The organism is Herbaspirillum sp. YR522 (assembly GCF_000282575.1).
In the GTDB taxonomy this organism is placed as follows: domain Bacteria; phylum Pseudomonadota; class Gammaproteobacteria; order Burkholderiales; family Burkholderiaceae_D; genus Herbaspirillum.
Genome location: NZ_AKJA01000047.1, coordinates 1 through 57,671 on the forward strand (window position 1 = coordinate 1; position 57,671 = coordinate 57,671).

49 protein-coding genes (1 of these 49 running past the window's edge) are annotated in these 57,671 nt (G+C 64.0%); 15 read left to right on the forward strand and 34 right to left on the reverse strand.

What is annotated here, in order from left to right; translation table 11 throughout:
- From PMI40_RS08100 to PMI40_RS08115, 4 genes are all read right to left on the reverse strand, one after another.
- Positions 1-1,021: sugar ABC transporter ATP-binding protein (locus tag PMI40_RS08100; RefSeq protein WP_008113997.1), on the reverse strand; the 1,021-nt coding region annotated here is incomplete at its 3' end.
- A 59-nt stretch (positions 1,022-1,080) separates the two neighbouring features.
- Entirely contained in the window at positions 1,081-1,422 is a 342-nt protein-coding gene (locus PMI40_RS08105) for an L-rhamnose mutarotase (RefSeq protein WP_008113999.1), read from the reverse strand.
- Positions 1,423-1,431: 9 nt separating this feature from the next.
- Positions 1,432-2,208 carry an SDR family oxidoreductase gene (locus tag PMI40_RS08110; RefSeq protein ID WP_008114001.1) on the reverse strand — a complete coding sequence of 259 codons (777 nt, stop codon included), beginning with the start codon at positions 2,206-2,208 and terminating at the stop codon, positions 1,432-1,434.
- Between the two features lie 42 nt (positions 2,209-2,250).
- Positions 2,251-3,528, reverse strand: a complete 1,278-nt coding sequence (locus PMI40_RS08115) for an L-fuconate dehydratase (RefSeq protein ID WP_008114003.1) — start codon at positions 3,526-3,528, stop codon at positions 2,251-2,253.
- Between the two features lie 274 nt (positions 3,529-3,802).
- Here PMI40_RS08115 and PMI40_RS08120 point away from each other — a divergent pair, with 274 nt between their 5' ends.
- Positions 3,803-4,660, forward strand: a complete 858-nt coding sequence (locus PMI40_RS08120) for an IclR family transcriptional regulator (protein WP_008114005.1) — start codon at positions 3,803-3,805, stop codon at positions 4,658-4,660.
- 33 nt (positions 4,661-4,693) lie between these two features.
- Here the strand turns inward: PMI40_RS08120 and PMI40_RS08125 are convergent, their stop codons facing one another.
- Positions 4,694-5,572, reverse strand: coding sequence for an SMP-30/gluconolactonase/LRE family protein (locus PMI40_RS08125; protein WP_008114007.1), 879 nt, complete (start codon positions 5,570-5,572; stop codon positions 4,694-4,696).
- Positions 5,573-5,686: 114 nt separating this feature from the next.
- Positions 5,687-6,787 (reverse strand): porin, encoded by a 1,101-nt coding sequence (locus tag PMI40_RS08130; protein WP_008114009.1) that lies wholly within the window; start codon positions 6,785-6,787, stop codon positions 5,687-5,689.
- Between the two features lie 292 nt (positions 6,788-7,079).
- Between PMI40_RS08130 and PMI40_RS08135 the strand changes: the two genes are divergently transcribed.
- Positions 7,080-8,021, forward strand: a complete 942-nt coding sequence (locus PMI40_RS08135) for a LysR family transcriptional regulator (protein ID WP_008114011.1) — start codon at positions 7,080-7,082, stop codon at positions 8,019-8,021.
- 120 nt (positions 8,022-8,141) lie between these two features.
- Here the strand turns inward: PMI40_RS08135 and PMI40_RS08140 are convergent, their stop codons facing one another.
- The 9 genes from PMI40_RS08140 to PMI40_RS08180 all read right to left on the reverse strand — a co-directional run bounded on the left by PMI40_RS08140 (position 8,142) and on the right by PMI40_RS08180 (position 19,764).
- Complete coding sequence (locus PMI40_RS08140) at positions 8,142-8,918, reverse strand: SDR family NAD(P)-dependent oxidoreductase (protein WP_008114013.1); 777 nt, start codon at positions 8,916-8,918, stop codon at positions 8,142-8,144.
- A gap of 55 nt (positions 8,919-8,973) precedes the next feature.
- Positions 8,974-10,734: an IlvD/Edd family dehydratase gene (locus PMI40_RS08145; RefSeq protein ID WP_008114014.1), complete on the reverse strand. Its 1,761-nt coding sequence runs from the start codon at positions 10,732-10,734 to the stop codon at positions 8,974-8,976.
- Between the two features lie 75 nt (positions 10,735-10,809).
- Positions 10,810-12,012: a multiple monosaccharide ABC transporter permease gene (gene mmsB / locus PMI40_RS08150; protein WP_369770730.1), complete on the reverse strand. Its 1,203-nt coding sequence runs from the start codon at positions 12,010-12,012 to the stop codon at positions 10,810-10,812.
- 96 nt (positions 12,013-12,108) lie between these two features.
- Positions 12,109-13,638 carry a multiple monosaccharide ABC transporter ATP-binding protein gene (gene mmsA / locus PMI40_RS08155; protein ID WP_008114016.1) on the reverse strand — a complete coding sequence of 510 codons (1,530 nt, stop codon included), beginning with the start codon at positions 13,636-13,638 and terminating at the stop codon, positions 12,109-12,111.
- A gap of 165 nt (positions 13,639-13,803) precedes the next feature.
- Positions 13,804-14,877, reverse strand: a complete 1,074-nt coding sequence (gene chvE, locus PMI40_RS08160) for a multiple monosaccharide ABC transporter substrate-binding protein (protein ID WP_008114017.1) — start codon at positions 14,875-14,877, stop codon at positions 13,804-13,806.
- 215 nt (positions 14,878-15,092) lie between these two features.
- On the reverse strand, positions 15,093-16,109 hold the full coding sequence (gene yjfF / locus PMI40_RS08165; RefSeq protein ID WP_008114018.1) for a galactofuranose ABC transporter, permease protein YjfF: 1,017 nt from the start codon (positions 16,107-16,109) through the stop codon (positions 15,093-15,095).
- Complete coding sequence (locus PMI40_RS08170) at positions 16,106-17,185, reverse strand: ABC transporter permease (RefSeq protein WP_008114019.1); 1,080 nt, start codon at positions 17,183-17,185, stop codon at positions 16,106-16,108. Before PMI40_RS08170 ends, yjfF begins: the two co-directional genes overlap by 4 nt.
- Positions 17,182-18,732 carry a sugar ABC transporter ATP-binding protein gene (locus PMI40_RS08175; RefSeq protein WP_008114021.1) on the reverse strand — a complete coding sequence of 517 codons (1,551 nt, stop codon included), beginning with the start codon at positions 18,730-18,732 and terminating at the stop codon, positions 17,182-17,184. Before PMI40_RS08175 ends, PMI40_RS08170 begins: the two co-directional genes overlap by 4 nt.
- Positions 18,733-18,789: 57 nt before the next feature.
- On the reverse strand, positions 18,790-19,764 hold the full coding sequence (locus PMI40_RS08180) for an ABC transporter substrate-binding protein (RefSeq protein ID WP_008114022.1): 975 nt from the start codon (positions 19,762-19,764) through the stop codon (positions 18,790-18,792).
- 429 nt (positions 19,765-20,193) lie between these two features.
- Between PMI40_RS08180 and PMI40_RS08185 the strand changes: the two genes are divergently transcribed.
- From PMI40_RS08185 to map, 7 genes are all read left to right on the forward strand, one after another.
- Positions 20,194-21,120, forward strand: a complete 927-nt coding sequence (locus tag PMI40_RS08185; protein ID WP_008114023.1) for an aldose 1-epimerase — start codon at positions 20,194-20,196, stop codon at positions 21,118-21,120.
- A gap of 8 nt (positions 21,121-21,128) precedes the next feature.
- On the forward strand, positions 21,129-22,094 hold the full coding sequence (locus PMI40_RS08190) for a 2-dehydro-3-deoxygalactonokinase (protein WP_008114024.1): 966 nt from the start codon (positions 21,129-21,131) through the stop codon (positions 22,092-22,094).
- A 17-nt stretch (positions 22,095-22,111) separates the two neighbouring features.
- Positions 22,112-22,744 carry a 2-dehydro-3-deoxy-6-phosphogalactonate aldolase gene (locus PMI40_RS08195; protein WP_008114025.1) on the forward strand — a complete coding sequence of 211 codons (633 nt, stop codon included), beginning with the start codon at positions 22,112-22,114 and terminating at the stop codon, positions 22,742-22,744.
- A gap of 23 nt (positions 22,745-22,767) precedes the next feature.
- Positions 22,768-23,916 (forward strand): galactonate dehydratase, encoded by a 1,149-nt coding sequence (dgoD, locus tag PMI40_RS08200; RefSeq protein WP_008114026.1) that lies wholly within the window; start codon positions 22,768-22,770, stop codon positions 23,914-23,916.
- A 139-nt stretch (positions 23,917-24,055) separates the two neighbouring features.
- Positions 24,056-25,225: an MFS transporter gene (locus PMI40_RS08205; protein WP_008114028.1), complete on the forward strand. Its 1,170-nt coding sequence runs from the start codon at positions 24,056-24,058 to the stop codon at positions 25,223-25,225.
- 70 nt (positions 25,226-25,295) lie between these two features.
- Complete coding sequence (locus PMI40_RS08210; RefSeq protein WP_008114030.1) at positions 25,296-25,907, forward strand: cupin domain-containing protein; 612 nt, start codon at positions 25,296-25,298, stop codon at positions 25,905-25,907.
- A gap of 97 nt (positions 25,908-26,004) precedes the next feature.
- On the forward strand, positions 26,005-26,802 hold the full coding sequence (gene map / locus PMI40_RS08215) for a type I methionyl aminopeptidase (protein WP_008114031.1): 798 nt from the start codon (positions 26,005-26,007) through the stop codon (positions 26,800-26,802).
- Here the strand turns inward: map and PMI40_RS08220 are convergent, their stop codons facing one another.
- Together PMI40_RS08220 and PMI40_RS08225 are read right to left on the reverse strand one after the other, a co-directional pair.
- Positions 26,803-27,537 (reverse strand): ABC transporter ATP-binding protein, encoded by a 735-nt coding sequence (locus PMI40_RS08220; RefSeq protein ID WP_008114033.1) that lies wholly within the window; start codon positions 27,535-27,537, stop codon positions 26,803-26,805.
- Positions 27,538-27,578: 41 nt separating this feature from the next.
- Entirely contained in the window at positions 27,579-27,806 is a 228-nt protein-coding gene (locus PMI40_RS08225; RefSeq protein WP_008114034.1) for a hypothetical protein, read from the reverse strand.
- 216 nt (positions 27,807-28,022) lie between these two features.
- On the opposite strand from PMI40_RS08225, the gene PMI40_RS08230 reads away from it, so the two are divergent.
- A complete protein-coding gene (locus PMI40_RS08230; RefSeq protein WP_008114036.1) occupies positions 28,023-28,238 on the forward strand; it encodes an osmotically-inducible lipoprotein OsmB in 216 nt (71 codons plus the stop codon).
- Positions 28,239-28,274: 36 nt separating this feature from the next.
- On the opposite strand, the gene PMI40_RS08235 is transcribed toward PMI40_RS08230, so the two are convergent.
- From PMI40_RS08235 to PMI40_RS08245, 3 genes are all read right to left on the reverse strand, one after another.
- Positions 28,275-28,904 carry a LysE family translocator gene (locus tag PMI40_RS08235; RefSeq protein WP_008114038.1) on the reverse strand — a complete coding sequence of 210 codons (630 nt, stop codon included), beginning with the start codon at positions 28,902-28,904 and terminating at the stop codon, positions 28,275-28,277.
- 29 nt (positions 28,905-28,933) lie between these two features.
- A complete protein-coding gene (locus PMI40_RS08240) occupies positions 28,934-29,962 on the reverse strand; it encodes a PHB depolymerase family esterase (RefSeq protein WP_238540917.1) in 1,029 nt (342 codons plus the stop codon).
- A 151-nt stretch (positions 29,963-30,113) separates the two neighbouring features.
- Positions 30,114-30,653, reverse strand: coding sequence for a hypothetical protein (locus PMI40_RS08245; RefSeq protein WP_008114040.1), 540 nt, complete (start codon positions 30,651-30,653; stop codon positions 30,114-30,116).
- A 283-nt stretch (positions 30,654-30,936) separates the two neighbouring features.
- Here PMI40_RS08245 and PMI40_RS08250 point away from each other — a divergent pair, with 283 nt between their 5' ends.
- On the forward strand, positions 30,937-32,172 hold the full coding sequence (locus tag PMI40_RS08250; protein WP_008114042.1) for an HD-GYP domain-containing protein: 1,236 nt from the start codon (positions 30,937-30,939) through the stop codon (positions 32,170-32,172).
- 164 nt (positions 32,173-32,336) lie between these two features.
- On the opposite strand, the gene PMI40_RS08255 is transcribed toward PMI40_RS08250, so the two are convergent.
- Positions 32,337-33,932 carry a protein kinase gene (locus tag PMI40_RS08255; protein ID WP_008114043.1) on the reverse strand — a complete coding sequence of 532 codons (1,596 nt, stop codon included), beginning with the start codon at positions 33,930-33,932 and terminating at the stop codon, positions 32,337-32,339.
- Positions 33,933-34,210: 278 nt separating this feature from the next.
- On the opposite strand from PMI40_RS08255, the gene PMI40_RS08260 reads away from it, so the two are divergent.
- The 3 genes from PMI40_RS08260 to PMI40_RS08270 all read left to right on the forward strand — a co-directional run bounded on the left by PMI40_RS08260 (position 34,211) and on the right by PMI40_RS08270 (position 41,466).
- Positions 34,211-38,005 (forward strand): hypothetical protein, encoded by a 3,795-nt coding sequence (locus PMI40_RS08260; RefSeq protein WP_008114045.1) that lies wholly within the window; start codon positions 34,211-34,213, stop codon positions 38,003-38,005.
- A gap of 348 nt (positions 38,006-38,353) precedes the next feature.
- Positions 38,354-39,829 (forward strand): pyruvate kinase, encoded by a 1,476-nt coding sequence (pyk, locus tag PMI40_RS08265; RefSeq protein ID WP_157221474.1) that lies wholly within the window; start codon positions 38,354-38,356, stop codon positions 39,827-39,829.
- Positions 39,826-41,466: a methyl-accepting chemotaxis protein gene (locus PMI40_RS08270; protein ID WP_008114047.1), complete on the forward strand. Its 1,641-nt coding sequence runs from the start codon at positions 39,826-39,828 to the stop codon at positions 41,464-41,466. Before pyk ends, PMI40_RS08270 begins: the two co-directional genes overlap by 4 nt.
- Here PMI40_RS08270 and PMI40_RS08275 read toward each other — a convergent pair.
- The 8 genes from PMI40_RS08275 to PMI40_RS08310 all read right to left on the reverse strand — a co-directional run bounded on the left by PMI40_RS08275 (position 41,456) and on the right by PMI40_RS08310 (position 52,606).
- Positions 41,456-42,340, reverse strand: a complete 885-nt coding sequence (locus PMI40_RS08275; RefSeq protein ID WP_008114048.1) for a LysR family transcriptional regulator — start codon at positions 42,338-42,340, stop codon at positions 41,456-41,458. The genes PMI40_RS08270 and PMI40_RS08275 overlap by 11 nt on opposite strands.
- An 8-nt stretch (positions 42,341-42,348) precedes the next feature.
- Positions 42,349-43,437, reverse strand: a complete 1,089-nt coding sequence (locus PMI40_RS08280; RefSeq protein WP_008114049.1) for an ABC transporter ATP-binding protein — start codon at positions 43,435-43,437, stop codon at positions 42,349-42,351.
- A gap of 16 nt (positions 43,438-43,453) precedes the next feature.
- Complete coding sequence (locus PMI40_RS08285) at positions 43,454-45,109, reverse strand: iron ABC transporter permease (RefSeq protein ID WP_162130378.1); 1,656 nt, start codon at positions 45,107-45,109, stop codon at positions 43,454-43,456.
- A gap of 68 nt (positions 45,110-45,177) precedes the next feature.
- Positions 45,178-46,476 carry an ABC transporter substrate-binding protein gene (locus tag PMI40_RS08290; protein ID WP_008114051.1) on the reverse strand — a complete coding sequence of 433 codons (1,299 nt, stop codon included), beginning with the start codon at positions 46,474-46,476 and terminating at the stop codon, positions 45,178-45,180.
- 223 nt (positions 46,477-46,699) lie between these two features.
- Complete coding sequence (locus tag PMI40_RS08295) at positions 46,700-48,085, reverse strand: MFS transporter (RefSeq protein WP_008114052.1); 1,386 nt, start codon at positions 48,083-48,085, stop codon at positions 46,700-46,702.
- A gap of 317 nt (positions 48,086-48,402) precedes the next feature.
- Entirely contained in the window at positions 48,403-50,802 is a 2,400-nt protein-coding gene (locus tag PMI40_RS08300) for a TonB-dependent siderophore receptor (protein WP_008114054.1), read from the reverse strand.
- Positions 50,803-50,910: 108 nt separating this feature from the next.
- A complete protein-coding gene (locus tag PMI40_RS08305) occupies positions 50,911-51,996 on the reverse strand; it encodes a FecR domain-containing protein (RefSeq protein ID WP_008114055.1) in 1,086 nt (361 codons plus the stop codon).
- Positions 51,997-52,048: 52 nt separating this feature from the next.
- Positions 52,049-52,606, reverse strand: coding sequence for a sigma-70 family RNA polymerase sigma factor (locus PMI40_RS08310; RefSeq protein ID WP_238540918.1), 558 nt, complete (start codon positions 52,604-52,606; stop codon positions 52,049-52,051).
- A 229-nt stretch (positions 52,607-52,835) separates the two neighbouring features.
- On the opposite strand from PMI40_RS08310, the gene PMI40_RS24260 reads away from it, so the two are divergent.
- The gene (locus tag PMI40_RS24260; RefSeq protein ID WP_008114057.1) at positions 52,836-52,991 is read left to right on the forward strand and encodes a hypothetical protein; all 156 of its coding nucleotides are present in this window, start codon (positions 52,836-52,838) and stop codon (positions 52,989-52,991) included.
- A 70-nt stretch (positions 52,992-53,061) separates the two neighbouring features.
- Here PMI40_RS24260 and PMI40_RS08315 read toward each other — a convergent pair whose 3' ends face one another.
- The 5 genes from PMI40_RS08315 to PMI40_RS08335 all read right to left on the reverse strand — a co-directional run.
- Positions 53,062-54,660 (reverse strand): methyl-accepting chemotaxis protein, encoded by a 1,599-nt coding sequence (locus tag PMI40_RS08315; RefSeq protein WP_008114058.1) that lies wholly within the window; start codon positions 54,658-54,660, stop codon positions 53,062-53,064.
- A 71-nt stretch (positions 54,661-54,731) separates the two neighbouring features.
- Positions 54,732-55,451, reverse strand: coding sequence for an ABC transporter ATP-binding protein (locus PMI40_RS08320; protein WP_008114060.1), 720 nt, complete (start codon positions 55,449-55,451; stop codon positions 54,732-54,734).
- The gene (locus PMI40_RS08325; protein WP_008114061.1) at positions 55,448-56,254 is read right to left on the reverse strand and encodes an ABC transporter ATP-binding protein; all 807 of its coding nucleotides are present in this window, start codon (positions 56,252-56,254) and stop codon (positions 55,448-55,450) included. The genes PMI40_RS08320 and PMI40_RS08325 overlap by 4 nt, the downstream gene beginning before the upstream one ends.
- The gene (locus PMI40_RS08330) at positions 56,251-57,138 is read right to left on the reverse strand and encodes a branched-chain amino acid ABC transporter permease (protein ID WP_008114064.1); all 888 of its coding nucleotides are present in this window, start codon (positions 57,136-57,138) and stop codon (positions 56,251-56,253) included. The genes PMI40_RS08325 and PMI40_RS08330 overlap by 4 nt, the downstream gene beginning before the upstream one ends.
- Positions 57,131-57,671: the 3' portion of a branched-chain amino acid ABC transporter permease gene (locus tag PMI40_RS08335; RefSeq protein ID WP_008114066.1), read on the reverse strand. Its footprint extends 353 nt past the window's final position; 541 of the gene's 894 nt are visible here — the last part of the coding sequence; its start codon lies off the right edge, out of view; the stop codon is at positions 57,131-57,133. The genes PMI40_RS08330 and PMI40_RS08335 overlap by 8 nt, the downstream gene beginning before the upstream one ends.

Consider the following 57,671-nt stretch of genomic DNA (forward strand, 5'->3'; position numbering starts at 1 on the left):
CCACCGCATCGGCAGGCGAGCCGATCAGGGCGCGCTTGCCGTGGATCAGGATCTCGCCGGCATCGATCGGATCGGCACCGAAGATGGCGCGCGCGACTTCGGTGCGACCGGCACCCATGAGCCCGGCAAAGCCCAGTATCTCGCCACGGCGCAGCTTGAAGCCGACCTCGCGGATGGCCCTGCCACGCGACAGGCCCCGCACTTCCAGCACCACGTCGTTGGCGGAGGTGTCGGGCGCGACGCCCTGGCCGCCGTCGAGCTGGCGCCCGACCATCATCGAGATGATGGTGTCCATCGGCGTGTCCTGCATCGGCACGGTGGCGATGTAGCGACCGTCGCGCATGACCGTGACACGGTCGGCGATCTGGCGCAGCTCGTCCATCTTGTGCGAGATGTACACGATGCCCACGCCCTGCTGCTGCAGGTCGCGGATGATGCGAAACAGTTCGGCGATCTCGGCATTGTTGAGCGCGGCGGTGGGTTCGTCCATGATCAGCACGCGCGAATCGAACGACAGCGCCTTGGCGATCTCGACCATCTGCTGGCGCGCCACCGTCAATTCACCCACCGGCGTGCGCGGGTCGAGATCGAGTCGCATGCGCGCGAAGATGGCGCTGGCCTGGCGATTCAATTTCTCTTCGTCGATGAACAGCCCCATGCGCTTCTTCGGTTCGCGCCCGATGAAGATGTTCTGCGCCGCCGACAGGTGGTTCATCAGGTTCAGTTCCTGGTGGATGATGCCGATCCCCAGTGCCTGCGCCGCGCGCGGCCCATCGATCTCGACGGCGCGACCTTCGATCAGTATCTCGCCGCTGTCGCGCTGGTACACGCCCGACAGGATCTTCATCAGGGTCGACTTGCCGGCGCCGTTCTCGCCCATCAATGCATGGACCTCGCCGGCGGCCAGGTCGAACTGGCAGTTGTCCAGCGCCAGCACGCCGGGAAAGCGCTTGCTGACGTTGCGCAGCGCGATCACCGGCGGCGGTGTGGCAGTGTCTCGTGTGTCTTGGTCTGGTTGCATGCTTGCCTCGGATGCCTGGGCGACGCTTCTGCGGCGTCGTCGTTGCTTGAATCGATGGTTCAGGGTTGCGCCGACAGGTCGAAGATCCTTGCCATCGCGGTCCACTTCTGCCCGTCGGGCGTCCATGGCGTGGGCGCCTGGAAGCGCCACATCAGTTGCTCCCATTCGCGCACCTTGGGATCGTTCTCGGTGGCGGCGGCCATCGCCGCGGCGTCGTAGACGGCGTCGTCGGTGTCCATCACCATCACCATGCGCGAACCGAGGCGCCAGATCTCCATGCCGGTCACGCCATGACGGCGCAGGTGGCTGGCGATCTCGGGCCAGATGCGGCGGTGCTGCCGTTCATACTCGGCGATCGATGCGGCATCGTCCTTGAGGTCCAGTGCGAGCAGGTGGCGCATCACGGCTCCTCAGGTCAGCGCGCGGTCGAGATGGGTATAGCCACCATCGACGAAGATCCATTGACCGGTGGTGTGCGACGAGCGCCCGGAGAGCAGGAACACCGCCATGTCGGCCATCTCTTCGGAGGTGGTGAAGCGCTTGCCCAGCGGGATCTTGCTCGAAATGGCAGCGAGCCTGGCCTGCGGGTCGTCGAAGGTGGCCAGCCAGTTCTCGTAGAGGGGCGTCATCACCTCGGCCGGGATCAATGCATTGACCCGCACGCCGTCGTCGCGCAGGGCAGCGGCCCACTCGCGGGTCAGCGACAGCTGCGCGCCCTTGGAAGCGGTATAGCCGCTGGTATTGCCCTGGCCGGTGATGGCGGTCTTGGACGAGACATTGATGATGGCGCCGCGGGTGGCCTTGAGGTGCGGCACGCAGTAATGCGCCATCACATAGTAATGGATCAGGTTGCGCTCGAGCGAGCCGACGAAGGCGTCGCGCCCGGCATCGAGTCCGATGCTGTCGTTGACGCCGGCATTGTTGACCAGGCCGTCGAGGCGACCGAAGCGCTGCACGGTCTCGGCCACGGCGGCGGCAATCCTGCCGTCATCCTGCAGGTCGAGCTGGAAGAACGCGGCGCGCGGTTGCAGTTGCTGCAGCCGCTGCCAGAATTGCGGATCCGGCGCGCTGCGCCCGAACACCACCGGCAGCGCGCCTTCGGCGGCCAGCTGCATCGAGATCGCACCGCCGATGCCGGAGGCACCGCCGGTGACGATCACTACCTTGTCTTGCAGATTCAGATCCACTGGTTGTCTCCGTTGTCATTGGTCGTCGATGGCGCGCCCGGCTTATCCCCGGAAGCGGTACTGCTCGAGCGACTCCGGCTTCATCTCGATGGAAAATCCCGGCAAGGTGGGCGGCATGTAGGCCGCATTGCGCACCACGCAGGGGTCGACGAAATGCTCGTGCAGGTGGTCGACGTATTCGGTGACACGGCCTTGCTTGCTGCCCGAGATGCAGACGTAGTCGATCATCGACAGGTGCTGCACGTATTCGCACAGGCCCACGCCACCGGCATGCGGGCACACCACCAGTTGGTGCTTGGCCGCCATCAGCATGACCGCCAGGATCTCGTTGACGCCGCCCAGCCGGCACGCGTCGATCTGCACTACGTCGATGGCGCCGCGCATGATGAATTGCTTGAACAGCACCCGGTTCTGGCACATCTCGCCGGTAGCCACCTTGACCTCGCCGATGGCTTGGCGAATCTTGCGATGGCCTTCGACATCGTCCGGGCTGGTCGGCTCCTCGATGAACCAGGGCTTGGCGAAGGCCAGCTCGTTGACCCAGGCGATGGCCTGGTCGACTTCCCACACCTGGTTGGCATCGATCATCAGCTTGCGCTCGGGCCCCAGCACCTCGCGCGCGATCGAGACCCGGCGCTTGTCGTCGTCCAGGTCGCGCCCGACCTTGAGCTTGACGTGCTCGAAGCCGGCGTCGATGGCCTCCTGCACCAGTCGGCGCAGCTTGGCATCGTCATAGCCCAGCCAGCCGGCCGAGGTGGTGTAGCAGGGATAACCTTCCTGTTTCAGGATGCGGATGCGCTCGGCCTTGCCCGACTCCTTCTCGCGCAGCAGCGCCAGCGCCTCGTCGGGGGTGATGCAATCGGTGATGTAGCGGAAGTCGATGCTGCGCACCAATTGCTCCGGCGACATGTCGGCCACCAGTTGCCACAGCGGCTTGCCCTCGAGCTTGGCCCACAGGTCCCATACGGCGTTGACCACCGCGCCGGTGGCCAGGTGGATGGCGCCCTTGTCCGGGCCGATCCAGCGCAACTGGCTGTCGGAGGTGACGTGGCGCCAGAAGCGACCCATGTCGGCCGTGATCCAGTCCAGCTCCAGCCCCACCACCAGGTGTTGCATGGCAGCGATGGCGGCACAGCAGATCTCGTTGCCGCGACCGATGGTGAAGGTCAGGCCGTGGCCCTTGTGCCGTGGATGGTCGGTGTCGAGGATGACATAGGCGGCCGAATAGTCGGGGTCCGGGTTCATCGCATCGGAGCCGTCCAGCGATTGCGAGGTGGGAAAGCGCACGTCAAGCACGCGCAAGGCTGTGATCTTGGTCATTCGGTCGAATTGTCGTCGGGTTGCTGGCGTCGGCTTTGGCGGCGGGTAACCCCGCCAGGGAAATCGTCTCGTCTAATTTTTATTCACAAATGAAATAACTTTTCATCTGTAAGATCATCAGCATACCCGCTATCGCTTTGCGTCTGAGTCGATGAAGTGATGATGTTTATGTCATCACCGATACCGAAACTAATATCTCTATCTGTAAAAAATAGTTTTACAAATAAAATTGGTTGTCTTATACAATTTCGTCACCTTTTCTCTCCAGTCATCCATGCCGCGCACCAGAACCCTTTCGCCCGCCGAACCGGATGCCGTTGTCGATGCGGTCCACGCTGCCGCCAACGGCGACAGCGACAGCGCCCGCACGCGCTATGCTGCACCGGCGCTCGACAAGGGACTCGACATCCTGGAGCTGCTGAGCCGCTGCGAGCAGATGCTGACGCTGAACCAGATCTCGCGCCAACTGGGCCGCAGCGTCAACGAGATCTTCCGCATGGTGGTGACCCTGGAGCAGCGCGGCTACCTGATCGCCGACAACGATCAATACCGCCTGTCATTGAAGCTGTTCGAGCTGGCGCACCATCACCAGCCGATTCGTTCGCTGGTCGGTACCGCCCTGCCGCATATGCGCGAGCTGGCCACGCGGGCGGTGCAATCGAGTCACCTGACGGTCTACGAGGCCGGCCGCGTGATCGTGGTGGCCCAGGTCGACAGCCCCGAACGCTGGGCCTTCGGACTCAAGGTGGGGGCGCTGGTGAGCCTGACCGACACAGCCTCGGGCCATGTACTGCTGGCGTTCCGGGACGATACCGAACGGGCCCGCATGCTGGCCGAGCATGTGCGGCTGGATGGCGAGCAGGAAGTCGACCGCGCCGAACTGCAGCGCCAGGTCGAGGACACCCGCCGCCGCGGCCATTCGCGTACCGACAGCCGCCAGATCCGTGGCGTGGTCAACCTGTCCTACCCGGTGATGGGCGCCAACAACCGCATGCTGGCCGCGCTCAACGTGCCCTACATCGAACGTATCGACAAGAAGGTCAATCCCAGCCTGGACGAGGTGCAAGGCATCGTCCAGGAAATCTCGGCCCGGCTGTCGCGGTTGATGGGCGACTCGAGCTTCGGCGCCTGAGTTCGCCACTGACGCGGTACCCCGGCCACGGCACTAGGCGCCGAACCTGACCTCGGGCAAACCGCGCACGCCATCGAGTGGCAACGAAAAAATACCGCCGGCCCATTCATCCGCGGCGCGCTGCGCGGCATCCATGCCTTCATGCGCGGTCGTGATGTAGAGCGTCGCCAGGTCGGGACCGCCGAAGGCGACACAGCTGACCTGCGTGGCTGGCACCTCGACCGTGCGCTCGACGCTGCCATCGGCGCCCAGGCGTACCACGCGCGAGCCGCCCCAGCGGGCATTCCAGACCAGGCCCTCGGCGTCCACGCAAGACCCATCCGGCCCGCCTGCGCCGGCGATGTCGGCAAAAACACGCGGATTGGCCACACTGCAGCCGGCCACATCGTAGTCGCAGCACATGATCTTGCCCTGCATGCTGTCGCAGTAATACATGACATCGCCCGCGGGGCTGAAGCAGATGCTGTTGGAGATCGCCACCCCGGGCAGCGGCAGGCGCTCCAGCGAGAGATCGGTATCGAGCCGGTAGAAGCTACCGATCGGTGCGCGCCCCGGGTCTTCGTTGAGGGTGCCGAATACGAAGCGGCCCTGGCGATCACAACGGCCATCGTTCAAGCGTGTGGTCGGCAGGTCCGGCTCGACCTCGCAGATGGGCGTGAGCAGGCCCGAGTCCAAGGCCAGGAACGCCAGGCGCGAAGCCAGTCCCACCAGCAAGCGGTTGGCGTCTGCGGTAAAGGCGAAACAGCAGAGCCGCTCGGGCAGCTCCCAGCTACGGGTGACGCCCCCTTGCGGATCATGGTTCCACAGGCGGGAGGCATGGATATCGGTCCAGAACAGCGACTGCGACCGTTCGCACCACAGCACGCCTTCACCCAGTTCGTGTCGTCCATCGACCAGCAATTGCGCTTTCATACTTTTTATCCAGTCAAACTGTTACTTGATTATCAATAACGCAAAAAAGGGCAGGCTTGCGCCTGCCCTGAATTACATCAAGACCACCTCAGGAAGGATTACTGCCTTACAACATCAGAACGAATGGGCCACGCCGACATAGCCGCCATTTTGCCCCTTACCAGCACCAGGACCGGTGGAATCGCCTGCCTCGAGCGCGAAGTTGGCATTGCCCTTGTTGCGCACCGAACCGGCGCCCACGTACAGCAGTGTACGCTTGGACAGGTAGTAGTTGGCGCCCAGCATGTACAGGTTGGCATTGCCACCGCTGTTGTTGACGTTGACGCGGAACACCGAGCCGATCAGGGTCAATTGCGGGGTCAGGTCATAGTTGGCGCCGATCCAGTAGTGGTTGACCTTGCTTGGGAGGCCGGCGGCCACGTCAGGCGCGCGCAGGTTCTCGTAACCGACATACATCTTCAGCTTGTCGATCTTGTAGGTACCGCCCAGGATCAGTTCCTTGGAGTTGGTGAAGATGGTGTCGGCGGCGTTGGTGGTCGGCACCGTGCCGTAGCGGCCGTTGGCGTCACGCGTGACGTCGTAGATGGCGCGCAGTTCCAGGCCATTGTTGATGTAGGCCAGCGAGATACCGTCCTTGCGGCCGTTCTTGATCGAACCGGCCTGCTCGCCCAGCGAGGTCTGCAGGGTGGCGGTGAAGCCGCCCAGGTCAGGCGTCTGGTACTCGATGATGTTGGCCGCGCCTGGCCAGTTGCGGCCCTTGACCAGGCTGGCGGTACCGATCCATTGCTGGCCGGTCGGATCCAGGAACCACACGTCGTTGTTGATGAACAGGTTGCGGCCGAACTTGACCGAACCGGCGCTGCCCTGCAGGCCCACATACGAACGGCGATTGAACAGCTCTGTGCCGTTGGTGGCGCCGGTGGTCGCGCCGAAGCCCGATTCCAGCAGGAAGAAGGCGTTGGTGCCGCCACCCAGGTCTTCGGTTCCCTTGAAACCGATCATGCTGGTACCCCACTGGTTGCTGGCACCGCGCCAGCGGGTGCCGGTGGTGCCGTTGACGTTGGTGGCATTGCTGACGACGTCCACGCCAGCGACCACGCGACCGTAGATGGTCACGCTGCTGGTTTGTGCCTGGGCCTGGGCCGAAAATGCGCCCAGCAGCGCCAGCGCGCACAGGGTCTTCTTACCAGTAAAGGATGCCTTGACTTGCCTCATGAATAGTCTCCGTGATATTGCAGTTAGAATTTTCGTCGGTCGGTTCGGCCATGCAGACTGCAAATCCGATCATCGAAGACCTGACATGCTGCTGACAACTTTCCGCTTGTTCTTTGTTGTACTACCCGAACTTTTTCATTCCGATCAACGCTGTTGTAAATCATGCGAGTGCGGAACGTGGGTGAATACTAAGTATTCGGTTCATGTCTTTCCAATGAATTCTTTCGCAAATGCGATATGCGATTTGATATCATCGTCGCCAGCAAATTAAAACAAAGTTCAGCGGAGACTTATGAAGAACAGTGATCCCAAATGGTTTCTGCGAGCACGATTAAAGACACGCCAACTATTGCTGTTAATCGCTCTCGACGACACCCGCAACATCCACCGGGCCGCCAGCGAGCTCAACATGACCCAGCCCGCCGCGTCCAAGCAGCTCAAGGACCTGGAAGACATGCTGGCTGTCTCGCTGTTCGAGCGCCTGCCGCGCGGCATGCGTCCCACCATTTATGGCGAAGCCATGATCCGCCATGCGCGCATGGCGCTGACCAGCCTGTCCAAGGCGCATGAGGATATCGTGGCGTTGAAGTCGGGCCTGTCGGGCCAGGTCGATGTGGGCGTGATCCTCTCGCCCGGCATGGCGCTGCTGCCGCCGGCCATCGCCCGCGTCAAGGAGCAGGCGCCGATGCTGCGCATTGGCGTCGAGGTCGAGAGCAGCAATATCCTGCTGTCGCGGTTGATGCACGGCGAACTCGATTTCGTGATCGGCCGCATCCTCGACGAACAGAACCGCAACGAGCTGCAATATGTCGAGCTGGCCGACGAGCCGGTATGTGCGGTGGCGCGCGTAGGGCATCCCTTGCATGGGCGCGATGACTTGAAACTGTCGGATCTGGCCAACGAAGCGTGGATCCTGGCGCCCAAGGGCAGCATCTTGCGCGCGCGTTGCGACCAGATGTTCCGCGAGCAGGGGTTGACGCCGCCGTCCAATGTGGTCGACACCACGGCGATCCTGTTCATCACCAGCTTGCTGCAGCAGACCGACTTCCTGTATGCGATGCCTACCGAGGTGGCGCGCTACTACACCCAGGCGCGGCTGATGGATATCCTGCCGATCGAGCTGCCCTGCCGCATGGACGGCTTCGGCATCATCACGCGCCGCGACGCCCTGCTGTCGCCGGGCGCGTCACTGTTGCTGGATGCGATCAGGGAAGTGGCGAAGATGATCTACTGACGCCCGCCGATATTGCGCGCATCCCGGTCCGCTCGACCGGCCGCCACCAGCGCCAGGCCGGAATGGAAAAAGGGGCCTGGCGCAAGCCAGGCCCCGTGCCCTGCCCGTTATCCCAATCCGTCACACCCAACCTGCATCGACGATGAATTCCTGCGCGGTACACATTGCGCTATCGTCGGCCGCCAGGAACAGCACCATGCGCGCCAGGTGCCACGGCAGCAGCTCGCCCTGCAGGCACTGGTTGCGCGCAATCGCCTGCTTGCCTTCGTCATCCAGCCACAGCTTGATCTGGCGCTCGGTCATCACCCAGCCGGGGGTGACGGTATTGACGCGGATCTTGTGCGGACCGAGGTCGCGGGCCAGGCCGCGTGTCAGGCCCAGGGTCGAGGCCTTGGCCGTGGTGTAGACCGGAAAGCCGCCGCCCGACTGGTGCCAGCTGATCGAACTGAAATTGATGATCGAGCCGCCGCCGCGTCGCTGCATACCCGGCACCACCGACTGCACCGCGAAGAACGACGGCCGCTGGTTGATGGCGATGCGATCGTTCCAGTAATCCAGGGTGACTTCCTCGAGCTTGTGACGCTCGTCATTGGCGGCATTGTTGACCAGCACGTCGAAGTCGCCCAGTTCGCCCTGCAGCTCGGCAATGGTGGCCTGGAAGGCGGCGATATCGCGCAGGTCGCAATGACGAAACAACGGCTTGACCCAGCCTGCCTCGCCCAGCTCGCGGCACAGTGCCTCGCTGGGCTCGCGGGCGATATCGACAAAGGCCACGTGCGCGCCCTGCTCGGCGAAGGCCGACACGATGGCCGCGCCGATACCGGTGCCGCCGCCGGTGATGAAGACACGTTTTCCCTTGAGGCTGGGGAAACTGGCCAGTTGTGGATTGCTGCTCATCTGTTCTCCTTGGCGACGCCGGCATCGTGGACCGGCGTCATATCGTTAGTCCGTGTCAGTGCGAATGCTTGGGGACGGCCGCGCCGCGGCAACCCACCAGGAAGTCGAAGTCGCACCCCTGGTCGGCCTGCAGCACGCGGTCGACGTAGAGCGCCTGGTAGCCCCCCGCCATCTCCGGCTTCTGCCCGGCCAGCGTCGCCGCGCGTTCTGCCTGGCGGCGCACCATTTCATCGTCGCTGATGTCGAGCTGCAATTTGCCCGCATAGGCGTCGAGCTCAATGAAGTCGCCGTCCTGCACGATGCCCAGCGGTCCGCCGGCGGCTGCCTCCGGCGCCACATGCAGGATCACGGTACCGTAGGCGGTGCCGCTCATGCGGGCATCGGAGATACGCACCATGTCCTTGACGCCAGTGGCCAGCACCTTGGGTGGCAAGCCCATGTTGCCGACCTCGGCCATGCCGGGGTAGCCCTTGGGGCCGCAGTTCTTCATCACCAGCACGCAGCTGGCGTCGACATCCAGGTCGGGATCGTTGATGCGTTCCTTGTAGTGCGCGAAGTCCTCGAACACCACCGCCCGGCCGCGATGCTTCATCAGTTCCGGCGATGCCGCCGACGGCTTGAGCACGGCGCCGCGCGGCGCCAGGTTGCCGCGCAGGATGCACATGCCGCCGTCTTCGATCAATGGCTTGGCCAGCGGGCGCACCACCTCGTCGTCATAGATCGGCGCATCCTTGACGTTGTCCCACATGGTCTGGCCGTTGGCCGTGAGCGCATCCGGATGCGGCAGCAGATTGGCTTCGCCCAGGCGGCGCAAGACCGCCGGCAGCCCGCCGGCATAATAGAACTCTTCCATCAGGAACCGGCCCGACGGCTGCAGGTCGACGATGGTCGGCGTGCCGCGCCCGATGTGGGTCCAGTCTTCCAGTTCGAGGTCGACACCGATGCGACCGGCGATCGCCTTGAGGTGGATCACGGCATTGGTCGAGCCGCCAATGGCGGCGTTGGTGCGAATGGCGTTCTCGAAGGCCTTGCGGGTCAGGATCTTGGACAGGCGCAGGTCTTCCCACACCATGTCGACGATGCGCATGCCCGACAGGTGCGCCAGCACATAGCGGCGCGCGTCGACGGCGGGAATGGCCGCGTTGTGCGGCAGCGACACCCCCAGCGACTCGGCCATGCAGGCCATGGTCGAGGCCGTGCCCATGGTGTTGCAGGTACCGGCCGAACGCGACATGCCGGCCTCGGCCGCCATGAAGTCGTGGATGCTGATCTCGCCCGCCTTGACCTGCTCCGAGAGCTTCCACACCACCGTACCGGAACCGATATCCTTGCCATGGTGCTTGCCGTTGAGCATCGGGCCGCCGGTGACGACGATGGCCGGGATGTCGCAACTGGCCGCGCCCATCAGCAGCGCCGGCGTGGTCTTGTCGCAACCGGTCAGCAGCACCACGCCATCGATGGGATTGCCGCGGATCGATTCTTCCACATCCATGCTGGCCAGGTTGCGGGTCAGCATGGCGGTCGGGCGCAGGTTGGATTCGCCGTTGGAAAACACCGGGAACTCGACCGGGAAGCCGCCGGCCTCGATGATGCCGCGTCGCACATGCTCGGCGATCTTGCGGAAGTGCGCGTTGCAGGGTGTCAGCTCGGACCATGTGTTGCAGATGCCGATGACCGGCTTGCCCTGGAACTCATGGTCGGGGATGCCCTGGTTCTTCATCCAGCTGCGGTACATGAAACCGTTCTTGTCGGCGGTGCCGAACCAGCTGGCCGAGCGCAACTTGCGGCTCTTGTCTTTCTTGTCGTCACTGCTCATCTTGTGTTTTCCTGGAGTTTGGTCTGGATGCGGGCGGGGGGCGCAACGACCGCCAGCCCCGCGCTTACCCGATGGTTACTTGTTCTTGTTATACACGTCGAAGCATACCGCCATGAGCAGCACCAGGCCCTTGATCATCTGCTGGTAGTCGATGCCGATGCCCATGATGGACATGCCATTGTTCATCACGCCCATGATGAAGGCGCCGATGACCGCCCCCATCACCTTGCCCACGCCGCCCGAGGCCGAGGCGCCACCGATGAAGCAGGCGGCGATCACATCCAGTTCGAAGCCCAACCCGGCCTTGGGCGTGGCGGTGTTGAGGCGCGCGGCGAAGATCAGCCCGGCCAGCGCCGCCAGCACGCCCATGTTGACGAAGGTCAGGAACGACACGCGCTCGGTCTTGATGCCCGACAGGCGCGCGGCCTTCTCGTTGCCGCCCACCGCGTAGACGCGTCGGCCCAGCGTGGTGCGGTTGGTGATGAAGGTGTACAGCACCATCAGCGCGAACATGATGATAAGCACGTTGGGCATGCCGCGATAGGACGCCATCAGGTAGCTGAAGGCGATGATGGCCACCGCGAACAGGCCATTCTTGAGCAGGAAGAACAATTGCGGCTCGTCTTCCATGCCATGCTTGGTCTGCTTGCGGCGGGCATGGGTCTTGACCGCCAGCAGCACCAGCGAAGCCACCACGCCGACGATGAGCGAGGTGGTGCGGAACTGGGTATTGCCGGTCAGTTCGGGGATGAAGCCCGAGCTCAGCATCTGGAACGCCGGCGGGAAGGGGCCCAGCGATTGTCCTTGCAGCAGCGCCAGCGCCATGCCCTTGAACACCAGCATGCCGGCCAGGGTGACGATGAACGACGGGATCTTGAAGTAGGCGATCCAGTAACCCTGGGCCGCGCCGATGGCCGCGCCGGCGATGATGCACACCACCGAGGCCGACACGAAGTCCCAGCCATGGTCCACCATCAGCACCGCCGCCAGGGCACCGATGAGCCCCACCACGGAACCCACCGACAGGTCGATGTGACCGGCCACGATGACCATCAGCATGCCCAGCGCCATGATCACGATGTAGCTGTTCTGCAGCACCAGGTTGGTGATGTTGAGCGGGCGCAGCAAGGTGCCGTCGGTCATGATCTGGAAGAACGCCATGATCGCCACCAGCGACAGCAGCATGCCGTACTCGCGCATGTTGTTTTTCAGGAAGCCGGCGTAATCCCTCTTTTCGGCCGGGCCACCGCCGGCTGCCAACGGCTCTTTATTGCTCATCTTCATCGTCTCCATGATTCACCTCTTAACTTTGATTCTCGACTTCGATCCTGCTCCAAGAACCTGTTCGCTGTGCGCTGCGGGGATCGGGCAGGTTCATATTCTCTTGTTGCGCATGATGGCGCGCATGATGCTTTCCTGGCTGGCTTGCTGGCGATCGAACTGGCCCACGAACTGGCCTTCGTTCATCACATAGGTGCGATCGCACATGCCGAGCAGCTCGGGCATCTCCGAGGAGATCATGATGATGCACTTGCCCTCGGCGGCCAGCCTGCTGATGATGTTGTAGATCTCGAACTTGGCGCCCACATCGATGCCGCGCGTAGGCTCGTCCAGGATCAGCACCTCGGGGTTGGAGAACAGCCACTTGCTCAGCACCACCTTCTGCTGGTTGCCGCCCGACAGGTTCACCACCTTCTGCAGCACGCTGGAGCAGCGGATGCGCATCTGGCTGCGAAAATCGACCGCCACCTTGTATTCGTGCGCCTCATCGATCACGGTCCGCTCGGATACGCCGCCCAGGTTGGCCAGCGAGATGTTCTTCTTGATGTCTTCTTCCAGCACCAGGCCGTCGCCCTTGCGGTCCTCGGTCACGTAGGCGATGCCATGCCCGATGGCTTTCTGGATCGTCGACAGGTCCACTTCCTTGCCATGCAGGAAGGCCTGGCCGCTGATCTTCTTGCCATAGGCGCGGCCGAAGATGCTCTTGGCCAGCTCGGTGCGGCCCGAGCCCATCAGTCCGGCGATGCCGACGATCTCGCCGGCGCGCACCTGCATGTTGACGTCCTTGATGGCCAGGCGGTCGGCGTGCAGCGGATGATGCACGCGCCAGTCGCGGATCTCGAAGATCACCTCGCCGATCTCGGGATCGCGCTGCGGATAGCGGTCGGCCATCTCGCGGCCCACCATGTTGGCGATGATGCGGTCCTCGCTGATCGGCTCGACGCGGCAATCGAAGGTGTCGACCGTGGTGCCGTCGCGCAGCACCGTGATCGAATCGGCCACCTTGGAAATCTCGTTGAGCTTGTGCGAGATCAGGATCGACGAGATGCCCTGCGTCTTCAGTTCGAGCAGCAGCTCCAGCAAGGCGTCGCTGTCGCTTTCGTTGAGGCTGGCGGTGGGCTCGTCGAGGATCAGCAGCTTGACCTCTTTCGAGAGCGCCTTGGCGATCTCGATCAGTTGTTGCTTGCCGACCCCCAGGTCGCCCACCAGCGCCAGCGGCGACTCCTTCAGCCCGACCTTGGCCAGCAGGGCCTTGGCGCGCAAAAACGACTGTTCCCAGTCGATCACGCCGGCACGCGCCTGCTCGTTGCCCAGGAAAAGATTTTCCATCACCGACAGCAACGGCACCAGTGCCAGTTCCTGGTGGATGATGATGATGCCCAGGTGTTCGCTGTCGCGGATGTCCTTGAACGAGCGCACGTCGCCCTTGTAGACGATGTCGCCGGCATAGGTGCCATGCGGGTAGACACCGGAGAGCACCTTCATCAGGGTCGACTTGCCGGCGCCGTTCTCGCCCACCACGGCGTGGATCTCGCCCTCGCGCACGGCGAGGTTGACGTTGTTCAGGGCCTTGACGCCAGGGAAGGTTTTTTCGATGCCGCGCATCTCGAGGATGTTGTTCATGATGCAGACCTCAGTTTGTGCGCCGGGCGCAGCGGGATGACTTTTCAACGCAACGATCCCGCACGGGAGCGGGACCGCTTCTTGGCGTGCTTCAGATGGATTGATGTGCAGCAGGTGCGGGGGGGCAGCGTGAAACGGCCGCGGCATCTGCCGCGGCCGCCTGGCTTACTTCACCTGCGCTTCGGTGTAATAGCCGCTGTCGATGAGCACCGGCTTCCAGTTGCTCTTGTCGACCACGACCGGCTTCAACAGGAACGCAGGCACCACCTTGACACCGTTGTTATAGGTCTTGGTATCGTTGATCTGCGGTTCCTTGCCGCCCAGCAGCGAGTCCACCATGCCGACGGTGACCTTGGCCAGTTCGCGGGTGTCCTTGAAGATGGTCGAGTACTGTTCGCCACGGATGATCGATTTCACCGACGGCACTTCGGCGTCCTGGCCGCTCACGTACGGGAACGGCTGCTGCGGGGTGCCGTAGCCGACGCCACGCAGCGACGACAGGATACCGATCGAGATGCCGTCATACGGCGACAGCACGGCGTTGACGCGGGCGTTGCTGTAGTAGGCCGACAGCAGGTTGTCCATGCGGGCCTGGGCGGTGGCGCCATCCCAGCGCAGGGTGGCGACCTTGTCCATGCCCATCTGCTTGCTGCGCACCACCAGCTTGCCGCTGTCGATGTAGGGCTTCAGTACCGACATGGCACCGTTGTAGAAGAAGAAGGCGTTGTTGTCGTCCGACGAGCCGCCGAACAGCTCGATGTTGAACGGGCCCTTGCCGTCCTTCAGGCCCAGTGCCTTTTCCAACGAGCTGGCTTGCAGCACGCCAACCTGGAAGTTGTCGAACGTGGCGTAGTAGTTCACGTTCTTGGAACCGCGAATCAGCCGGTCATAGGCGATGACCTTGACGCCCTTGTCGGCTGCCTTCTGCAGCACGTCGGTCAGGGTGGTGCCGTCGATGGCGGCGATCACCAGCACCTTGGCGCCCTTGGTGAGCATGTTCTCGATCTGCGACAGCTGGTTGGGGATGTCGTCCTCGGCGTATTGCAGGTCGGTCTGGTAGCCCTTTTCCTTGAGCACCTTGACCATGTTGTTGCCATCGGCGATCCAGCGTGCCGACGACTTGGTCGGCATGGCCACGCCCACCAGCGACTTCGACTGCGCGCTCACTTGCGCGCTGATGGACATCAGGCTCACGCCCAGACCGAGCGCGACCGCGGTCAATACCGATTTGATCTTCATGTTGTTGTCTCCGTTAACTTTAATTTACGTTATGGCGTCTTTTTAATTCACCCGACACCGTTGCGCAGCCTAGCGCATCAACGTCCGAGCTGTAATTTGCGGCCTCTACATTAATCACTTTATCAATACATTTCTAATGACTTTTTATGAGATATGGATATGTTTTTTAGTATTACTCCCTCCGTCAAGAACACGCCAAACAAGGTCCTGCCTATTCACCGAATCGCCCCCGCTGCCTGGGTTGGCGTCGATTGCCGCAATGCACCAATCGACATCACGCGCTGGGCTACGCAGAACACGAACAACAAGGCGCCGATGAAGATCTTGGTCCACCATGAACTGAGCGAGCCATCGAAGGCGATCAGGGTCTGGATCACGCCCAGGATCAGCACCCCGGTCAGGGTGCCGGCGACGTAGCCATAACCACCGGTGAGCAAGGTGCCGCCGATAACGACCGCGGCGATGGCATCCAGTTCCACACCCTGCGCATGCAAGCCGTAACCGGACAGCATGTAGAACGAAAACAGCACGCCGGCCAGCGCCGCGCAGAAACCCGAGAATGCGTACACCAGCACCTTGGTGCGCCCCACCGGCAGTCCCATCAGCAGCGCCGACTGCTCGTTGCCGCCAATGGCATAGACGGCGCGCCCGAAACGGGTGCTGTGCGCCAGCCAGATGCCCACGGCCAGCATCAAGAGCGCCACCAGCACGCTGGGCGAGACGAACAGCTCGCCCAGCGCGATCCGGCTCTGCGACATCGCCACGAACAGCGGGTCGTCGATGGTGATCGAGTTGATGCTGATCAGGTAGCACAGGCCGCGCGCCAGGAACATCCCGGCCAGCGTGACGATGAAGGCCTGCAGCTTGAAGTAATGGATCAGCGCGCCCATCGCCGCGCCCAAGCCGGTGCCCACCAGCAAGGCGGTGGCGATCACCAGCAGCGGCGGCCAATGCGCCGTCTGCAGCAACCAGGCGCAGATCATGGTCGACAGCGCCAGCACCGAACCCACCGACAGGTCGATGCCACCCGAGAGGATGACGAAGCTCATGCCGATGGCCACCACCAGCAGGAAACCGTTGTCGATCAACAGGTTGAGCAGCACCTGCGGCGCCAAAAAGCCGTCGTAGCCGACGGCGCCGACGCCCACCATCACGCACAGCAACACCACCGTCGCCGCCGAGGTGAACCAGGGGGCGGCGCTGGCGCGCCGCAGCAAGGGCAGTCGATTCATGATTTGTCCGAAGTGAAGATGCGCCGGAACTGGGGTGACTGCGACAGGCAGACCAGGAACACCACGATGGCCTTGACCACCATGTTGACCTCGGGCGGCACGCCCAGCGAATAGATGGTGTAGGTCAGGGTCTGGATGATGAGCGCGCCGATGACGCTACCCACCAGGCTGAAGCGGCCACCGGCCAGCGAGGTGCCGCCCAGCGTCACGGCCAGGATGGCATCGAGCTCCAGCAACAGCCCGGCGTTGTTGGCGTCGGCGCTCCTGATATTGGACGCCACCATCAACCCGGCCAGGCCGGCGCAGAAGCTGCAGAAGATATAGACGAAGAAGATCAGCGCCGCGGTGCGGATGCCGGCCAGGCGCGAAGCCACCGGGTTGATGCCGACCGACTGGATGAACAGGCCCAGTGCGGTCTTCTTCATCAACAGCGTCAACAGCGCAAACATGGCCAGCGCGATGGTGAGCGAGAACGGCAGGCCGAACAGGTAACCGCCGCCGATGAAGAAGAACGGCTTGTAATAGACGGTGACGATCTGGCCATCGGTGAGCAGTTGCGCCAGGCCCCGCCCGGCCACCATCAGGATCAAGGTGGCAATGATCGGTTGCAGGCCCAGCACCGCCACCAGCAAGCCGTTCCAGGCGCCACACAACAACGCCACGCCGATGGCCGCGGCCAGTGCCCAGGCCATCGGCAGGTTGCTGACATATTGCGACACGCCATCGACGACCACCATCTTGCCGCCGATCAGGATCGCCGCCACCGCCCCTGAGATCGCCACCACCGCGCCCACCGAGATGTCGACGCCGCGGGTGGCGATGACCAGCGTCATGCCCAGCGCGGCCAGCATCAGCGGCGCGGCGCGATTGACGATGTCGACCAGCGCACCGTACAGGTGGCCATCCTTGATATCGAGCCGGAAGAACCCCGGCACCAGCAGCAGGTCCAGCAGCAGCAACGCCGCCAGGGCCGCCAACGGGCGCAGCAGCGGATGGCGCAGTGCCCCGCCCACGGCACCGTGCAACACACCGGGTGCGGCCTCGGGAACCAGCTTGGTCGGCATCGATGCACTCATGCGGCTTCTCCCGCGATGACCCGCAGCACGCCGGCCTCGTCGAGTTCGCCGCGGCGGTACTGGCCGCAGGCCTGGCGATCGCGCAGGACCAGCATGCGGTCGCTGCACCGCAGGACCTCCGGCAGTTCGGAAGAGATGAAGAGGATGGCCATGCCCTTGCGGCACAACGCGGTGACAAAGTCCATGATTTCCTGCTTGGCGCGCACATCGATGCCGCGCGTGGGTTCGTCCAGGATCAACATGCCCGGGTCGGTCGCCAGCCAGCGCGCCAGCAGCGCCTTCTGCTGGTTGCCACCCGAGAGCAGGCCGATCGGCGTTTCGAGATCGGCAGTCTTGATGCCGAGCCATTTGACATAGTCGGCCGCGATGCGGTGTTGCTGGCGGCGTGGCACCACCCGCAGCAAACCCTGGCGCGCCTGCAGCGCCAGGATGATGTTCTCGCGCACCGACAGCTCCAGGATCGCGCCCTCCTTCTTGCGGTCTTCCGGGCAATAGCCGATACCGGCGGCGATTGCCTCGCGCGGCGCCGAAGGCTTGAGCGCCCGCCCGCCGATGCGCAGTTGGCCGCTGTCGGCACGCTCGGCCCCGAACAGCAGGCGCGCCAGTTCGGTACGGCCCGAACCCAGCAGGCCGCACAGGCCGTAGACCTCGCCGCGCCGGATCTCCAGGTCCTGTGGCGCCAGCATGCCGCGCCGTCCGAACTCGCTTGCCTCGACGAAGACCTCGCCGTTGTCGCCCGCTGCGCTCGACAGGCCATCGGCCACCGCCGTGGTGGCCGCCTGTAGCCTGTCGTGATCGATGACCACGCTGCCCACCATCTTGTTGACCAGCTCCAGCCGTGGCAACTCGGCCGCCAGGTATTCGCCCTCGCGCACGCCGTTGCGCAGCACCGTGATGCGATCCGAGATGGCGTAGGTCTGGTCCAGGAAATGGGTCACGAACAGGATCGCCATGCCCTGCTCGCGCAAGCGGCGCAACACCTTGAACAATTGCTGGACCTCGGCCTCGTCCAGGCTGGAAGTGGGTTCGTCCAGGATCAATACCTTGGCCGACACCGACAGGGCGCGCGAGATCGCCACCATCTGCTGGATCGCCAGCGGATAGGACGCCAGCGGCGCGCCGACGTCGATCTCGATCTGCAGTTGCGCCAGCAGGCTGCGCGCCTGGGCATGCACGCTCTTCCAGTCGATGCGGCCGAAACGGCCGGGATAGCGACCGATGAAGATATTCTCGGCCACCGACAGGTTGGGACACAGGTTGACTTCCTGGTACACGGTGCTGATTCCCAGCGCCTGTGCAGCCAGCGTAGAGTCGGGAGCGATCGGACGGCCATCGAGTTCGATCCTTCCCGCGTCCGGGGCATGGACCCCGGTCAGGACCTTGATCAGCGTCGACTTGCCGGCGCCGTTCTGCCCCATCAAGGTATGTACTTCGCCGGCAAACAGGCGCAAGCCCACATCGGCCAGCGCCTTGACGCCGCCAAACGCCTTGTGGACGCCGCCCAGTTCCAGCATCGGACGCGCCTGCGCCCCTGCAGCCATGCTCATCGCAACTCCATCACGACCGCGCCGGCGCCGCCAGGGCGACGCAGGCGCCGGCCGGCATCAATACTTGCGGTTGGGGAATTCCTTGGCGGCGACCTCGGCCGGGAACACGCTCTCTTCGGTCGTGATGCGCTTGGGGACTTCCTTGCCGGCCTTGATGTCCTTGGCGATCTGCATCAATTGCGGGCCCAGCAGCGGGCTGCACTCGACGGTGACATTGAGCTTGCCGGCCATCATCGCCTCGAAGGCGCCCTTGACGCCGTCGATCGAGATCACCAGGATATCCTTGCCCGGCTTCATGCCCGCTTCCTCGATGGCCTGGATGGCGCCGATGGCCATGTCGTCGTTATGCGCATAGAGCACATTGATCTTCTTGCCGTCGGCCTTCAGGAAGGCCTCCATCACTTCCTTGCCCTTGGCGCGGGTGAAGTCGCCGGTCTGGGAGCGGATGATCTTGAGGCGCGGATCGGCCTTGATCTGCTGCTCGAAGCCCGACTTGCGGTCGATGGCCGGGGCCGAGCCCACGGTGCCTTGCAGCTCGACGATATTGATATCCCCGGCCGGCAGCGTCTTGGCGCGCTCCAGCAGCCAGCGCGCCGCGCGCCGGCCTTCCTCGACGAAGTCCGAGCCGATGAAGGTCACGTACAGCGACTTGTCGCTGACGTTGACCGCGCGGTCGGTCAGGATCACCGGGATCTTGGCGGCACGGGCCTCGCGCAGCACGGTTTCCCAACCCGATTCGACCACCGGCGAGAAGGCGATCACATCGACCTTCTGGGCGATGAAGGAGCGGATCGCCTTGACCTGGTTCTCCTGCTTCTGCTGCGCATCGGCGAACTTCAGGTTGACCTTGGCGGCCTTGGCGGCTTCCTTGATCGAGACCGTGTTGGCGGTGCGCCATTCGCTCTCGGCGCCGACCTGCGAGAATCCCATGGTCAGCGGCTTGTCGGCCGCCAGCGCCGGCAAGCCCATGCCGGTCGCGCCCAGGCCGATGCAGATGGCAGCGCCCAGCAGCGCCCGTCTCTTGGTGTTCATTGTCGTCTCCGTTGTCTGGAAATCGTGCGATTTCCTTGTTATGTGCGGGTTGAAATGACCGCCACGCGCCGCGATGAGCTTTGGACTTGTTGATATGCGGCAGGTGGTCGATCCCAAATCGTAGGGGCCAGACACGGTCCCCGATTCGCGGCTCCCATATTAGGAGAGCGCCAAAACGTCATCCAATGAATTTTTGCGGGTATCCGATACCGATTCGCACATCTCGGCCGGCAGGACAAGCCCGGCGTGCAGACAAACAATTTTGATATCGTTTGCAATCTTTTTTTCATTATTCCGCATCGCAGGCCAATGTTAGGATCAGCCTGTTTTTCGTCACGGTGCCGATGCGCGCCAGTCCCAAGGGGGCTTCGCAGCTGGGCGCACAGGCACATCTGCCCACCGTGCAGCACGCCATCACATACGAGACATATGCCTTCCCGAGCGATTGACACACCCCGTGCAGGCTCCCGGGCGCTGCCGAAGATTCATACATTGCAAGCGGGCCGCCAGCGCCTGCGCGTCACCCCCGAACGCGGCGGCAGCATCGCCGCCTGGGACTGGCAACGCGGCAACCAATGGCTTCCGCTGTTTCGCCCTGCCGACCTGGAGCGGACCGACCTGTACAGCACCGCCTGCTTCCCGCTGGTGCCCTGGTCCAATCGCATCACCGGTGGCGGCTTCGAGGTCGGCCAGTCACGCTACCCGGTGGCCCCCAATCGCGCCGGCGAAGCCTATCCGATCCACGGCGATGGCTGGCTGCAGGCCTGGAGCGTGAGCAGCCTGGGTGAAGACCGGATGGCGCTGGAACTGAGCTCGGACCGTTTCGCCGGCAATCCCTACACCTATCGCGCGCGCCAGTTGCTGACGCTGCGCGAGAACGCGCTGGAGATCGAGCTGCGGGTATGCAATGAAGGATCGCAGACGATGCCCTTCGGGCTCGGGCTGCATCCTTATTTCTTGCATGACGCCAACACCCGCCTGCAGTTCCGTTCGCGCGGCGTATGGCTCTCGGGCGACGATCCCATTCCCACCGGTTTCAGTCGCAAGCTGCCCGATACCTGGGACTACAACCGCCCGGCCGCGCTCGACGGCCCGCTGGTAGACAACTGCTACGAGGGCTGGGATGGCCTGGCCATGATCGTCGACCCGACTCGTTGCCTGCGGCTGCAGATGCACACCACCGATCGCAGCGGTTACTCGCTGCTGTACCGTCCACCCGGCCTGGGCTATTTCTGCCTGGAGCCGATCACCCATCCGATCGATGCCTTCCACCTGCCCAACCGCCCGGGACTGATCGACCTGGCGCCAGGCGAAGACATGGTCTTGCTCACCCGTTTCGGCGTGAGCGATCTGTAGAGCAAGCAATGACCGTCAAAGAGCAAGACGATTGCGCGTTGATCGCGCTGGACTGGGGCACTTCCTCGCTGCGCTGCTATCGCTTCGATGCGGCCGGCACGGTGCTGGAGCGACGTGCGCATCCATGGGGCATCATGCAGTTGCCCGCCACCGAAGGCGCGGCACGGCAACCGCACCTGGCCTTCCAGGCCGCGCTGCAGGCTGCCTGCGGCGACTGGCTGGCGGAGGCCCCCGACGCGCCGCTGATCGCAGCCGGCATGGTCGGCAGCAATCAGGGCTGGCAGGAAGCGGCCTACCTGACGGTGCCGCTGGCGCCGGAACGCATCGCCCGCAAATTGCTGGCCGTCGATACCGGACTGGGGCGCACGCTGCATATCGTGCCGGGCCTGCTGCAGATGTCGACGCTGCCCAATGTGATGCGCGGCGAGGAAACCCAGATCATCGGCGCCCTGCGCCAGTGGCGCGATGACGAATTGCTGGTCGGCCTGCCCGGTACCCATTCCAAATGGGTGCGGGTGACCAATGGCCGCATCGTGCACTTCGATACCTTCATGACCGGCGAGGTGTACGCCGCCCTGAGCGCCCACACCATCCTGGGCCGCACCATGCAGGCGGCCGACACGCCCGACGACGGCGCCTTCATGCGCGGCGCGCGCGTGGCGCAAAGCCTGGACGGCCAGGCTGGCGTGCTGTCCAACATCTTCAGCTGCCGGACCCTGGGATTGACCGGCGAACTGGCGCCCCGGGCCCAGGCCGACTACCTGTCGGGTCTATTGATCGGGCACGAACTGAACGCACTCAAGCAACTGGCGTTGCAACAACCGCAGCGTATCGGCCTCATTGGCGATGCCGGCCTGTGCCGTCGTTACCGCCTGGTGCTGGAGCTTTATGGCATGGGCCCGGTCAGCGAAGCGGCGGCCGCCACCGAGATCGGGCTATGGAGCCTGGCACAACATGCGGGGCTGGTCGCCTGACCCCGCCAAAGGAACACATGACTACCCCCCCTACCCCCTTGCACGACGCACTTGCGCGCACCGGCATGATCGCCATCCTGCGCGGCGTACGCCCGACCGAAGTCGAAGCCATCGGCGCGGCACTCTATGAGAGCGGCTTTCGCGTGATCGAGGTACCGCTCAATTCACCGCAACCGCTCGACAGCATTGCCACCCTGCGCCGCAGCCTGCCGGCCGACTGCATCGTCGGTGCCGGCACCGTGCTGCAGCCACAGCAGGTGGACCAGGTGGCGTCGGTGGGCGGCCAGCTGATCGTCATGCCGCACAGCGATGCGGCCGTGATCGGCGCGGCCAAGCGCGCCGGCCTGTATTGCGCGCCGGGCGTCGCCACCGTCACCGAAGCGTTCGCGGCACTGGCCGCCGGCGCCGACGTGCTCAAGATGTTCCCGGCCGAGCAACTGGGTCCGACCGTGGTCAAGGCCTGGCGCGCGGTGATCGCCCCCGGCATCGCCCTGCTGCCGGTCGGCGGCATCACGCCGCAGGGCATGGCGGTGTTCCGCCAGGCGGGCGCCAGCGGCTTCGGCCTCGGCTCGGCCCTGTATACCCCCGGCCTGTCGGCCGATGAGGTGCGCCAGCGTGCGCAAGCTTTCGTGGCCGCCTGGGCGGCCTGATCCATCCTGACAAAAAACAACCAATGAAAATCACCAACATCACCACCTTCATCGTGCCGCCACGCTGGTGCTTCCTCAAGATCGAGACCGACGAAGGCATCGTCGGCTGGGGCGAGCCCATCGTCGAGGGTCGCGCCCACAGCGTGGCCGCGGCCGTCGAGGAACTGGCCGACTACCTGATCGGACGCGACCCGCGCAACATCGAAGACCACTGGACCGTGCTCTATCGTGGCGGCTTCTACCGGGGCGGCGCCATCCACATGAGCGCGCTGGCCGGCATCGACCAGGCCTTGTGGGATATCAAGGGCAAGTCGCTCGGCCAGCCGGTGCACCAACTGCTCGGTGGCGCGGTGCGCGACTCGATCCGTGTGTATTCGTGGATCGGCGGCGACCGGCCGGCCGACACTGCGGCGGCCGCCAGGAGCGCCGTGGCCCGTGGCTTTACCGCGGTCAAGATGAACGGCACCGAGGAACTGCAATTCATCGACAGCTTCGACAAGATCGAGCTGACGCTGGCCAACGTGCAGGCAGTACGCGAAGCGGTGGGACCCAACGTGGGCATCGGGGTCGACTTCCACGGCCGTGTGCACAAGCCCATGGCCAAGGCCCTGATCAAGGAACTCGAGCCCTACAAGCTGATGTTCATCGAAGAGCCGGTGCTGTCGGAGAACGCCGAAGCGCTGCGCGAAATCGCCCACATCACGGCCACCCCGATTGCGCTGGGCGAACGCCTTTACTCGCGCTGGGATTTCAAGCGCATCCTGTCCGAAGGCTACGTCGACATCATCCAGCCCGATGTGTCGCATGCCGGCGGCATCACCGAGACCCGCAAGATCGCCGCCATGGCCGAGGCCTACGACGTGGCCGTCGCCCTGCACTGCCCGCTGGGCCCGATCGCGCTGGCCTCGTGCCTGCAGGTGGACGCCGGTGCCTACAACGCCTTCATCCAGGAGCAGAGCCTGGGCATCCACTACAACGAAAGCAACGACCTGCTCGACTACATCACCGACCAGGGCGTGTTTGCCTACGAGGACGGCTATGTGAAGATCCCGCAAGGTCCGGGGCTGGGCATCGAGATCAACGAGCAGTACGTGCGCCAGCGCGCCGAGGTGGGCCATCGCTGGCGCAATCCGATCTGGCGCCACAAGGATGGCAGTTTCGCCGAGTGGTAAGCGCGCGCGGCCTGGTCCTGCCCGGGCCGGGCCCCTTGGGCTGTCCGGCGTGATCGCACGACAGGCTGCGGCGCGCAGCGCTGCACACCGGCGGCGAACGTGGCACACTGCCGCCTCCCCTTTTCATGCGCCCCGCTCCATGCCCCACCAGCCCGCCTGCTTCACCCCCACCGATACCCGGCTGCGCCGCGCCACCTGGACCACCATGGCCCAGTTCTTCGTCAACGGCGCCACCTTCGCCACCTGGGGCGTACTGATCCCATCGGTGAAGGATCGATTCTCGCTGTCCGACGCCTGGTTGTCGGTGGCGATGCTGGCCGTAGCCGGCGGCGCCTTGCTGAGCATGGGCCGTTGCGGCAAGTGGCTGGCCAAGGTCGGCAGCGCGCGCGGCCTGCGCCTGGCTGGCATGCTGTACGCCGCTGCCCTGCTGGCCATCCCGCTGATGCCGGTGTTCCCGCTGCTGGTGCTTCTACTGCTGGTGTTCGGCACAGCCATGGCCGCTTTCGACGTCGCCATGAGTGTGCAGGCGGCGCTGGTGGAGAACGCCCGCACCAAGCCCATCATGTCGACCTTGCACGCCATGTTCAGCATCGGCGGCATCGCCGGGGCGGCCCTGGGCGCCGTACCCGGCCTGTCGCCGCTGGCGCATGCCATCGTGGTCGCCGGGCTCACGCTGGCCGTGGCCCTGTGGGGTGGCCGCCACCTGTTGCCCGATGCCTTGCCGCACGACACGCAGCAGCACACCGACGGCGACCGCCACGCGCGGCGCATGGTGCTGGTGCTGGGTTGCGTGGCCTTCATGGCGTTGGTGTGCGAAGGCGGCATGTACGACTGGGCCGCCGTCTACATGCGCGATGTGGCCCAGTCGCCAGCGGCGTGGGTCAGCTACAGCTACGCCGCATTCTCGACCGGCATGGCGCTGGGTCGCCTGTTCGGCGACGGCATCCGCTCCCGGCTGGGCGGCCTGCGCACCCTCACCGCCAGCGCCACGCTGGGCGCCCTCGGCATCGCCGCTGCCGCGGCGTTGCCGGCGCCGGCCACCACCATCGCCGGCCTGTTGCTGGCCGGCCTGGGCATGGCCAACCTGATGCCGATCTACTTCCTGGCGGCGGCCCGGGTGCCGGGCATGAACGCGGCCGAAAGCATCGCCGCCGTGGCGCGCTTTGCCTACGTCGGCATGCTGGTCGGCCCGGTCATGATCGGCGGCGTGGCCGACCATGCCGGCCTGCGTCTCGGTTTCGTGGGCGTGGCGCTGGTGATGACGACCATCGCGTTGTTCGGTGCGCGTCCGGTGCGCCGCTTCATCTAGGCGCCGCCGGCGGGGGAACTAACCCAGGGTGCATCGCACCTACCGCCTAGTTCATTGAGGAGGAATTCGCATGCACAACTTCAGCCGCAGGGATTTTGTCCACACCTGGCTGGCCGCCTGCACGCTGGCCGCACTGCCGGGCGGAGCCTCGGCCGCCGCCGTGGCCAGCGCGCCGGAACACTTCAAGCTGGCGCCCCACGACTGGGTGCCCAACAACCCGAACCTGCCGGTATTGCACTACCGCAACGTGTTCGACGCCGGCGATATCGCCGCCCGCATGGAAGACCTGTTCGCCACCAACGGCTGGCCGGCGCAGTGGCGCGACGGCGTCTACGACTACCACCACTACCACTCTACCGCGCACGAGGTACTGGGCATTGCCGCCGGCAGCGCCAGCCTGATGCTGGGCGGCCCGGGCGGACGCACGGTCGACGTCAAGCGCGGCGACGTGGTGGTGCTGCCGGCCGGCACCGGGCATTGCCGGGTCGCGGCCAGCGCCGACTTCCTGGTGGTCGGTGGTTATCCGGCAGGGCAGCGATGGGACGTCGTCACCAGGGCGCCGGACCAGGCCATGCTGGAGCGCATACGCACGCTGCCGTTTCCGGACCGCGACCCGGTGCGTGGCGCGTCCGCACCGCTGATGCAACTCTGGCCGCGCGACGAACACTCATCTGGCAAGTAGACCCGGGATGCGTCTTAGCCACCCACCCAGGCCGTGGCGTTAATCGCTACAATGGGGCGCCACGCGCCAAGCGATGGTTCAACCGGAAAGAAACCGCATGAAAAAAGTAAAGCTGCGTAACGCCGCAGAAATAGCCCAGGCGCGCAGCGCCGGACAACTCGCCGCTGAAGTGCTGCAAGTGGTGGCCGAGCATGTCAAGGCCGGTGTCACCACCGACGAACTGGATCGCATCTGCCAGGACCACATCGTCAAGGTACAAAAGGCCACACCCGCCAATATCGGCTATCACGGCTTTCCCAAGACCATCTGCGCCTCGGTCAACGAAGTGATCTGCCACGGCATCCCGTCGCGCCAGAAACTGAAGAATGGCGACATCGTCAACATCGACGTGGCGGTCATCAAGGACGGCTGGTACGGCGACTGCAGCCGCATGTACACGGTCGGCCCGGTATCGTCGCAGGCAAGAAAGCTGGTCGACACCACCTATGAAGCCATGTGCGCCGGCATTCGCACGGTGCGCCCGGGCGCCACCCTGGGCGACATCGGCCATGCGATCCAGTCGGTCGCGCACCGCGACGGCTTTTCGGTGGTACGCGAATATTGCGGCCACGGCATCGGCACCGTCTATCACGACGAACCGCAGGTATTGCATTACGGCCTGGCCGGCACCGGCCTGCCGCTGCGCGAAGGCATGATCTTCACCATCGAACCGATGCTCAACGCCGGCAAGCGCCACAGCCAGCAACTCGACGATGGCTGGACGGTAGTGACCGCCGACGGCTCGTTGTCGGCGCAATGGGAACACATGGTGGTGGTGACGGCCAACGGCTACGAGATCCTGACGCCGTGGCCCGAAGGCTTCGGCGACTATCCGCCCATCGCCACCAGCAACTGATCAGGCCGACAGGCTGGTGCGACGCAGTTCTTCATCGGCTGCCAGCTGCTGCATGCTGCCCTGGTAGCGCAGCTGGCCGTTATCGAGCACGTAGGCGCGGTCGCTGACCAGTTCGGCGAAACGCAGGTTCTGCTCGGACAGCAGGATGGCCATGCCCTCGCGCTTGAGGGTGGTGATCATGTTGGCCATCTGCTCCACGATCAGCGGTGCGACACCCTCGGACGGCTCGTCCAGCAACACCATGTGGGGGTTGCCCATCAGCGTGCGCGCCACGGTCAGCATCTGCTGCTCGCCGCCGCTCATCTGCCCGCCCGGGCGATGCGGCATCTCCCCCAGGTTGGGAAACAACGCAAACAGCTTTTCGGGAGTCCAGGTGACGGCGCCCGGACGGGCCGGCTGGCGCCCCACTTCCAGGTTCTGCAGCACGGTCAGGTCGGTGAAGACGCGCCGGTCTTCCGGCACGAAGCCCAGGCCCAGGCGCGATCGCTGGAAGGGCTGGGCATGGCTGATATCGTGACCCCGGAACTCGACCCGGCCGATGGTGCCGGGCAGCATGCCCATGATGGCCTTCATGGTGGTCGACTTGCCGGCGCCATTGCGCCCCATCAAGGCCACCACCTCGCCACGGGCCAGCTCCAGGTCGAGATCGAACAGGATATGGGCGCGGCCATAGAAAGCATTTAGCCCGCTGACCTTCAGCACGGTCTCGGCGGGACCTTGCGCGTTGATGCTCACAACCGGATCCTTGGTAACTTTAAGAGGTGACGAAGGCCGCACTATAACGCAACCGCAGGGCCCTTCGCAGCGCGCCGCCACTGCCACAGGGCGATGCCGATATGACGCCACAGCAATATCGTGATCAGCAGGCCGGCCAGCGCTTCGGCCCAGACCGCGTGACGCACTCCCAACCAGATGATCCACACCCCTTCCCAGCCAAACGACAGGACCAGGGCCAGTACGTCGCCCAGCGACGGTGAACGGGATGTCAAGGCGGGCAAGTCCATGGAAGCCTCTCGGGAGCAAGTGCCCGGAGTCCGGGCCCCGGCATGCCGGACAACGGCAGCTTGCCGGAGCGGGCGCCGGTCGGATGCAATATGTAACAACTGTAAGCGATAGTTTTCATAAAGCAAACTTCGAGAATCTATTGCTAATGTTGAGGTCTACATTCCGTCGCATTTCGAATGCGCCGACATCATCAACCATTCGATCAAGAGCCAATCATGAAAGCCATTCACAAGATCACCGTCGTCACCGTTACCGTCTGCGCCCTGGCCGCAATGAGCGGCTGCAGCAACATGAGCCGACGCGACAAGAACACTGCCATCGGCGCCACCATCGGTGCGGTAGGCGGTGCCATCCTGACCGGCGGCAGCGGCATCGGTACTGCCGGTGGTGCTGCCGTGGGCGGGGTGATCGGGCACCAGGTGGGCCGCTGATGGCTGGCGCTGGCCATCACCGCTGACCATGGCCGCCTACTGGCGCGCCGCCAGCAGTAGCGCACCAGCGCCGATGAAGAAACCGCCGGTGATCTTGTTCAGGCGCGCCACGCCGCGCGAGGTGCGGATGACGTGCCGGATCTGCCGTCCGCAGGCCGAGTACACGGCACTGGACACGAACTCCGCTCCCAGGTAGATCGAGCCCAGCACCAGGAACTGGTGCGCCGCCGGCCTGGACGCATCGATGAACTGCGGGAAGATCGCCGCAAACAGCATGATGGCCTTGGGGTTGGTGATGCCCAGCAGGAACTCCTGCAGCGCCAGCGCCCAGGCGCTCCTGGGCACATCCTGGGTCTGCATTGCGCCATCGGCCAGTGCCAGGCCCTGGAACTCGCGGCTGCGCCAGGCGCGCCAGCCCAGGTAGAACAGATACACCGCCCCCACCCACTTGACCGCCGTGAAGGCCGTCTCGGATGCCAGCAGCATCGCCCCCAGGCCGACCGCCGAGATGGTCAGGAAGATCGCAAAGGCGGTCACGCGGCCGAAGGTGGCCAGCAGCGCCATGCCGATACCCCGGCGCAGGCCGTTGTTGAGTGCGCAGAAGTTATTGGGGCCGGGGACCAGGGCCAGCATGATGGCGACGGGTATGAATAACAGGGCATCCATGGGCAGGCTCTCGCGGAAGACCGAAAGAGCTAGATTCTACGCCGATGCCGCGCGAAGAACGCCAGCATCAACCTGCTCGCGTCCGGCCCCTTGGCGTTGTATGAAAATGCCTCGTCACCGCCGCTCCAGGCGTGCCCCAGCCCCTGGATCTGCACCGACCTGACCACCACTGCCGCCCCATCCTTGAAATCGGCCACATGCATGGCGCGCTTGCGTGGCCAGGCCGACGACGCCCGGCCGAAGTACTTGGTCGCCAGCGGCGCGACCAGCAGTGGGCCGGCATGATGCAGCGTGGTGAACTGCTGCACCAGCTGCACCTGGTTGACCAGGCGCACGACATCGTCGTCGATACCGCCGATGACGATCGCCGGCATGGGTGGAAACGCGGGGTCGGCAGCCAGCAACGCCCGTATTGGCGCCATCGCGCTGGTGCTGCCATGCTGCATCAGGCCGTAGGCGCCGACTGCCGTGCGCGGCGCGGCCAGGACCGGCCCCGAGTGCATGCCTACCGCTGCCACCAGGCGTGGATGGGTCAGCGCCAGCAACTGCGCCATCGCGGCCCCGGCCGACATGCCGCACGCATAGATGCGCTGCCGGTCGATACCATGCCGCGCGACGACTTTCTCGATCATGTCGGCGATCGTCTCGATATCGCCACCGCCGCGCTGGGTGGCGGCGTCGTACCACTTCCAGCAGCGATGAGGATGGCTGCGCAGCGACTGCTCGGGATACAGCACGGCGTAGCCCTTGGCGGCCGCCGCCCGGTTCATGCCGGTGCCGGCCGCGAAATCGGCGGCGTCCTGCCCGCAGCCATGCAGCATCACCACCAGCGGCGGCCCCGCACGCCCCGTAACCGCGTCGGGCACGAACAGCCGGTAGCGCATGCGGCGCACCGCCAGACCCTGGGTGACATGAATGCCGGCAGTCCAGGCGCCAGCCACGCCGGTGCCGCGTGCGGCAACGGCAGGCTGCGCCGGCCTGGAAGTGGAAACCCGACGGGTACGGGTCGGCGCCGGGGTCTTGCGCAAGTCCTTCAATGCCCGACCGACCTGTTTCATCTGAGATCGACCGGCTTTTCGCAGGGACCTCAGCCATCGCTTGTTGAGCTTGCCGAACATGTTCGTTGCCCGTGAAAAGCAGATGGGGATGGGACCCTGGGCGAAGCACTCGGTTCAGCCGGCCTGCCGCCTCGATGCCATCTTCGCCCAGCTAGAGGGATACATGCCGCGTCACCACATGCACCGGGTCGCACGGAATCGCGCCCGACGAGAACTGGAAAAACCCAATCGGTGGCAACACCAGCTGGTCGCTGCAGGACCTGTCGCCGGTCACGGCATAGTGCAGGGCCTGCGCCGTGAAAGGCGCAAACATGCCCTCGGTCATGACCACGATGCCATCGTAGCGGTCGGCGGGATCGCACAAGTGGTCCGCCAGCACGCAGAACATGTCGACGTCGCTCGCACGGTGCGCATCCGCACTGCCGGCGGTGGTCGCCGTAGCCGGATCGTAGGGCGTGGCCAGGTCGGCGCGATGATTGACGCAGATCAGCGAGACCTCGGCCTTGATGTCGACCAAGATGCCCGACACCATCGAGCGCAGTACCGCCAGGTCGGATCTGGTCACGCAACCGGATGCATCGAAGATCAGCAAGACGTGCGGCGTGGCATGGGCGTGGCGCTGTCGCGCCGCATCGGAATTGACCGTGTGCTGGATAAAATGATGAATGCTCGTTCTTGTGGCGTCAGGCATGGCCCCCTCGGCTTTGTTTGATCATGCGCCAGGCACCGCCCCCGCGGCCACGCCCGTACGCACTGCTTGCTTGCCCTGTGTGATGCCGCACGACAATACCAGCCAGACGTTGCCATATTGCATCTGCTGGTGCCTCGCCCGGTCATCTACGTTTTCCGACCTGTCCGGCTAACTTAGTCAATATTGTCAAAAAAGCCAATCAGGATTTTCCTGCTGATCATTTTCCTGCGCATGCAGTACATTAGAGCCGCCACGCCCATGTCGAACCCTCAGTGCTTCCCAAATGAATCCACTCAAACGAATCAGCGTCAGCGAGTTGCGCATCGGCATGTATTTCTGCGGCTTCGATGGGCCGTGGATCGACACCCCGTTCTGGCGCAATAAATTCCTGCTCAAGCGGGCTACGGAGGTGATCGAGGCCCAGGCGGCGGGTGTCGAATTCTGCTGGATCGACCCGGCCCTGGGGCAGGACGTGGGCACGACGCCGGCAGCGTCCGAGCCCGATGGACAAGACCCGGCTCCTGCGGCGGCCACACCCGAGGAGCAATTCGAGACCGAACTGCGCGAAGCGATGCGCATCTTTGCCGAGGCCAAGAGCGCCACCCTGGTGATGTTCAAGCACGCGCGCCTGGGCCGAGCCCTTGATATCGACCGCTGCCAGCACCTGGTGGAAGAGATCACGGCGTCGCTGGCGCGCGATTCGAATGCGTTTCTCGGCGTGGTCAGGCTCAAGCGCGCCGACGAATACACCTACCTGCACTCGATCGCGGTATGCACGATGATGGTGGCACTGGGGCGCACCCTGGGCATGGACGACGTCGCCTGCAAGGAAGCCGGGCTGGCGGGCTACCTGCACGACGTGGGCAAGGCCTTCATTCCGCTGGATATCCTCAATAAGCCCGACAAGCTGACCGACCAGGAATACCGCATCATCCAGCGCCATCCCAGCCTGGGCTATGAATATCTGAGAAGTTCGTCCAGCGTGCCTGACTACGCCGCCGATGTCTGCCTGCACCATCACGAGAAGGTCGATGGCACCGGCTACCCCAACAAGCAGCGGGGCGCCCAGATCTCGGTCTACTCGCGCATGGCCGCGATCTGCGACGTATATGACGCGGTGACCTCCGAACGCCCTTACAAGGCCGGCTGGGACCCGGCCGAGTCGGTCGCCAAGATGGCTACCTGGAGCGGGCACTTCGATCGCTCGATCTACCTGGCCTTCGTCAAGACGCTCGGCATCTATCCGATCGGCTCGATCGTCAAGCTGCACTCCGGACGCACCGCGCTGGTGATCCGCCAGAACCAGCAGAACCTGACCAAGCCGGTGGTCAAGGCCTTCACCACCACGCAGTCGATGGATGTCGCCGAAAGCGAGATCATCGACCTGTCCGATGGCAGCCAACCCGATTTCATCGTCGAGCGCAGCGGCCAGGACTGGCTCAAACCCCAGGGGTTGATCGAGGAACACCTGAGCGGATTGGACGGTTCTGCCGACGGCGTGCCCAAGGCACAGGCCTGAGGCATCAAGGGAGCGCCTTGGATACGCTGCCAAGGCAGCTACCCGGTGCGAACGGGAATGGATTTTTTTCGATCGGCCAAGACCGTTCGGACTGAGTAGGTCCGCAGGACGGTATCGAAGCCGCAGCGCCGTCACGCCCGGACGATATCGGGCCTGTAGCTCGATCAGGTGCTTGGGCCAGCGCCAGCTGTGGAGGCATCACGCGAGAGGCGCTTCATGATCTCCAGCACATGGGCTTCATCGTGCCCTGCACGCAGCAGCGTCACCTGTTCCAACGCGTCCTGCATGGACATGCGGTCGTCCTTGCGCATGTTGCGCTGTCCGTCCATTCCCTGGTACATCAGTCGCGCGGCCAATTGCCACAGAGGGGTTTCGCGGGCATCGGCGGGATGACGGATGTTGGCTTCGACATCCTGCTCGTCGGCATCGATCAGGTTGGGCATCACATTGACTTTCGACTCACCGCTCTTGCGGAACATCGGTTCGCCGCCGCCGATCGCCTCGCTCAGGCTTGCCACCAGGCCGAACATGTCACTTCTGTGATCGACCACATCGCCTTGGTCCTCGTTGGCCTCGGGCGGCGCATAACGCCTCGTGGAACCCGTGACCACCTCGTTTTCCCGGGTCCATAGTCCCAGGTCGTAGAAAATCGGCTCGCCACTCCTCTCGTCGACGATGAAGTTGGCTGGCTTCATGTCACTGATGCAGACCGAGGCACGGCGGCAATGGTCGATCACCGAAAGACCTCGGTGCAGAAGCAATGCCAGCACTTGCTCGGACTCGGATGCGGATATCTTCTGCTGCTGTCTGGCCTGTTTCAATGCCCCCAGGAAGCGGTCACCGACACCGCCTGGCACGGCCATGAAAAGTAGTCCGGAAACATTGTTGGTGCGGGCCTCGCCCAGCGCGACCATCAGGTTCGGATGCAATCCGGCTTCAGCGATGATGGTTCTGTACCCCTCCAGTTCATGATGTGCAGTCTGCCAGCCATCGCCGTGGGGCACCTTCAACGCCAGCCCGGCATGCGCGGAAGCACCGTCCGTCACCTGGCGCAACGGCGTCGACAGGAACCGCACAGCGCCGTGCTCGCCAGCTTTTTCCCTGACCGCGCTGTCGGGTTGCACGCTGGCGAAGTCGCCGTTCTTGAGCAGCGTCAGCGGAGAACCCGCACCCCATTTCAGTCCATCCGGCCTGGGGTTCATGAACCACCCCTGCTGCGCCAACTCCTGGATGACGAGGTCGCCCACCCGCTCGGTCATCCTGCTCTCGTCGGCGTCAGCCTGGTCTTTTTCGTCGCCGGACAGCTTCTGGCTCGACAGCGCCTGATACCCCGCTTGGTCCATGGCTTCCTGCCAATGATGCTGGAACGTCTCCTCGACCTGCGCGAAAGTCATCACCGATGGCCAGGACTGCAACAGCTGCTGGCGTGCCTGCCGATGTTGCTGCAGGTAGTCGACGGCCTTTTTCTCGATGTCGTCGAGCGCTTTGATGTATTGCTCCAGTGAAGTGGGTTCCAGTGGACCAAGGTCCGCCGAGCGCACTGATGTGGTGGGCGACGGATGGCTCGCGCTCCCTGCCTGTGGGCTGCCGCGCAGGGAGTCGCGTAGCTGCGTGGCCATGGCTCCGTGCCGATCAGGACTGGGTTCGCGCCTGCTCATCGGCGGCGGTTGCGGCGCCGGCTGCGGTGAGTTGACAGGTTGTTCGTTGGCAGCGCCGGTATAGAAGGCGCCGGCCTGGGCATTGATGGGTTCGGATTTCATGATTTCTCTTGGCTGTCGGCAACGGGCGCGCAACAGGCAGCGCCGGGATAGGGATGAGTGGCTGGTGCCGCGGCCGGGTTCCGGCGCGACATGCCCCGGTTCGGTGCGGCACGCACCATCCTTGCAGACAACTGCGGTACGCATGCAACTATCTGGTGCGTATTTCCACAGATGCAGGCCGATGCACCGAAGCGCGCATAGTCCGGCTATCCCCGCCGGCACCACGCAAGCACTTCGGCAGCCATCTCTTATGCCACTACTCACAGAGAGACGCAGACATGCCTACCAATCCATTAGCTGCCGGATCAACTCATGCCCATAGCACCGGCTGGGGCGTCACCGACGACCGATCCGGCGTACGCCACGAGAAAAGCCGTGCCGAACAGACCAGCAGCATGGTCAACCAGCCCTACACGCCGGTGCAACGCATGAAGCCGCGCACCGCAGAGCAAACCACCGCGCATCTTCTCATCAAACCCGACGCCGTCACCCAGAACCTGAAATCGATGCGCGAAAAGATCAAGGAGATGAAAAATCCATCCGGTCCGAAGAAGCACAGCCTGCAAAGCAATGTCCAGCGCGCCCTCGCCACGGTGCTCGCCGTGCCAGATGCTGGCGACGTGACCGGCAACATGCAAAAGGCGCTGGCGACCAAAATGGCGCCCAAGAAACTGGTGAAGAAGAGCCTGCAGGTTCCGGATCCGACCCCGGCCTACTCGGCCACGCCACAAAATGAAGCACTGCTCAGCTTGCATCGCAACCTCAAGGATGTGCGCCACATGACCAAGGGCGTGGCAGATATGATCGCCCTGTTCAAGCAAGCGCAGGACGACGGCAACGCAATGCGCCGTAATGCCAAGCTGCCGGCGGACCAGCGCAAATATCGTGACGCGTTGCTCGCCGCACACGGCCAGGATCCGGACGGGCCGCGCCAGATGTTGCAAGAAGCGTCCAGGAAATGCGACGAAATTGCTGCTGAAATCAAGAAAACCGAGCGACAGATCGAGGTATTGGTTATCGAGAGTGAAGAAGACGGGGCGCCGCCCGCCACCTCGCCTGCTGGCGCAAAGCTGGCCGCCAAGATCAGCGCTCACCGGGCGTTGCTGGATGGACTGAAAAACTCGCTCCAGGAACCGAAGATGCAGCGCGAGGTCTCCATCGGCGTGGTAGCGACGCTCACCCGCAATCCTCCCACCATCGAACTCGAAAAGCTCCAGGAAGAACTGGTCGGATTCGAGGGACAGTGCAAGGACAAGATCGCAAATGCCGAACAGGCGCTGCAACAGGCACACAAGGCCGAAATCGACAAGTTGTTCGAGCAGTTGCCGTTGCTGGACCACTTCGCCGACAAGGACGCGGTGCGCGCGTTCATCCGCGAGGGCCTGGGCGAGGTCAAGCTCGACGGCACCTATGACGTGACCGGCAAGGAGACACCGCCACCGATGGTGATGCAGGTATTCATGCGCGCATTGGCAGGAATTACCGACCGTATCCCTGGGCGCCCCCTCGACAGCAACCGGTTGGACCGGGCCATGTTGGAGGCCGTCCACAACGAAATCAAATCGTTGACCGGAGGCGTCGCCATGTACGAACAGATCATCGGTGAGAAGATCGCGGCAGGTACGCCGCGCATCGCTCATCGTGTCGATGCCCTGGCACAATCCAATCTCGAGCGTCTCAAGGCAGCCAATGTTTCTGCGGAGCCGCAAGCGCGCCAGAAAGTGCTGAGCAAGGCCAGTGAGGCGGCGCGCAAGCTATCTGGTGGCAAGGGCAAGGTGACATTGGACCAGCTGGGCGAAAACGAGCGTGCCAGCTTCCGGGCCGTGCGCAACGACTTCTTCACCAGCAAGGACACACACACCGGCATCGATCGCAACATGCAGGCATGCAACGACTATCTGGTCAAACTGCAGACTGAAATGATCGACAATACCAAGACCAAGGGCAAGGGCGTCGCACGAGCACTGAAGGACGCCATCACCGTGCTGAGCGACAAGACGCCATTGGGCGAGAAAGCGCTCGACCTCGCATCGCTCACCTCTACGCTCGGCTATGACGACGAATCGCGCCCGCAAGCGCGACTCGATCTCAGCCTCAAAGCAGCCACCGACCACATCAGGAGCCTGGTGTCGGACGAGGCACTCGACGAAGTGGCGGAAAACGAAACCTCCGACAAGGCGTTAGCCAGCCTGGGCAAATCGGTGGCCAGCATCGCTGCGGCTAGTCTGCCAGCCGATCAGTTATTGCGCCTGGCAGGCATCGTGACGGCCGAAAAGATCGCCAAGAGGTCGGTCGAAAAACTGCGCCCCGGGCACGTCACACTGGAAGCCAAGGACACCAATGCCTTCAAGACCGAGCTGGATAAACTGCGCAGGTTGCACAAGCCTGGCGAAGGCACGATCGATGATGCTGCCGTCGACGCGTTCATTCGCGACCATGGTAGCCGAGTCGCCAATCCCTATGCACTAGTCGACCTGGTCGACGCCTTGCAGCCGCATATTCCCGCGACCAAACAGGATGGTGAAGACAACAAAGTGCGCCAGCAGCTGTTGACCGAAATCAATGTCATCCGCCACCTGGTCTCCGCCGAAGCGATCACCAGCATCAAGTCGCCCAAGGATCTATACCTGTTCCTCGACATCATGCTGCACCAGCTCGAACTGCGCGGCAAGCTCAAGATGAGCGGCGGAGGCAACGTCGGCGTCAGCAGCAAGTCGCTGACCTGGCCGCTGGACCTCGACCAGGGCACGCTGTCGTTGGTGCTGCCGATTCGTCCGGTGAGCGGAGGTAACAAGATACGATGCGCCGTATTCGAATTCGGCTTCAGCACCTACGCCATGGAAATGCTGGTCGGCAGCGAAAACCGCCGTATCTACAATGCGGGGGCAGGCGCCGGGGTGCGGGTCGGCTTCCCTCCCTTTTTGAGCTCTGGCGGCGGCGTCGACCGCAATATCACCTACGAACGCTCCGACACCAAGGGCCTTTGGATGCGGGTTCCACGCGGCAAGGAAGACAATACTGCACGCTCGGAAATGCGCAAGGCCTTGCAAACACTGCTGGGCGTCGATGAACACGGCGACCCGGTCGATGGCGCAAACCATCTACTTGGCCATCTCAGCGACGAGGACGGAACAGTGCTCATGCCGAAGTTGATGGGAAAGTTGCTGGCCGAGAACGAGAACCTGTCGCTCAGCGCCATCGGCACCATGCGCGAAGAAAGCACGCGCCACGAAAGCACCCCGAATGCGTCGTTGCTGACTATCGCCGGCGGCAGCGGCGACGATGCCTCGCGCATACAGGTGGGCGCCGCCGGCGTACGCTCCGACCGCCGTACCAAGAGCTTCCGGCAGGAGGACAAGACCGGGTTCCTGAAAGTGACCCGTGCCAACAACTTCAGCGGTGGCAGCGTATGGGAACAGGAAAGCATCTTCGCCATAAATGGTCTCTATGATGTATCGCAGGAATCCAATGTCAGTGAAAACATGGGTGCGTTGAACCGGCAGAAACAACACCAAGAGAAAGGCGTCGATGTCAAGATGCGTCACATCGAAGTGGACGGCGAAACACATGCCGTCAACACGCGCATCGATATCGAGGACACGAACTTCGATAATCATGCCAAGCGCGTCGAAGGACTCAAGCACGATATCGTTGGACTGGGCGTTGAACAGCTCTTCGCTGGCGACAAGAATGCACCCGGGGCCTATGAACAGCATTACGTAGCAGCAGACATGCTTAATCAGCGCCTGGAACAATCGGGAGATAAATCCGCATCCAATTCGCGCCATGTCCATGCGATCAGCTTTCGCATGGAAGACTCGGCAGCACGTCGCAAGGATGCCTTCAATGCCATGACCGAGCTGGAACGACGTTACGGTTTCAACTCCCAGGCCGAGTACTACAAGCGCCAGGGCAACGATGTCCTCCAGCATCCGCAAGCGACCAAGCCATGGAAGGTCACCACCAGCGAGCGCACCTCCGAAAACCGCCAGTTGGGCTGGTCCACCGGCGTGACCGTCGCCGGTCTGTGGAAAACCGAAGGGCAACGCGGCACCAGCAGTTTTCCGAAGTAAAGTCCCGCCCGCACCAGCCTCACCCAACACCGACCCGGCTTGCATAGCCGGGTTTTTTTCGTCTGGCCCATCGCGCGGCGGCGTCGGGCGAACCCATGTTTGACGCGCCGCCGCATTCACGTTACGCCTGGAGATAAGCGCCAGGCGATGCAGGCATCAAGATTCCTGATTGGATGGCAAGCCGATTCACTTCTATAGTGCCCGCTCCAAAACACAAAGGAGGAGACCGGCATGACAGTCGCACAAGCACCTATCCGGACCATTTCCAGCAATGCCCCGTTTCCCCTGAGCACCGCGAGCTCGCCGGACGCGCGGGGACGGACCGGCGCCCTTGTCGCGTCCGAGCGTGTGCGGCGCGAGCGCCATACCAAGATCGTCGCCACCATCGGCCCCGCCAGCAGCCAGCCGGACCAGATCCGCGCGCTATTGCTGGCCGGCGCGGACGTTTTCCGCCTTAATTTCAGCCATGGGTCGCATAAGGACCACCAGAGCCGCTACCAGGCCATCCGCGCCCTGGAAGCCGAGATGCAACATCCCATCGGCATCTTGCTGGACTTGCAAGGCCCCAAATTGCGGGTGGGAAATTTTGCCACGGGCTATGCCGATATTGTCGCGGGCCAATCCTTCAGTTTCGACCTCGATGCCACGCCGGGCGACAGCCTGCGCGCGCCATTGCTGCATCCTGAAATCTACGCCGCCGTCAGTCCGGGCGACCTGCTGCTGGTAGACGATGGCAAGCTGCGCTTCACGGTCGTGTCATGCACTGCGCACCAATGCCATACCATCGCTTTGAACGCCGGTGTCATCTCCAACCGCAAGGGCGTCAATGTACCCAGCGCAATCCTTCCCTTGTCGGCCCTGACCGACAAGGATCGTATCGACCTGGCGTTCGGTCTGGAACTGGGCGTGGACTGGATCGCCCTGTCATTTGTGCAAAGCGCTGCCGATATCGAGGAGCTACGTGGGCTCGTCGGTGGGCGCGCAAGCCTGATGGCAAAGCTCGAAAAACCATCGGCCATCGAGCAGCTTGACCAGATCATCGCTGTCGCCGACGGTGTCATGGTCGCCCGCGGTGACCTGGGCGTCGAGATGCCGCCCGAGGACGTGCCAGGCCTGCAGAAAGGCATCGTGCATGCCTGTCGCCAGGCCGGCAAGCCGGTCATCGTGGCCACGCAGATGCTGGAGTCGATGATCTCGTCGCCCACCCCGACCCGCGCCGAGGCCAGCGACGTGGCAACCGCCGTCTATGACGGCGCCGATGCGGTGATGCTCTCGGCCGAATCGGCCTCGGGTGCCTATCCGGTAGAAGCGGTGCGAATGATGAGCCGCATCATCGCCGCCGGTGAACGTGACCTGCAACGCCAGCCTGAGCGCGGGCAGTCGGTATTCCACCGCAGCGGCAACGCCACCGATGCAGTGTGCGCAGGGCTGCGGGCGATGGCCCAGGTGCTGCCGCCGACAGCCATCGTGGCCTACACTACGAGCGGCTCGACCAGCTTGCGCATGGCCCATGAACGATCCTGGACACCGGTGCTGAGCCTGACGCCGGACGTCCAGGTGGCACGAATGCTGGCGCTGGTTTGGGGAGTGCATTCACTGCAGATGGAGCAACCGCGCAATGTCGACGACATGATCCTGCGCTCGGCGGTGATCGCCCATGAGCAGGGATTCAACGCCCAGGGGCGGCCGATCGTGATCGTGGCCGGGACACCCGTGGGCGTGTCCGGAACCACCAACCTGCTGCGTCTGGTCTGGCCCGAGGAAGTGCTGGCCGCAACCCCCACCCGGAACCGCCGCACCGCAGTACGCAAGGAGCCGGCGTGATCGCCCGCTTGCGTGACATGTCGATCGGTCGGCGCCTGGGTGCGGGATTCTCGCTGATCCTGCTGCTCTCGGTGGCCGGTATCGGCACCGGCCTGGGCGCACTGAGTTCGGTGGCCGGCGCCACCGACGACATGGTACGTCAGGCGCTTGCCAAGGAAAGACTGGTCAGCGATTGGTACGGCAACATATTTGCTGGCATCAAGCGCACCATCGCCATCGCAAAGAGCAACGATCCCACCCTCGCGGTGTTCTTTGCCGACGACGCCAGGCAAGCCAGCAAGCGTTCTCTGGAACTGAAGACGGCGGTCGAGAAACGATTGAGTTCGCCCGACGAGTTGCGCCTTTACCGAGAGATCGATGTTGTGCGTGAGCGCTTCAATCGCTACCGCGACACCATCAGCGAGCTCAAGCAAGAAGGCCGCCAGCAACAGGCCGAACAGATGCTGGCGGCGGACTTCATTCCCGCCGCCCGTGCCTACCTGGACAAGCTCAATGAGTTGCTGGCACTGCAACGCGCCGAGATCGATCGCAAGGGGGACTTCATCCAGGCGTCTTACCGGCATAACTTCGGATTGCTGGCCGCGCTGGGCGTGTTGCTGGCGCTGAGCTGCGCGACCCTGTCATGGTTCCTGGCACGCTCGGTGACGCGGCCGGTCAGGCAGGCAGTGCAACTGGCGCTGCAGGTGTCGTCGGGCGACTTGACAGGACAACTCCAGGCCCAACGGGGCGACGAGACCGGTCGCATGATCGATGCGCTGCAGCATATGAACAACAACCTGGCGCGCATCGTCCACGGCGTGCGCCACGCCGGCGAGTCGATCGCGGCCGCCGGCGACGACATCGCGCGCGGTAACGCCGAATTATTTACCCGCACCGAGTCGCAGGTAGCGGCGCTGGAAGAGGCCTCGTCGGCGATGGAGGAACTGTCGGCCGCAGTCAAGGAAAACGCCGCCTATGCCCGGCAGGCCACGCAGCTGGTCAATACCACCAGCAGCTCGGCGGCGCACGGTGGCCAGGTGGTCGATAACGTGGTCAATACCATGGGTGCCATCAAGGACAGCTCTGCTCGTATTGCCAGTATTACCACCGTGATCGACGGTATTGCGTTCCAGACCAACATCCTGGCGCTCAACGCAGCGGTGGAAGCGGCGCGCGCCGGCGAACAGGGGCGCGGCTTTGCGGTAGTTGCATCGGAAGTGAGGGCACTGGCGCAGCGCTCGGCTGCAGCCGCGCGCGAGATCAAGACGTTGATCGGCGACTCCGTCGAACGCATCGATCAGGGACATCAGCAGGCCAGCCAGGCCGGTGCCGCCATGCGCGATATCGTCAGCGGGGTAGCGCAGGTCCAGCAGATCATGCAGCGCATCGCCGAGGCCAGCCACCAGCAAAGCGCCGGCATCCAGGCCATTGCCGGCACCATCGAGCACACCGACCGCATGACCCAGCAGAACTCGTCACTGGCCGAAGAATCGTCGGCCAGCGCCGAAACCTTGAACGAACAGGCCCGTCAACTCAAGCTGGCCGTCAACGCCTTCAAGCTACCCGAACTGCGCAGCATCGGTAGCGACCAGGCGATGCCGGCGACCAGCCCGGCGCCGCGAGGCCTTGGTGGGCAAACGGCGCGACTTATCCCTTGATGCCCCACACGTCCCGGATGACCGACGCCATGCCCACCAGCATGGCGTCGGATTCAGCCGCAGCCAGGTAGACGAAGGCCAGTTGCGACTGGATCTCGGCGTGACTCCATATGGTCAATTCCTGTTTCTCCGCGGCCAGCAACGCCTGGTCCTCGCGCATCAGCGACAAGCCCAGTCCGGCCCGTACCAGGCTGTCGAGCGACGAGGTCTCGTCGGTTTCGATGATCACGTTGGGCATGACGCCTTGGCCTGCGAACAAGGCCACCATCAGCTCATGCACATGGCTCTGCGGCGGCGCACCGATCCATGGCATGGCAGCAATGGCGCGCCAGCCACATCCGGCCAGCCGGTCGGCATATGCCGGCGGCGCCACGATTCGATAGCTGACGCTACACAGCGGCAAGCTGGCCACGCTGCGGTCGGTGATCTTGCCCAGGTGGAATCCGGCGGTCAGCTCGCCCTTGGCAAGTTCTTCCATGACACTACCGGCAAGCACGTTGCGGGTCTTGATCTCGAGCAGCGGCAGGGCCGTGTGCAGGCCGTTGAGAAAGCTACCCAGGCGCAGGAACTCCGCGTCGCCCAGCGTACCGATGATGGCACGCCCGGCGACCTCCCCTTTCATTTCACGCGCGCGCGATATGATCGAATTGACCATGGACAGTGTGCGCTCCACCTCCGGCAGCAGGATCTCGCCGCTTTTGGTCAGGCTGATACGACCGTGGCTGCGGTCGAACAAGGCGATGCCCAATTCCTGTTCCAGCGCCTTGATGTGGCCTGTCACCGCCGGCTGTGTGACGTGCAGCGCTTCGGCCGCGCGCGTGACGTGGCCGAGCCGGGCAACCATGGCGAAGGTACGAAGCTGGTAGAGTTCCATGGCGGCCGTTACAGCGGCAGGTAACGAATCTGCGACGGCATGATACCCAACGCCACCTGCATGCTCAGCGGGAATGGCGTGAGCGCTGCGTAATGGGCCTGATCGACCACCACCTGCGAGTGCCCCACCCTTACCCGATAGCGGGTGAAGGCCCCGAAGAACTCACGATGCTCGACCGTTCCCTCCATCCAGACCAGCGCACCGTCGCGCTGGGCATCGCTGACCGTGATCCGGATGACATGGGGCCGTATCGACAACGCGTATTCGCCCTCCCCCGCGTCCCGATGGTGAGGCAACATCAGCACGCCCAGCTGCGACGAACTAAAGCGCATCATGTCTCCATGTACACGCGTCATGCTACCGGTCAGCAGGTTCGTGTTGCCCACGAATCCGGCCATGAAGGTATTGATCGGATAGTCGTACAGCGCAGCCGGTGTGCCCAGTTGCTGCACCACGCCATCTTCGATCACGGCCATGCGGTCGGCCATTGCCATGGCCTCTTCCTGGTCGTGCGTGACGAAGACGGTGGTGATGCCAAGATTGCGTTGCAGGCTGCGTAGCTCCTGGCGTAGCTGCGCACGCAGGGCGTGGTCCAGGTTGGAAAAAGGTTCGTCGAGCAACAATACGCGCGGCTCGATGACGATGGCGCGCGCCAGCGCCGCCCTTTGCCGCTGGCCGCCCGATATCTGGTCTGGACGTCGCTGGCCCAGTTCACCCAGGCCCACCCGTGCCAGCACCTGGTCGACCCGGGCACGGATCTGCTCCCTGGGAACGCGTCGCTCTTCCAGCCCGTAGGCCACGTTCTCGCGCACGCTCATGTGTGGCCACAAGGCGTAATCCTGAAAAACCATGCCGATGTTGCGCCTGTGCGGGGCGATACCGACGGCGTCCTTGCCATCCAGCAGGAGTAATCCGCCGTGGTCTGGAATCAGGCCGGCAATGACCCGCAGCAGGCTCGACTTGCCTGACCCGGACGCACCCAGCAGGACGAAGAATTCACCCGGCTCGATACGCAGGTTGATGTCGCGCAGCACGTCGCGGTTTTCGCGTCGAAGGTGGATCTGCCGGCATTCGATGGAAGTATTGGAAGAGGTCATCCTTGTCCTGGTTTGGTCATGGCCCGGATGCCGCATTGCGTACCTTCTTGAGTAGCGCATGCAACCCTGCCGTCAGCATCAGCAGCGCCGCGATAGCCACCATGCCCAGCGCCGCACCAGCACCGCGCCCGGATACGCTCTGCATGTTCAGGTAGATTTCATAACTGAGCGGCGCCTGCTCTTCGGCGTTGCACAAGAGCATCGCGATCGATAATTCCGTGGCCGAGACCATGAAGCTGAGAATGGCGCCCAATGCGATCCCGCCGGCCATCAGCGGTAGCCGGACACGCCGCAGCGCTCGCCAGCGACTGGAACCAAGGCTGGCGGCGGCCTCTTCCATGGCCGGATCGATAGCGCGCAGCGCAACCATGCACGCCATCAACGCGTAGGGCAACTGCTGCACCGCATAGGCCATCGTCATGCCGACACTGCTGACCAGGGGCGACATTGCGTTGAGCGACAGCGGCATCTCGCGCGACATACGCAGGTAACCCAGCGCGAGCACCAGTCCGGGGACCGCCAGCGCGGCCCCCGCCAGGAGCTCGAGGGCACGCCGCCAGCGCAGTTGGCTGCGCAATACCAGGTGCGCCAGCACCATCGCCAGTACCACATCGATGATGGCGGCCACGCCTCCATACAGCAGGGTATTGAACAGCGGGTCGCCGGCTTCTGGCGCCAGCGCCGAGAAATGACGGAACGTCCAGGAATCCGGCAAGATGGAAAAGCTCCAGATATCGGCCATCGATAAGGCCAGCAAGCCAAGATACGGCATCAATACCACCAACGCGACAGCGGCGATCCAGAATGCGGCCGCCGCACCGGGCCAGTTGCGCACCGGTTGCAAGGGGTGAGCCTGGCCTCCCTGCAAATAAGGCATGTAGGCCTGGACGCGATCGCGGAACAGGTGGACGATGCACCACCAGGTCAAGGCAGAAAACAGCAGCATGATCAGGGCAATGACGTAACTGAGGGCGTCATCGATCCCATTGGTGGTCACCCGCAAGTAGGTCAGCGGCGCCAGCAGGTTGGTTACCCCCAGCACCAGCGGCGTGCCGAGGTCTTCGAAGGCACGGATGAACACGATGGCAGCACCGGCCAGGTATCCCGGTAGCGCCAGCGGCACGATGATGCGCCAGAACAGGCGCGCACTGCGCCCGCCAAGGGTCAGCGCGCTTTCTTCCATGGCCAGGTCCACTCGGCGCAGCGCAGCCATCAAATTGAGCAGGATGAACGGAAAATAATGAATACTCTCGACCAGGATGACACCATTGGTACCCTCCATCAGCGACAGGCGTATGTCCCATCGCCGTTCGAGCAGCAGGTTGAGTACGCCGCTGTTGCCCAATATCGGCTGCAACGAGAAAGCAGCCACGAACGGTGGCATGATCAGCGGCAGGATACCGAGCAACTGCAACGGCCAGCCGGCCCGCAGTTGCAAGCGTACCGCGATCCAGGCCAACGGCACGGCGATCAGGGACGCGCCGGCCACCGACGACAGCGCTACCCGCATGCTGTTGAGGAAGGCGTCGCGGTACAGGGCCTGGTCGAAAAAGGAACGCAGGTAGCCAAGTGTGAAGCCTTCGCCGCCTATACCTAGCGCCGCAAGCACGACGACAGCGACCGGCCACACCAGGAACAGGAGCAGGAACACGGTCACACAGGTAGCCAACATCCCATTTGCCAGCCGCAAGACCGGTATCGGCTCCGACGACCGGCGCCGCGCAATCATCAAGCGCCGCGTCATTTGTCCAGCCTTGCACTGGCCTGGCGCGCCAGCGCGATGGCCTGCGCGTAGGCGGCTCGGGCGTGCGTATTCCAGCCGCGCTCCAGCGCAATCGATTGCTGGGTCGAGCGGGCCAGCGGCTCGCTCGGATCGCCGTCGCCGCGGCCATAGAAGGTGCTGCGCAACCCTGCATCGCCAAGGTCGCGCTTGGCCACCACGGGAGTAAAGGCCAGCCGTCGCGCTTGTGCGATCAGCTCTGCCGCCTGCGCATCGGGACGTTGCGCCAACAGTCGCTCGGCGTTGAAGATCTCGCGCGCCACGGTGCGCAGTTCGCGAATGGGAAATGTGATGGTCTGGTCGAACATCGCCGTCACCAGCCGGATACGGTCCTGCGCGAGGGCCGCGTCGAAACTGCGGCTGCTGCGGGTGACCGTGTCGGGCAGGCGTGGATATCCGGCGGCAACCTTTCCCTGCAGGGTGTCGTAGGGCACCACCGGCATGCGCGAGATACGTGGGTCGAGCAGCAGTCGCTGCCCCTGGTCGGACAGCGTGAATGCCACGAAACTGCGTGCCTCGGCATGATTTCGGGCACCGGCAATCACACCGATACTGGCGGGAATCAGGTTATTGATGTCGGGATAGGTGAAGTCGACCGGAAACCCGCTGCGCTTGCCGACGAACGCAAAGAAATCGATGACCATGCCCACGCCATAGCGCCCTGCGTTGACGCCCTCGGGAACGCCGAAGGAGCGCTCGGTGATGGCCGCGGAATTGGCCGCGATCTGCATCAGCTGCGACCAGCCTTCGTCCCATCCGGCGCCCTGCAGGATCGACTCCACCATCAGGTGCGTGGTGCCAGACCATGATGGCGAACTGAGCGCGATATGCCCGAAGTATTCGGCGCGGGTCAGGTCGCTCCAGTTGGCCGGGGGTGTCAGGTGATGCGCGGCCAGGTAGCGAAGGTTCCACATGATGCCGTAGCCCGACAGGGCCTGCCCGAAATAACGATGGCGCTCGTCATTGATCGGATAGGCGCCGATGCGACTGGGTGCTGCCGGGTTCTTTACGTCCGGCAAGGGTTCCAGCAGGTCGTTGCGCGCCATGACCTCGAAGGCATCCGGGGCGGATGCCCAGAAGACGTCCGGGCGCTGGCCGCGAGGCGTGCGTTCGATATAGATCAGCGCCGCGTTGGTGTTCTTGTTGAGGATCGAGATACGGATCTCGGGATGCAGCCGTTCAAATTCCTTTTTGTAGATGTCTGTCACTTCCTTGGGAAAGGACGTGATCACCGTCACCACGCCGGCCGGCGCAGCCATCGGCAACAAGCCCGCGCCCAGGGTGATAGCCCATGCAAGGCCAAGCTTGAATCGCCACCTCGATGTCATCTGTCTCGTCTTTCCCGGTCGCACCATAGCCGCCGGTTATCTGTCTTATGTACGCGCCACACGCAAAAAGACGTCCGCTGCAAGCGGACGTCCCAAGGGCCGGACCACATGCGGATTCTAATGCATGCGGCCCGACATGCTCAACACTTCGATTTCAGGCCACGGCCTCGCGGCCGGAATGGGCGGCGGCATCGGACTTTTTCCTGGCTTCCAGTTCGAGCGTGCCGCGATGCGCCAGGATGCAGAACAGAATGCACAGGGCCGCGCCCGTGAACAGCACATAGAAACTGGCGCCCCAACCGTAGATATCGACCATCTTGCCCACGAATGCGGTACCTAGCGTGCTGCCGACCACGTAGCTCATGAAGCCGCGCAGGCCGACGGCGGAGCCGACCGCGAATTGCGGCACGATTTCCATGGTTTGCACCGAGGCCAGGAACTGCGGTACATAGATGAGGCACCCGATGGCGCCACAGGCGACAGTGACGGCCAGCAGCGAAGTCGACTCCATGTAGAAGAACAACGAAACCAGAATACCTGCCATGCAGATAATGGCCAACGGCATGCGGCGGCCCTTGAAGAACTTGTCGGTCAACACCCCGGCGAACAGCGTCGAGGGGATGGCCGCCCATTCGAAGATGGCGAACGCAACGCCCATCTGTCCCTTGCTGAATCCTTTCGATTGCAGCAGGTAGATCGGCAGCCAGGTGATGACCCCGAAACGGATCAGGTAGACGAAGGCATCGACCAGCGAGATATACCAGACATGCTTATTAGGCAGCACGAAATGGCGGAATATCTGGAACGCGGACATGTTTTCCGGCGCATGGTCGACATTGGTCTTTACCAGGTTTTCCTCGGCATCGGCCGGGACGATCTTCGCCAGCGGCGGCAGGCCTTCGTTATAGGTTGTGCCAGCGCCCACGAACAGCACCAGTACCATCACCACCAGCGACAGCGCAGCGGGCGCCCAATAGCTTGCCGCCTGCCAGTGTTCGGCGCCGAACATGGCAAATGCACCCACTGCGATCGGCGCCACCATCCCGCCGCCGACATTGTGCGAAATGCCCCAGACGGCGCTCGTGCGGCCGCGCTGGCGCCGAGGGAACCAACTGGCAATGGTGATGAAAGCAGGTCCGGCGCCCATGCCCTGGAACACCCCATTGAGGATCACCAGCGCCACGAACATCCAGTACTCGGTGCCGAAGCCCATGAAGAAGTTGACGATGCAAGACAACGTCAGCCCCAGCATCATGTAGTGCTTCGGGTTGCACTTGTCGGCCAATACGCTCATGACCCCCTTGCTGATGCCGTAGGTGATCAGCAGGCAACTGCTTAGCAGGCCAATGTCGGTCTTGGTAAGGTTAAGCGCCTTCATCAGGTAAGGCGTGGACAGCGTGAAGTTGGACCGGACGAAATAGAAGGCGGCGTAGCCGATGAAGATTCCGAACAGTGCCCGCATCTTCAGGCTGGTGTAACGGCTCATCACTTCGGATTGCGGCACCGGTGGTTTCGGGCGGGAAAGCAGGAAATTGAACATGCATGGTCTCCATGTGGCTATTGTTGGAGCCTGCCGCCGCGCGTCACAGCGCGATCTGGTCCATCGACCGGCAGGCGTGCCGCTCCCTTGGTTGGGAGATTGTGGCGCCACTATAGATTTAGCCCGATGCAGTGACTAATCATACCTTTTGATGACAGGTCATAAAAAACGTGATGACTGTGAGGCCTGGAATCGAACTTGCGGCACCGCTTCGTCGGCAAGCCCATCAATGACGACGGCGCCTTGCCGAAGCCACGGCCAGCCTGCCTTGAAAAGCGGCCCCGTACCGGGACCACTGCGCATTCGGGTCCCAGCGATCAGAAATGCGCCCGCGCAATCAGCTGCACGTTGCGTGGATCGCCCCACGAATTGTAGTAGCCGGTGTAGCCGACGGTACGCAGGTAGCTGCGGTCTGTCAGGTTGTTCAGGTTCAGGCTCAGGTCCCAGTTCTTGTCGATCCGGTACCCCACCCGTGCGTTGAAGGTGGCATAGCCGCCCTGGCGCACGGTGCCGTTGACGATCTCGCTTTGCGCGTTCATGCCGGCGCCCAGCGTCCAGGTCGACGCCACGCCGCCGTCGGCGCCCGGACGATATTGGGTCCACAGCTTGAACAGGTGCCTGGGCCAGGCGAAGATGGCACCGACGTTGCTGGCGGTGGTATCGCGCAGGTAGGTGGCCTGGTTATAGGTGTAGCCGGTGGTGATGTCCCAGCGGGGCGATGGCTTGCCGGTCATTTCGAATTCCCAGCCCTGGCTCTGGACCAGGCCTGCTGCCCGGTAGCAGGTGCCGCCGGTGGTGCCGCCGCAGCCGACGTGGTCCGGATCGACCATCGAACGGTTAGTGTCGCGTATGCGATAAAACGCGAGGGTGGCGTTGAGCGCACCGTCGAACCACTCGGTCTTGGCGCCCACTTCGCCTTGCCAGCCGACCCGCGGCGCCAGCACGTTGCCCTGGTAATCCTGGGTGGTCTGCGGCACGAAGATATCGGCGTAACTGCCATAGAAGCTCAGGTTGCGGTTCACGTCCCACACCAGGCCGCCATAAGGACTGAACCTGTCGGTGGCCGCCGCGGCGCTGGTGGTCCAATTGCCTGCGGTGGCCCCCACCGAGCGGGTCTTGCTCGAATAGTCGGTCCAGCGCGCGCCCAGCACCAGCGTCAACGGATCGGCCAGCCTGATGCGCGAGGACGCATAGATGCCCGACTGCGCGGTGATGGTCTGGGTGTGCGCGGTGTTGAGGTTGTCCAAGCCGGCACTGCCGATGAGCGCGTCGTAGTTGTGATCGTCGAGCACGTCCTTGGACGCGCCCGTGACGGTCTTGCTCGCAGTGTCGCCCTCATATCGGGAATAGCTGTAGCCCAGCGTTACGACGTGATCGCGCTCGAAAAGGCGCACCGGCCCCGAGACATAGACATCGGCGCCGTCCCAGGAATAGGTATTGTTGGCATGGGTCAGCGAATAGTTGGCCAGGCCCGTGCTGGTACTGACCGCATTGGAGGTATAGGCAGAGTAGCCTTCGAAGCGGTTGTTGGCATGGCTGTAGACGGCATGGGTTTCCCAGCCTGCGCCGAGCTTGTGGGTCAGGTCGACTGTCGTGCGGCTGTCGGTTTGCGTGCTCAGGCGGTCAGGACCGACATAGGAGCCGCGGGCGACCACCTGGCCGTTGCTGTCCAACGGCACCCCGTAACTGTTGTAGTACTGGTAGCGCTGGTAGTAATAACTCAGGCCGACCTTGGTATCAGGCGAGAAGACATATTCCAGGGCGCCATAGACCAGTTGCTTGCGCTCGTCGCCATAGCTGGTGAAGCCATCCTTGTCCTGGCCTACCACCACCAGCCGCCCGCGCAAGGCGCCGTCCTTGGTCAAGGGCCCGGTCACATCGACCTCGCCCCGCTTGTTGGACGCGCTGCCCACGGTGGCCGCAGCGTTGAAGGCGTAATCCGCCTGCGGTCGCTTGAGCACGAAATTCATGACGCCGCCGGGGTTGCCGGTGCCGGTGAGCAATCCGGAAGGACCACGCAACAGCTCGATGCGGTCGTACAAGGCCATGTCCACGCCGACCCCGGCGCTTTGCATGGGCGCCCCATCGACCTGCTTGCTGATGGTGTAGCCGCGCACATACACCGCTTCGCTGCGCTGGAAATCGGAAATACGGGCGCCGGTCATCTTGTTGATCGCGTCTTCCACCGCCACCAGGTTCTGGTCGTCGATCTGCTGGCGGGTCAGCACCGACACCGACTGCGGGATCTCGCGCAGGCTGGTCTGGCCCTTGAAGAGGGTCACGGCACGCGCCGCGTAGGTGCCCGAATTCTCGGTGCTGGCGCTGGCGTCGGCCTGTGCATTGACCGTCACCACCGGCAGTGCCCCGGACGTGGTGGCCGACGCCGCATCGACGATGACCACCGCTTCGCCCTCCAGGCGCGCCGCCAGGCCGCTGCCTGCCAGCAACCGCCCCAGGGCCTCGGCCGGCGCCAGCGTGCCACTGACCGCCGGGGCGGTCTTGCCGCGCGCCAGCTCCGGGCGCACGATGATCTGCCTGCGCGCTTGCAGCGCCCAGTCGCCCAACGCCTCGCCCAGCGGCTTGGCGGCGATGTTGAACTCGATGGCAGTGACGGCAGCGACACCGCCCTGGACATCCTGGGCGCACAGCGTGGTGCTGCAAAGTGCCAAGGCAATGGCAAGGGCAAGCGGCGCGGGGCGCAGCGCTGGGTGATACATGACGGGGGCTCCCATGTGGATAAAAACAGTTCTTGCATGGGAAGACGGATGGGCCTTCGGATACCCTAGGTCGCCAACCAAGATTTACATGTCCGGATTGGCGCAGGCTCAGCGGCGCATGCGCACTTCGCGCCTGCCATCGCCCAGGTCGGCCAGCCGTACCGGCAACGACAGCGCCAGCATGCGCTGGAAAGTGGCCAGGTCGCGGGGATCGAACACGCCGGTGACTTGCAGGGCGGCCACGGCGGGGTCCTGGATCACCAGCGGCAAGTCGCGATACCGCGATAGCTCCGCCAGCACCCGATCCAGGCGGCTATCGACGAAGCGCAGGTGGTATTGCTGCCAGGCGCCGACCTGCTCCGGGCTGACCTGGCGTACCGCTTCAAGCAGGCCGCGGGCGTCGCCATGGACCTGGTCGCCAGGCCCCAGGATGACCAGGCGGGACGTCGGCGGCATGGCCGATGGATCGCCGCCGACGGTCTCGACCCGCACCCGGCCTTGCGAAACCGACACATCCACGCCCGTCGCCCCCACCTGCCGCGGTGTATGGCGCACCGCGAAGCGGGTGCCCACGACAGTGACCTGTACCGGCCCCGATAGCACCTGGAACGGCCGCTCGGCGTCCTTCTGCACGGCCAGCATGAGCTGGCCGTCGATGAGCCGCAAATGGCGCCGCTGGCGGGTATAGACCACCTCGACCTGGGTCTGGGTATCCAGTTGCAGCACGGTGCCGTCGGGCAGCACCATTTCGGATTGCTCGCCGCGCCGCGTCTCGAAGCACTGTGAATAGCGGGCCTGGTCCTGCCACTGGCGCCAGCCCAGCCAGCCCGAGGCCACTGCCAGGCTGGCATAGCCGCCGATGGCCAGGGCCCTGCGGCGCCCGGATCGGGTCGTGGCAGTGGGCGCCAGGTCGGCGCCGATCCTGCCGGCGCCGCGCGCGCTGGCAGCATCCAGCGCCATGTCGAGCGCCAGGTTTCGCTGCAGCTGTTGCCGCCATTGGGCTGGAATGGCGTCGATCTGCGCCGCCTGGCGCTGCCATTGGCCGAACGCCTCGCGATGGGCCGGGTCGGCCTGCAGCCAGGCCTGGAACATCGCTTCATCCTCGGCATTGAAATGCGGATTGCCACGGCGCACGAACCAGCCGAGCGCCTCTTCGCGCAGCGGCGAGGCGGGGGCGACGGGAGGGGTGGACATAGGCATCTAGCGTATCGGTAGGAAAAAGGGTGCCGCGTTGATCGACAAGCCGTCAGTCATGGCGCGAGCGATTCAGCTTGCGACGTGGTGCCGCGCCCTGCGCCGGCCAACGGCTGGCCTCGCAGGCATCCAAGGCATGCTTGATGTGCTGCTCGACCATTTTGACAGAGATGCCCATCTCGGCGGCGACCTGTGCATAACTTAATCCGTCGAATCGATTGAGCATGAAGGCCTGGCGGCACCGTGGCGGCAGGCCATCGATGACCCCCACCAATTCCATGACGCCCTGGCGCGATGCGGCCGCTATCTCCGGCTCCAGCCCCTTGGGACCTTGCACGGTGGTCACCACGTCATCGTCGGTAGGGATCTCTACTTCGGCGCGCAATGCGGTATGGCGATGATGATCCACCAGCAGGTTACGGGCGATGCGATAAAGCAGGGCACGCGGATCGTCGATGCTGGTGCCGGCCGTCTGCGCGGCATAGACCCGCACGTAGCTTTCCTGGGCCAGGTCGGCCGCCGTCGAGCGGTCGGCGATGCGGCCAGACAGGAAGCGAAGGATCTCTCTGTAGTAGTGCTCGAACACGATCGACGGCCACGGTGCAGGCAAGGGATGGAAAACCTCGCAGGCTGGCGGTGGAGTGACCTGGCTGACCTGGATGAGAGATGTGAATGCTAATCACTCTTATTATAAGGGATGGCACAGGTCTTCGTTTCAATTGAAACAATGGCCGACGCAAGTGACATCGACCGGTAACCGGGGCGGCGCAAGATACACCCATACCGAAACGAAACAACGGATCGGACAACCCGGAACCGACTACCCAAAGGAGAACATCATGCGCATCATCATCGCCACCACCGCCGCCCTCGCCCTGACCTTGTTCGCCACCGCCGCCCGCGCCGACAGCATCTTCACCGGTGCCATGGACTACGAATCGCCGATCGCCATGATCCTGCATGTGGGCGCGCGCCTGATCGGCAAGATGTTCTAACAAGGATCACCGGCCCGGTGGCGCCGCTGCGGCGGCAACCGGGCACACGTGATTAGCGTCGATCGACACCTCAGCGATGACCCAGCGGCAATGGCGCCGGGTCATCGCTGGTGTGCGCCGGCGGTGCCAGGCGGGCAACGCGAAAGGCGCCGACCGCCAGTTCCAGCTCGTGGGCCTGGTGCCGCAACGCCTGGGCCGATGCCGCGGCCTGTTCGACCAGGGCGGCATTTTGCTGGGTCGAGGTGTCGATCTGCACGATCACGGCATTGATCTGGCCAATGCCGTGGCGCTGGTCGTCGCTGGCGTCGGCGATGCCGGTGACTACCTGGCTGACGCGGTCGATGCTGTCGATGACTTGCCGCATGGTACTGCCGGCGGTCTGCGCCAGGCGGCTTCCCACATCGACCTTGTCCACCGAGTTCGAAATGAGCACCTTGATCTGGCGCGCCGCCGACGCCGAGTGCTGCGCCAGCGCGCGCACCTCGGTCGCGACCACCGCAAAGCCCCTTCCCTGCTCGCCGGCCCGCGCCGCTTCCACTGCCGCGTTCAATGCCAGGATGTTGGTCTGGAAGGCGATACTATCGATCACCGCAATGATCTCGACGATGTTCCTGGAGGCGCTGTCGATGGCCTGCATGGTCTGTGTCACCTGCTCCACCACCGCACCTGCCTGGGCCGCCACCCCTGCCGCCTGTTGCGCCATCTGGCTGGCCTCCCGCGCCTGGTCGGCATTGCAGCTCACGCTTCGGGTCAGCGTCTCCATGGCGGTCGCGGTTTCTTCCAGCGATGCCGCCTGGCGCTCGGTGCGCTGCGACAGGTCGCGGTTGCCCTGGGCGATCTCGACCGAGGCGCCGCTGATGGCCTGGGTGCCCAGGTGCACCTTGAGCACGATCCCCGCCAGATTTTCGTTCATGGTGCGCAACGCCTGGATCAGCCGCCCGGTCTCGTTATTGCCGGCCGGTGCGATGACCTGCGTCAGGTCGCCCGCGGCCACGCCCTGGGCCACGGTGACGGCGGCCGCCAACGGCCGCGATAGGGCCCGTACCAGTAGCGCCCCCATCACCGCCGCCAGGACGAGTCCCAGGCCGGCCGCGCCCAGGTAGGCGGCGAACAGCAGGCGGTAACGGTGCTGCGAGTGCTCGTAGATGACCTGGCCCTGTTCGCGCTGCAGCGACATCAGTTGCGCCATCGGCATGACCGCCTGCGCATGCAGCGGCGACAAGGTCTGCGTGTAGAGCTCGGTGGCTCCGGGCACATTGAAGGCGCGGATGGCTTCCATGGCGGGCGTCACGCCTTGCCTGACCAGCAGCGCGTAGCGTTGGGAGAATTGCAGCGCAAGCTGTCGCTCGCGGTCGGTCACGATGGCCGCATCGTAGCGCTGCCATGCGGCCTGGCCCTCGGCCAGGCTGCGCTCGAGCGCACGCATGTCGGCCTCGACATCGGCCGGGTTGAGGATGGCCGCGGCGATGCCGGAACGACTGTGCTCGAGGGCGGCAACGACCTGGGACAGGTACTGCATCGGCAACAGGCGCTCTGCGTACATGGCACGCAATTCGTCGTTGCTGCCGCGCAAGCTGCCCAGGCCCAGGCATCCCAGCACCAACATGATGGCCGACAGACAGCCCATGCCCCAGACCAGGCTGGCCCTGATCGACAGATTGCGCAGCATTCCCACTCCCCCAGTTTGAACGGACAAAAAAAACGGACCGCAACATGCCGGTCCGCCAAGGTCACACAGAGTCATGCAGCGCGTCCGCCCAGGTAGAGCTCGCGCACCTGCGGGTCATTTATCAGCGCGCCGGCATCGGCGGTCAATGCCACCGTCCCCATCGATAGCACATAGGCACGGTCGGAGATGCGCAGCGCCTCCATCGCGTTCTGCTCCACCATCAGGATCGTGACCTGCTCCTTGACGCGCACCTGGCCGATGGCGTCGAACACTTCGAGCAATACCTTGGGCGAGAGCCCGGCCGAGGGTTCGTCCAGCAGCAGCAGGCGCGGGCGCGGCATCAATGCCCGTGCCAGCGCCAGGATCTGACGCTCGCCGCCCGACATCGACGCCGCCGGTGCGTTGAACTTGATCCCCAGCACCGGATACAGCGCGCACAATTCTTCCATGCGCTGCCGGGCCTGCGCCGGGCTCATGTAGTGGCCGCCCACCTGCAGGTTCTCGCGTATGGTCAGCGACGCGAACACGTTCTCGGTCTGCGGCACGAAGCCGATGCCACAGTGGCGGATCTTGTAATGCACCGGCAGTGCCGACACGTTTTCGCCTTCGAGCATGACGCTGCCTTCACGCGGCTTGAGAAAACCGGCGATGGTCTTGAGCAGGGTGGACTTGCCGCAGCCATTGGGGCCCAGCAGGGTGACGATCTCGGCACGCGAGGCCTGCAGCGTCATGCCCTTGAGGATGTCGACTTCGGCGTTGTAGCCGGCCACGACATTGTCGATGGTGATCATTGCGTACCCTCCGCGGCAGTGGCTTTATGTTGCGCACCGCCACCCAGGTAGGCCTGCAGCACGCGCTCGTTGGACGACAGTTCGTCGGGCTGGCAGCTGGCCACGATGTGACCACGGTCGAGCACGATGCAACGGCTGCAGACGGCGCCGATGAAATGCATGTCATGCTCGACGATCACCAACGTCATGCCCTGGCCATTGAGACGCTTCAATGCCTGGACGATGTCGTTGCGCAGGTTCGGGTGCACGCCGGCGGTGGGCTCGTCCAGCATCACCATGCGCGGGTTGCCCATCAGCGCGCAGACGATGCCCAGCAGTTTCTTCTGGCCACCCGACAACGCCGACGCCGGCAGGTCCCGTACGTGGGTCAGCAGCAGTTCGTGCAGCAGGCGCGTGGCCTTGTCACGCGCCTGCGCTTCGGCCTGTCGCACGCCAGCGCCGTCGACCAGGGTTTCCCAGAACCCGTGGTGGGTGGTGGCCGCGGCCATGGCCACTTCGATCACCGACATTTTCTCCGGCATCGACGGCAGCTGGAAGGTACGGGCGATGCCACGCTCGACGATCCGGTGCGCGGCCAGGCGGCCGATTTCCTCGCCGCCGTAGCGGATGCTGCCGGCGTCGATGGCCTCGAAGCCGGTGATGGTATTGAGCAAGGTGCTCTTGCCGGAGCCGTTGGGGCCGAGCAGCCCCACGATCTCGCCGGCGTTGATGCTGAAATTCACATCCTGCAAGACCCGGTTGCCGCCGAAGGCCTTGGCCAGCGCTGCCACCTCCAGCAGGGTGTTCGATTGCGGGCGGTTCATTGGATCTTCCTTAGTTTTTCAGGGACCAGTCCTTGGCTGCGCCACAGCAGCGAGGCCAGCAGGATCAGGCCGATCAGGCCGATGCGCAGCGCACCGGCAATGTCGGAGCCGAACTGGAAATAATCCTTGGCGAACGGCACCAGCGAATACGCCGCCTGTACCAGCACCACGCCAATGATCACGCCGGCGGTGTTGCCCATGCCGCCGATCATCAGCATGGTCCACAGCATGAAGGTCTCCGAGGCCAGCATGTAATCGGGCCCGGCGAAGCTCATGTAGTGCGCATAGAGCGACCCGGCGATGGCGGTGGTGGCGGCGCCGGCCATGATGGCGCGCGACTTCAGCGAGCGCAGGTCGTAACCCATGCAGGCGGCCAGCTTGGGCTCCTCGCGCATCAGGCGCAATGCGCGACCGAAGCGGCCATTGCCCAGTCGACGGCAAGCCAGTGCCATGGCCAGCAGTACCAGCAGCACCAGTGCCATGAACGCCAGCCCGTTCCACGGCCGCGGCAAGTCACCCAGCAGCGGGTGGATGGCGCTGATGCCCTGGGCGCCACCGGTCAGCCAGTCTTCGTTGGTAGCGATGGTGCGCAGGATCTCGGCGATGGCCAGCGTGGCGATCCCCCAGTAGTCGGCGCCGAGCTGGCGGCCCAGGCGCGCGATGCCCCAGCCCAGGGCGATGGCCACGATCACGCCGACGGCCGCTCCCAGCGCCGCCGGGTAGCCCAGGCTGGTGGTGATGCCGGTGGCGTAGGCGCCAATGCCGGCGAAGGCAATATGACCGAAATTGAGCAGGCCTGCGTAGCCGGCCTGCAGGTTCAGGCCCAGCGCCATGATGGCGTAGATGCCGGCGATGGTGACCGAGAAGATCAGGAAATCAGACACGGCGCACCTCGCGATCAAACAGGCCATAGGGCTTCAACAGCAGCGCCAGCAGCAGGATCAGGAAGGACGCGGCACTGATGTAGGCCACCGGCAGGAAAGCCACGGGCTTGCCGAACATCCAGCCGAAATTGATGTTGGTGACCACGGTTTCGGTCAGCGCGATCAGGAAAGCGCCCGCCACCGCGCCCAGCGGATTGCCCAGGCCGCCCAGGATGGCAGCGGCGAATACCGGCAACAACATGTCATAGCCCAGGTTGATGTGGGCGCCGCTGGTCATGGCCAGCATGCTGCCTCCCAGCGCGGCCAGCGCACCGCTGCTGAAGTTGACCAGGCGCGTGATGCTTTCGGCGTCCAGCCCCGAGGCCGCCGCCAGTGCGCGATTGGTCGACAGCGCACGCATCGCGCGACCGGTACGGGTGTAGAACAACAGGGCCGCGAACACCGCCAGCAGCAGCGCGGTGGTGGCCAATGCATACAACTGGGTATAGCCGATGCGCACCTCATCGATGACCAGCGGCGCGCTCAGCGGCAGC

Coding starts and splice junctions, on each gene's coding strand:
- PMI40_RS08125 (WP_008114007.1), bottom strand. CDS start 5,572: ATGAAAGCGCAATTGCTGGTCGATGGACGACACGAACTGGGTGAAGGC.
- map (WP_008114031.1), top strand. CDS start 26,005: ATGAAAAAAGTAAAGCTGCGTAACGCCGCAGAAATAGCCCAGGCGCGC.
- PMI40_RS08300 (WP_008114054.1), bottom strand. CDS start 50,802: ATGTATCACCCAGCGCTGCGCCCCGCGCCGCTTGCCCTTGCCATTGCC.
- PMI40_RS08225 (WP_008114034.1), bottom strand. CDS start 27,806: ATGGACTTGCCCGCCTTGACATCCCGTTCACCGTCGCTGGGCGACGTA.
- PMI40_RS08170 (WP_008114019.1), bottom strand. CDS start 17,185: ATGAGTGCATCGATGCCGACCAAGCTGGTTCCCGAGGCCGCACCCGGT.
- PMI40_RS08285 (WP_162130378.1), bottom strand. CDS start 45,109: ATGTTGGCTACCTGTGTGACCGTGTTCCTGCTCCTGTTCCTGGTGTGG.
- PMI40_RS08105 (WP_008113999.1), bottom strand. CDS start 1,422: ATGCGCCACCTGCTCGCACTGGACCTCAAGGACGATGCCGCATCGATC.
- PMI40_RS08140 (WP_008114013.1), bottom strand. CDS start 8,918: ATGAGCAGCAATCCACAACTGGCCAGTTTCCCCAGCCTCAAGGGAAAA.
- dgoD (WP_008114026.1), top strand. CDS start 22,768: ATGAAAATCACCAACATCACCACCTTCATCGTGCCGCCACGCTGGTGC.
- PMI40_RS08320 (WP_008114060.1), bottom strand. CDS start 55,451: ATGATCACCATCGACAATGTCGTGGCCGGCTACAACGCCGAAGTCGAC.
- PMI40_RS08195 (WP_008114025.1), top strand. CDS start 22,112: ATGACTACCCCCCCTACCCCCTTGCACGACGCACTTGCGCGCACCGGC.
- PMI40_RS08120 (WP_008114005.1), top strand. CDS start 3,803: ATGCCGCGCACCAGAACCCTTTCGCCCGCCGAACCGGATGCCGTTGTC.
- PMI40_RS08210 (WP_008114030.1), top strand. CDS start 25,296: ATGCACAACTTCAGCCGCAGGGATTTTGTCCACACCTGGCTGGCCGCC.
- PMI40_RS08295 (WP_008114052.1), bottom strand. CDS start 48,085: ATGTTCAATTTCCTGCTTTCCCGCCCGAAACCACCGGTGCCGCAATCC.
- PMI40_RS08240 (WP_238540917.1), bottom strand. CDS start 29,962: ATGAAACAGGTCGGTCGGGCATTGAAGGACTTGCGCAAGACCCCGGCG.
- mmsB (WP_369770730.1), bottom strand. CDS start 12,012: ATGAGCAATAAAGAGCCGTTGGCAGCCGGCGGTGGCCCGGCCGAAAAG.
- PMI40_RS08185 (WP_008114023.1), top strand. CDS start 20,194: ATGCCTTCCCGAGCGATTGACACACCCCGTGCAGGCTCCCGGGCGCTG.
- yjfF (WP_008114018.1), bottom strand. CDS start 16,109: ATGAATCGACTGCCCTTGCTGCGGCGCGCCAGCGCCGCCCCCTGGTTC.
- PMI40_RS08305 (WP_008114055.1), bottom strand. CDS start 51,996: ATGTCCACCCCTCCCGTCGCCCCCGCCTCGCCGCTGCGCGAAGAGGCG.
- PMI40_RS08230 (WP_008114036.1), top strand. CDS start 28,023: ATGAAAGCCATTCACAAGATCACCGTCGTCACCGTTACCGTCTGCGCC.
- PMI40_RS08190 (WP_008114024.1), top strand. CDS start 21,129: ATGACCGTCAAAGAGCAAGACGATTGCGCGTTGATCGCGCTGGACTGG.
- PMI40_RS08255 (WP_008114043.1), bottom strand. CDS start 33,932: ATGAAATCCGAACCCATCAATGCCCAGGCCGGCGCCTTCTATACCGGC.
- PMI40_RS08175 (WP_008114021.1), bottom strand. CDS start 18,732: ATGAGCATGGCTGCAGGGGCGCAGGCGCGTCCGATGCTGGAACTGGGC.
- PMI40_RS08250 (WP_008114042.1), top strand. CDS start 30,937: ATGAATCCACTCAAACGAATCAGCGTCAGCGAGTTGCGCATCGGCATG.
- mmsA (WP_008114016.1), bottom strand. CDS start 13,638: ATGAACAACATCCTCGAGATGCGCGGCATCGAAAAAACCTTCCCTGGC.
- PMI40_RS08290 (WP_008114051.1), bottom strand. CDS start 46,476: ATGGCTGCGCCGGCCGGCGTGGTGACGGTGATCACGTCCTTTCCCAAG.
- PMI40_RS08235 (WP_008114038.1), bottom strand. CDS start 28,904: ATGGATGCCCTGTTATTCATACCCGTCGCCATCATGCTGGCCCTGGTC.
- PMI40_RS08130 (WP_008114009.1), bottom strand. CDS start 6,787: ATGAGGCAAGTCAAGGCATCCTTTACTGGTAAGAAGACCCTGTGCGCG.
- PMI40_RS08135 (WP_008114011.1), top strand. CDS start 7,080: ATGAAGAACAGTGATCCCAAATGGTTTCTGCGAGCACGATTAAAGACA.
- PMI40_RS08245 (WP_008114040.1), bottom strand. CDS start 30,653: ATGCCTGACGCCACAAGAACGAGCATTCATCATTTTATCCAGCACACG.
- PMI40_RS08205 (WP_008114028.1), top strand. CDS start 24,056: ATGCCCCACCAGCCCGCCTGCTTCACCCCCACCGATACCCGGCTGCGC.
- PMI40_RS08280 (WP_008114049.1), bottom strand. CDS start 43,437: ATGACCTCTTCCAATACTTCCATCGAATGCCGGCAGATCCACCTTCGA.
- PMI40_RS08260 (WP_008114045.1), top strand. CDS start 34,211: ATGCCTACCAATCCATTAGCTGCCGGATCAACTCATGCCCATAGCACC.
- PMI40_RS08315 (WP_008114058.1), bottom strand. CDS start 54,660: ATGCTGCGCAATCTGTCGATCAGGGCCAGCCTGGTCTGGGGCATGGGC.
- PMI40_RS08325 (WP_008114061.1), bottom strand. CDS start 56,254: ATGAACCGCCCGCAATCGAACACCCTGCTGGAGGTGGCAGCGCTGGCC.
- chvE (WP_008114017.1), bottom strand. CDS start 14,877: ATGAAGATCAAATCGGTATTGACCGCGGTCGCGCTCGGTCTGGGCGTG.
- PMI40_RS24260 (WP_008114057.1), top strand. CDS start 52,836: ATGCGCATCATCATCGCCACCACCGCCGCCCTCGCCCTGACCTTGTTC.
- PMI40_RS08275 (WP_008114048.1), bottom strand. CDS start 42,340: ATGGAACTCTACCAGCTTCGTACCTTCGCCATGGTTGCCCGGCTCGGC.
- PMI40_RS08145 (WP_008114014.1), bottom strand. CDS start 10,734: ATGAGCAGTGACGACAAGAAAGACAAGAGCCGCAAGTTGCGCTCGGCC.
- PMI40_RS08115 (WP_008114003.1), bottom strand. CDS start 3,528: ATGACCAAGATCACAGCCTTGCGCGTGCTTGACGTGCGCTTTCCCACC.
- PMI40_RS08180 (WP_008114022.1), bottom strand. CDS start 19,764: ATGAACACCAAGAGACGGGCGCTGCTGGGCGCTGCCATCTGCATCGGC.